Origin of the sequence: Burkholderia sp. BCC0506 (assembly GCF_902833145.1) — a bacterium.
Lineage (GTDB): Bacteria > Pseudomonadota > Gammaproteobacteria > Burkholderiales > Burkholderiaceae > Burkholderia.
Window position 1 is genome coordinate 1 of the sequence record NZ_CADFEN010000011.1, and the last position, 57,671, is coordinate 57,671.

The 57,671-nt window shown below is 67.1% G+C and carries 45 protein-coding genes and 1 tRNA gene (1 of these 46 running past the window's edge); 27 read left to right on the top strand and 19 right to left on the bottom strand.

The window, feature by feature from the left end; all coding sequences use genetic code 11:
- Positions 1-167 precede the first annotated feature (167 nt).
- A complete protein-coding gene (locus tag HWX62_RS23735; protein ID WP_006486437.1) occupies positions 168-1,274 on the bottom strand; it encodes an aromatic ring-hydroxylating dioxygenase subunit alpha in 1,107 nt (368 codons plus the stop codon).
- 270 nt (positions 1,275-1,544) lie between these two features.
- Here HWX62_RS23735 and HWX62_RS23740 point away from each other — a divergent pair, with 270 nt between their 5' ends.
- The 4 genes from HWX62_RS23740 to folE2 all read left to right on the top strand — a co-directional run bounded on the left by HWX62_RS23740 (position 1,545) and on the right by folE2 (position 5,669).
- On the top strand, positions 1,545-1,838 hold the full coding sequence (locus HWX62_RS23740) for an exodeoxyribonuclease VII small subunit (protein ID WP_006479428.1): 294 nt from the start codon (positions 1,545-1,547) through the stop codon (positions 1,836-1,838).
- Positions 1,835-2,719, top strand: coding sequence for a polyprenyl synthetase family protein (locus HWX62_RS23745; protein WP_175931584.1), 885 nt, complete (start codon positions 1,835-1,837; stop codon positions 2,717-2,719). The genes HWX62_RS23740 and HWX62_RS23745 overlap by 4 nt, the downstream gene beginning before the upstream one ends.
- Positions 2,720-2,800: 81 nt before the next feature.
- The gene (gene dxs / locus HWX62_RS23750) at positions 2,801-4,705 is read left to right on the top strand and encodes a 1-deoxy-D-xylulose-5-phosphate synthase (protein ID WP_175931585.1); all 1,905 of its coding nucleotides are present in this window, start codon (positions 2,801-2,803) and stop codon (positions 4,703-4,705) included.
- A gap of 154 nt (positions 4,706-4,859) precedes the next feature.
- Positions 4,860-5,669 (top strand): GTP cyclohydrolase FolE2, encoded by an 810-nt coding sequence (folE2, locus tag HWX62_RS23755; RefSeq protein ID WP_175931586.1) that lies wholly within the window; start codon positions 4,860-4,862, stop codon positions 5,667-5,669.
- Between the two features lie 88 nt (positions 5,670-5,757).
- Here folE2 and tsaD read toward each other — a convergent pair whose 3' ends face one another.
- Positions 5,758-6,798 (bottom strand): tRNA (adenosine(37)-N6)-threonylcarbamoyltransferase complex transferase subunit TsaD, encoded by a 1,041-nt coding sequence (gene tsaD / locus HWX62_RS23760; RefSeq protein ID WP_175931587.1) that lies wholly within the window; start codon positions 6,796-6,798, stop codon positions 5,758-5,760.
- A gap of 121 nt (positions 6,799-6,919) precedes the next feature.
- Between tsaD and HWX62_RS23765 the strand changes: the two genes are divergently transcribed.
- The 7 genes from HWX62_RS23765 (at position 6,920) to HWX62_RS23795 (ending at position 15,579) form a co-directional block, all read left to right on the top strand.
- Positions 6,920-8,149: an NAD(P)/FAD-dependent oxidoreductase gene (locus HWX62_RS23765; RefSeq protein WP_279610474.1), complete on the top strand. Its 1,230-nt coding sequence runs from the start codon at positions 6,920-6,922 to the stop codon at positions 8,147-8,149.
- Between the two features lie 105 nt (positions 8,150-8,254).
- Complete coding sequence (rpsU, locus tag HWX62_RS23770; protein ID WP_006479415.1) at positions 8,255-8,467, top strand: 30S ribosomal protein S21; 213 nt, start codon at positions 8,255-8,257, stop codon at positions 8,465-8,467.
- A 193-nt stretch (positions 8,468-8,660) separates the two neighbouring features.
- Positions 8,661-9,107, top strand: a complete 447-nt coding sequence (locus HWX62_RS23775; protein WP_006479409.1) for a GatB/YqeY domain-containing protein — start codon at positions 8,661-8,663, stop codon at positions 9,105-9,107.
- A gap of 70 nt (positions 9,108-9,177) precedes the next feature.
- Complete coding sequence (gene dnaG / locus HWX62_RS23780; protein WP_175931589.1) at positions 9,178-11,052, top strand: DNA primase; 1,875 nt, start codon at positions 9,178-9,180, stop codon at positions 11,050-11,052.
- An 88-nt stretch (positions 11,053-11,140) separates the two neighbouring features.
- Complete coding sequence (gene rpoD / locus HWX62_RS23785; protein WP_175985242.1) at positions 11,141-13,558, top strand: RNA polymerase sigma factor RpoD; 2,418 nt, start codon at positions 11,141-11,143, stop codon at positions 13,556-13,558.
- Positions 13,559-13,696: 138 nt separating this feature from the next.
- Positions 13,697-13,775 (top strand) — tRNA-Ile (locus tag HWX62_RS23790).
- Positions 13,776-14,031: 256 nt separating this feature from the next.
- Positions 14,032-15,579 (top strand): phospholipase D family protein, encoded by a 1,548-nt coding sequence (locus HWX62_RS23795; RefSeq protein WP_175931591.1) that lies wholly within the window; start codon positions 14,032-14,034, stop codon positions 15,577-15,579.
- Positions 15,580-15,586: 7 nt separating this feature from the next.
- On the opposite strand, the gene HWX62_RS23800 is transcribed toward HWX62_RS23795, so the two are convergent.
- Positions 15,587-17,053 carry a PLP-dependent aminotransferase family protein gene (locus tag HWX62_RS23800; protein WP_175931592.1) on the bottom strand — a complete coding sequence of 489 codons (1,467 nt, stop codon included), beginning with the start codon at positions 17,051-17,053 and terminating at the stop codon, positions 15,587-15,589.
- 234 nt (positions 17,054-17,287) lie between these two features.
- Here HWX62_RS23800 and HWX62_RS23805 point away from each other — a divergent pair, with 234 nt between their 5' ends.
- Positions 17,288-17,938, top strand: coding sequence for a pyridoxamine 5'-phosphate oxidase family protein (locus HWX62_RS23805; RefSeq protein WP_175931593.1), 651 nt, complete (start codon positions 17,288-17,290; stop codon positions 17,936-17,938).
- A gap of 143 nt (positions 17,939-18,081) precedes the next feature.
- Here HWX62_RS23805 and HWX62_RS23810 read toward each other — a convergent pair whose 3' ends face one another.
- The 11 genes from HWX62_RS23810 to HWX62_RS23860 all read right to left on the bottom strand — a co-directional run bounded on the left by HWX62_RS23810 (position 18,082) and on the right by HWX62_RS23860 (position 34,796).
- A complete protein-coding gene (locus tag HWX62_RS23810) occupies positions 18,082-19,917 on the bottom strand; it encodes a S53 family peptidase (protein WP_175931594.1) in 1,836 nt (611 codons plus the stop codon).
- 628 nt (positions 19,918-20,545) lie between these two features.
- Positions 20,546-21,046: a histidine kinase gene (locus tag HWX62_RS23815; protein ID WP_244136086.1), complete on the bottom strand. Its 501-nt coding sequence runs from the start codon at positions 21,044-21,046 to the stop codon at positions 20,546-20,548.
- Between the two features lie 119 nt (positions 21,047-21,165).
- Positions 21,166-21,858 (bottom strand): response regulator, encoded by a 693-nt coding sequence (locus HWX62_RS23820; protein ID WP_175931596.1) that lies wholly within the window; start codon positions 21,856-21,858, stop codon positions 21,166-21,168.
- A gap of 101 nt (positions 21,859-21,959) precedes the next feature.
- Positions 21,960-23,390, bottom strand: coding sequence for an efflux transporter outer membrane subunit (locus HWX62_RS23825; protein WP_175931597.1), 1,431 nt, complete (start codon positions 23,388-23,390; stop codon positions 21,960-21,962).
- 4 nt (positions 23,391-23,394) lie between these two features.
- Positions 23,395-26,538, bottom strand: a complete 3,144-nt coding sequence (locus HWX62_RS23830; RefSeq protein ID WP_175931598.1) for an efflux RND transporter permease subunit — start codon at positions 26,536-26,538, stop codon at positions 23,395-23,397.
- A gap of 20 nt (positions 26,539-26,558) precedes the next feature.
- Positions 26,559-27,719, bottom strand: a complete 1,161-nt coding sequence (locus tag HWX62_RS23835; RefSeq protein WP_175931599.1) for an efflux RND transporter periplasmic adaptor subunit — start codon at positions 27,717-27,719, stop codon at positions 26,559-26,561.
- A 423-nt stretch (positions 27,720-28,142) separates the two neighbouring features.
- Positions 28,143-28,754: an ankyrin repeat domain-containing protein gene (locus tag HWX62_RS23840; protein WP_175931600.1), complete on the bottom strand. Its 612-nt coding sequence runs from the start codon at positions 28,752-28,754 to the stop codon at positions 28,143-28,145.
- 77 nt (positions 28,755-28,831) lie between these two features.
- A complete protein-coding gene (locus tag HWX62_RS23845) occupies positions 28,832-30,367 on the bottom strand; it encodes a catalase (protein ID WP_175931601.1) in 1,536 nt (511 codons plus the stop codon).
- 224 nt (positions 30,368-30,591) lie between these two features.
- Positions 30,592-32,079, bottom strand: a complete 1,488-nt coding sequence (locus HWX62_RS23850; RefSeq protein WP_175931602.1) for an efflux transporter outer membrane subunit — start codon at positions 32,077-32,079, stop codon at positions 30,592-30,594.
- 13 nt (positions 32,080-32,092) lie between these two features.
- Positions 32,093-33,679 carry an MDR family MFS transporter gene (locus tag HWX62_RS23855; RefSeq protein ID WP_175931603.1) on the bottom strand — a complete coding sequence of 529 codons (1,587 nt, stop codon included), beginning with the start codon at positions 33,677-33,679 and terminating at the stop codon, positions 32,093-32,095.
- On the bottom strand, positions 33,672-34,796 hold the full coding sequence (locus HWX62_RS23860) for an HlyD family secretion protein (RefSeq protein WP_175931604.1): 1,125 nt from the start codon (positions 34,794-34,796) through the stop codon (positions 33,672-33,674). The genes HWX62_RS23855 and HWX62_RS23860 overlap by 8 nt, the downstream gene beginning before the upstream one ends.
- Before the next feature lie 91 nt (positions 34,797-34,887).
- Between HWX62_RS23860 and HWX62_RS23865 the strand changes: the two genes are divergently transcribed.
- Positions 34,888-35,721 (top strand): CerR family C-terminal domain-containing protein, encoded by an 834-nt coding sequence (locus HWX62_RS23865; protein WP_175931605.1) that lies wholly within the window; start codon positions 34,888-34,890, stop codon positions 35,719-35,721.
- Between the two features lie 10 nt (positions 35,722-35,731).
- On the opposite strand, the gene HWX62_RS23870 is transcribed toward HWX62_RS23865, so the two are convergent.
- Positions 35,732-38,212, bottom strand: a complete 2,481-nt coding sequence (locus HWX62_RS23870; RefSeq protein ID WP_175931606.1) for a mechanosensitive ion channel domain-containing protein — start codon at positions 38,210-38,212, stop codon at positions 35,732-35,734.
- A 303-nt stretch (positions 38,213-38,515) separates the two neighbouring features.
- On the bottom strand, positions 38,516-39,475 hold the full coding sequence (locus HWX62_RS23875) for an LLM class oxidoreductase (RefSeq protein WP_175931607.1): 960 nt from the start codon (positions 39,473-39,475) through the stop codon (positions 38,516-38,518).
- Between the two features lie 1,045 nt (positions 39,476-40,520).
- On the opposite strand from HWX62_RS23875, the gene HWX62_RS23880 reads away from it, so the two are divergent.
- The 4 genes from HWX62_RS23880 to HWX62_RS23895 all read left to right on the top strand — a co-directional run bounded on the left by HWX62_RS23880 (position 40,521) and on the right by HWX62_RS23895 (position 44,131).
- The gene (locus HWX62_RS23880; RefSeq protein WP_175931608.1) at positions 40,521-41,423 is read left to right on the top strand and encodes an NAD-dependent protein deacetylase; all 903 of its coding nucleotides are present in this window, start codon (positions 40,521-40,523) and stop codon (positions 41,421-41,423) included.
- On the top strand, positions 41,420-42,061 hold the full coding sequence (locus HWX62_RS23885; RefSeq protein ID WP_175931609.1) for a DUF938 domain-containing protein: 642 nt from the start codon (positions 41,420-41,422) through the stop codon (positions 42,059-42,061). The genes HWX62_RS23880 and HWX62_RS23885 overlap by 4 nt, the downstream gene beginning before the upstream one ends.
- 97 nt (positions 42,062-42,158) lie before the next feature.
- Complete coding sequence (gene gndA / locus HWX62_RS23890; protein WP_021160879.1) at positions 42,159-43,571, top strand: NADP-dependent phosphogluconate dehydrogenase; 1,413 nt, start codon at positions 42,159-42,161, stop codon at positions 43,569-43,571.
- Between the two features lie 200 nt (positions 43,572-43,771).
- Positions 43,772-44,131, top strand: coding sequence for a DUF4148 domain-containing protein (locus HWX62_RS23895; protein WP_175931610.1), 360 nt, complete (start codon positions 43,772-43,774; stop codon positions 44,129-44,131).
- A gap of 110 nt (positions 44,132-44,241) precedes the next feature.
- Here HWX62_RS23895 and HWX62_RS23900 read toward each other — a convergent pair whose 3' ends face one another.
- Positions 44,242-44,562, bottom strand: a complete 321-nt coding sequence (locus tag HWX62_RS23900) for a hypothetical protein (RefSeq protein ID WP_011694691.1) — start codon at positions 44,560-44,562, stop codon at positions 44,242-44,244.
- 89 nt (positions 44,563-44,651) lie between these two features.
- Here HWX62_RS23900 and HWX62_RS23905 point away from each other — a divergent pair, with 89 nt between their 5' ends.
- Both HWX62_RS23905 and HWX62_RS23910 read left to right on the top strand, forming a co-directional pair.
- Positions 44,652-45,704, top strand: coding sequence for an RNA-guided endonuclease TnpB family protein (locus HWX62_RS23905; protein WP_175931611.1), 1,053 nt, complete (start codon positions 44,652-44,654; stop codon positions 45,702-45,704).
- A 442-nt stretch (positions 45,705-46,146) separates the two neighbouring features.
- Positions 46,147-46,881 (top strand): peptidoglycan DD-metalloendopeptidase family protein, encoded by a 735-nt coding sequence (locus HWX62_RS23910; protein ID WP_175931612.1) that lies wholly within the window; start codon positions 46,147-46,149, stop codon positions 46,879-46,881.
- Positions 46,882-46,947: 66 nt separating this feature from the next.
- Here the strand turns inward: HWX62_RS23910 and HWX62_RS23915 are convergent, their stop codons facing one another.
- On the bottom strand, positions 46,948-47,586 hold the full coding sequence (locus tag HWX62_RS23915) for a Pr6Pr family membrane protein (RefSeq protein ID WP_175931613.1): 639 nt from the start codon (positions 47,584-47,586) through the stop codon (positions 46,948-46,950).
- Positions 47,587-47,803: 217 nt separating this feature from the next.
- Between HWX62_RS23915 and HWX62_RS23920 the strand changes: the two genes are divergently transcribed.
- The 5 genes from HWX62_RS23920 (at position 47,804) to HWX62_RS23940 (ending at position 53,433) form a co-directional block, all read left to right on the top strand.
- A complete protein-coding gene (locus tag HWX62_RS23920; protein WP_175931614.1) occupies positions 47,804-48,340 on the top strand; it encodes a cytochrome b in 537 nt (178 codons plus the stop codon).
- Positions 48,341-48,495: 155 nt separating this feature from the next.
- Positions 48,496-48,864: a DUF2946 domain-containing protein gene (locus HWX62_RS23925; RefSeq protein ID WP_175931615.1), complete on the top strand. Its 369-nt coding sequence runs from the start codon at positions 48,496-48,498 to the stop codon at positions 48,862-48,864.
- An 83-nt stretch (positions 48,865-48,947) separates the two neighbouring features.
- On the top strand, positions 48,948-51,080 hold the full coding sequence (locus HWX62_RS23930; protein ID WP_175931616.1) for a TonB-dependent copper receptor: 2,133 nt from the start codon (positions 48,948-48,950) through the stop codon (positions 51,078-51,080).
- Between the two features lie 220 nt (positions 51,081-51,300).
- Entirely contained in the window at positions 51,301-52,395 is a 1,095-nt protein-coding gene (locus tag HWX62_RS23935; protein WP_175931617.1) for a triacylglycerol lipase, read from the top strand.
- A 3-nt stretch (positions 52,396-52,398) separates the two neighbouring features.
- Positions 52,399-53,433, top strand: a complete 1,035-nt coding sequence (locus tag HWX62_RS23940; RefSeq protein ID WP_175931618.1) for a lipase secretion chaperone — start codon at positions 52,399-52,401, stop codon at positions 53,431-53,433.
- 30 nt (positions 53,434-53,463) lie between these two features.
- On the opposite strand, the gene HWX62_RS23945 is transcribed toward HWX62_RS23940, so the two are convergent.
- Entirely contained in the window at positions 53,464-54,987 is a 1,524-nt protein-coding gene (locus HWX62_RS23945; protein WP_175931619.1) for a PLP-dependent aminotransferase family protein, read from the bottom strand.
- Positions 54,988-55,094: 107 nt separating this feature from the next.
- Between HWX62_RS23945 and HWX62_RS23950 the strand changes: the two genes are divergently transcribed.
- The 3 genes from HWX62_RS23950 to HWX62_RS23960 all read left to right on the top strand — a co-directional run.
- Positions 55,095-56,201 carry an ABC transporter ATP-binding protein gene (locus tag HWX62_RS23950; RefSeq protein WP_175931620.1) on the top strand — a complete coding sequence of 369 codons (1,107 nt, stop codon included), beginning with the start codon at positions 55,095-55,097 and terminating at the stop codon, positions 56,199-56,201.
- A gap of 76 nt (positions 56,202-56,277) precedes the next feature.
- Positions 56,278-57,324: an ABC transporter substrate-binding protein gene (locus HWX62_RS23955; protein WP_175931621.1), complete on the top strand. Its 1,047-nt coding sequence runs from the start codon at positions 56,278-56,280 to the stop codon at positions 57,322-57,324.
- 93 nt (positions 57,325-57,417) lie between these two features.
- Positions 57,418-57,671: the 5' end (the start) of an ABC transporter permease gene (locus HWX62_RS23960; RefSeq protein ID WP_175931622.1), read on the top strand. 1,012 nt of this gene lie beyond the right edge of the window; only the first 254 of its 1,266 coding nucleotides appear in the window; the start codon lies at positions 57,418-57,420; its stop codon lies off the right edge, out of view.

The window sequence follows — 57,671 nt, forward strand, 5'->3', positions numbered from 1 at the left end:
GCTCAAAGAAGAACGGCCCGCTCGAAAATTCGAGCGGGCCGTGAAGGCAGTGCCAAAACGCTATGCCGTCCGCGTCCTTAAAAAGAACCTTAACTGAACGGCATTAGGCCGAAGCCCGTCTTTTCGTTTGCCGGCGGCCAAGAGGCGGCAAGGCGCCCCATCCGCTGTCAGAGGTCGCCCAGGTGGCGGCGCAGGAACTCGTGGAAGTGCTGCATCCCGTCTTCCATCGGGCTCTGGTACGGTCCGACCTGCGACTCGCCGCGTGCCATCAGCGCACGGCGGCCTGCGTCCATCCGCATCGCGATCTCGTCGTCCTCGACGGCCGTTTCCATATACGCGGCGCGCTCGGCCTCGACGAATTCGCGTTCGAACAGCGCGATTTCCTCGGGGTAATAGAACTCGACGATGTTGGTCGTCTTCTGCGGCCCGCGCGGGATCAGCCACGACACGACCAGCACGTGCGGATACCACTCGATCATCAGGCCCGGGTAGTAGACCATCCAGATCGCGCCGAACTCCGGCGGCACGCCGTTGCGGAATTTCAGCACCTGCTCGTGCCATTTCTGGTAAGTCGCGCTGCCCGGTTTCGCGAGGGCGTTGTGCACGCCGACCGTCTGCACGCTGTACCAGTCGCCGAACTCCCATTTGAGATCGTCGCACGACACGAAGCTGCCGAGGCCCGGGTGGAACGGGACGACGTGATAATCCTCGAGGTAGACCTCGATGAACGTCTTCCAGTTGTAGTCGCACTCGTGCACTTCGACGTGATCGAACTGGTACTCGGAGAAGTCGAAGTGATGCTTCGTGCCGAGGTTGGCGAGGTCGCGCGCGACGTTGCGGCCCTCCGCCTCGAACAGCAGCCCCTGCCAGTTCTGCAGCGGGCTCTTGCCGAGGTTCAGGCACGGCTTGTCGGGAAAGTGCGGTGCGCCGAGCAGCTCGCCTTCGAGGTCGTACGTCCAGCGGTGCAGCGGGCACACGATGTTCTGCGTGTGGCCGCGTCCGTTGAGCATGATCGCCTGCCGGTGGCGGCACACGTTCGACAGCAGTTCGATCTGGTTCGTCTGGTTACGGACCAGCACGCGGCCTTCCTTCTCGGACGGCAGCGCGAAATAATCCCCCGCCTCGGGCACCATCAACTCGTGCCCGACGTAACGAGGTCCTTTCTTGAAGAGGGTTTCGATCTCGCGCTCGAGTAGCGCCTCATCGAAATATGCAGTGACTGGAAGCTGGCTGTGGGCCGACTTCAACTGAAGCGCATCGCTCAGATTGGACATTCCCACTCCCGGTGTTAGCGTGAAAGCAGTGAACAACCCAACCATCGAAAAATCGATTTAGGGAAACGGACAATTATACCCGGTTCGCCCCGCAAGGCTAGGATTAAGTGCCTGATTTGTGTCAATTTTTTGTCGGGCGACCCTCGGAAGGCGCACACTGTGTGCCCGAGATGGGGCCGGAATTGTGCGCGGGCGCCCAAGACGGCAGGTCGGAAAATTCTCTTTTGCCGTAGAATGTCCGACTTGTTTTGAAATTTGACACCCTCGTCCATGGCGAAAACCGCATCCCCAGGCGCCACGCCGCCCGGCAATGGCACCGAACCGTTGCCGGACAATTACGAGATGGCGCTCGCGGAGCTCGAGACGCTGGTTGCCCGGATGGAAGGCGGCGCGTTGAGCCTCGAGGATTCGCTGGCGGCGTATCGCCGCGGTGCGACCCTCGTTGCTTTTTGCCAACAGCAGCTCGAGAAAGTGGAGCAGCAGGTTCGCGTGCTCGACGGCGCGACGCTGAAGCCGCTTTCGTCCGGAACGGCCGCCACGGACGGCGAAGACGACGATCTATGACATTCGAACAATGGATGCGGTCCGTGCTTGACCGTGTCGAGGACGCACTCGGCCGCTATCTGCCGCCCGAAACCGCGATGCCCGCGAAACTTCACGAGGCGATGCGCTACGCGGTCCTCGGTGGCGGCAAACGCGTTCGCCCGCTGCTGTGCCATGCGGCAGGCGAGCTGACCGGTGCGACGGAGGCGGCCCGCAATGCCGCGGCGGCGGCGCTGGAGATGATCCACGTCTACTCGCTCGTGCACGACGACATGCCGTGCATGGACGACGACGCACTGCGTCGCGGCAAGCCGACCGTGCACGTGCAGTACGACGAGCCGACGGCGCTGCTGGTCGGCGACGCGCTGCAGTCGCAGGCGTTCGTCGCGCTGACCGACGCCGATGCGCTGTCGCCGGTGCAGCAGGCGGCGCTCGTGCGCGAGCTCGCGCTCGCGAGCGGCTCGATCGGCATGGCGGGCGGGCAGGCGATCGACCTGGCGAGCGTCGGCCTGAAGCTGACGCGCGAACAGCTCGAGACGATGCACCGGATGAAGACGGGCGCATTGCTGCGCGCGGCCGTGCGGATGGGCGCGCTCGCCGGCGAGACGCCTTCGGCGGAAACGATGGCTGCGCTGGACGTGTACGCGGGGGCCGTGGGTCTGGCCTTCCAGGTCGTCGACGACATTCTCGACGTCACGACCGATTCGGCGACGCTCGGCAAGACGGCCGGCAAGGACGCGGCGAACGACAAGCCGACTTATGTATCGATCCTCGGTCTCGAGGCGTCGCGCGAGCTGGCAGCGCAGTTGCGCGCCGAAGCGCACGACGCGCTGAAACCGTTCGGCGCGCGCGCACAGCGTCTGGCCGAACTTGCCGATCTGGTAGTGAACCGGGTCAGCTGACGCGAAAGCCCGCCGCCGCGCACACGCTACGGTGCGTGCAAAAGAATGCGGGCGCGTTTGATTTCCTACAATGGAACGACGATGTACGACTTGCTGAAAACCATCGACGACCCGGCGGATTTGCGCCGCCTCGATCGTCGCCAACTGCAACCGCTCGCGGATGAACTGCGCGCGTTCGTGCTCGACAGCGTGTCGAAGACGGGCGGCCACCTGTCGTCCAACCTCGGGACGGTCGAGCTGACGATCGCGTTGCACTACGTGTTCAACACGCCGAACGATCGCATCGTCTGGGACGTGGGTCACCAGACCTACCCGCACAAGATCCTGACGGGCCGCCGCGACCAGATGCATACGCTGCGTCAGTACGACGGCATCTCGGGCTTCCCGCGCCGCAGCGAATCCGAGTACGACACGTTCGGCACCGCGCATTCGAGCACGTCGATCTCGGCCGCGCTCGGCATGGCGATCGGCAGCCAGCTGAACGGCGACGACCGCTTCTCGATCGCCGTGATCGGCGACGGCGCGATGACGGCTGGCATGGCGTTCGAGGCGATGAACAACGCGGGCGTGTCGGAAGATGCGAAGCTGCTCGTGATCCTGAACGACAACGACATGTCGATCTCGCCGCCGGTCGGCGCGCTGAATCGCCATCTCGCCCGCCTGATGTCGGGCCGCTTCTACGCGGCCGCGCGCGCGGGCGTCGAGCGCGTGCTGAGCGTGGCGCCGCCGGTGCTCGAACTCGCGCGCAAGCTAGAGGAGCACGCGAAGGGCATGGTCGTGCCGGCCACGCTGTTCGAGGAGTTCGGCTTCAACTACATCGGCCCGATCGACGGTCACGATCTGGATTCGCTGATCCCGACGCTGCAGAACATCCGCGAACTGCGCGGCCCGCAGTTCCTGCACGTGGTGACGAAGAAAGGCCAGGGCTACAAGCTCGCCGAAGCCGATCCGGTGCTCTATCACGGCCCCGGCAAGTTCAACCCGGCCGAAGGCATCAAGCCGTCGACGACGCCCGCGAAGAAGACGTACACGCAGGTGTTCGGCGAGTGGCTGTGCGACGAAGCCGAGCGCGATACGCGCGTGGTCGGCATCACGCCCGCGATGCGCGAAGGCTCGGGCATGGTCGAATTCGAGAAGCGCTTCAAGGATCGCTACTACGACGTCGGTATCGCCGAACAGCATGCGGTGACGTTCGCGGGCGGCCTCGCGACCGAAGGGCTGAAGCCGGTCGTCGCGATCTACTCGACGTTCCTGCAGCGTGCGTACGACCAGCTGATCCACGACGTCGCGCTGCAGAACCTGCCGGTCGTGTTCGCGATCGACCGCGCGGGCCTCGTCGGCGCCGACGGCGCGACGCACGCGGGTGCGTACGATCTCGCGTTCATGCGCTGCATCCCGAACATGACGATCATGGCCGCATCCGACGAGAACGAATGTCGCCAGATGCTGCACACGGCGCTGCAGCAGCCGAACCCGACCGCGGTGCGTTATCCGCGCGGCGCGGGCACGGGCGTGGCGACGGTGAAGGAATTCACCGAGATTCCGCTCGGCAAGGGGGAAGTGCGTCGCCGGACGTCGCAGCCGGAAGGCAAGCGCGTCGCGATTCTCGCGTTCGGCACGATGGTCGCACCGTCGCTCGCCGCTGCCGACGAGCTCGATGCGACGGTCGCGAACATGCGCTTCGTGAAGCCGATCGATGCGGCGCTCGTGCGCGAGCTCGCCGAAACGCACGACTACGTCGTGACGGTCGAGGAAGGCTGCGTGATGGGCGGTGCGGGCTCGGCCTGCGTCGAAGCCCTGATGGAGAGTGGGGTTATCCGACCCGTACTACAATTGGGCCTCCCCGACCAGTTCATCGATCACGGCGACCCCGCGAAGCTGCTGTCGCAATGCGGCCTCGACGGCGCGGGCATCGCGAAATCGATTCGCGAACGCTTTCTGAATCCGGCGGCCGATGTCGCCGGTCAGGCGAAGCGCGTCGCATGAGCCGACGCCGCCCGCGGGCGGCGTCGGTGCGACTGGCGCAACCGGTCTACATTGATGCGGAAAACATGGGCCTGCGGGCCCATGTTGCTTTTCCGGCTGCCGCGTGACGCGGCGTGCGCGTCGTCGGACGCGCGGCTTACAAGGATTGAAGAAGATGAACCAGATGAATCCCGCCTTCGTGATGCCCGACGTGCAGAGCACGGTGGACACCCGCCAGATCCCGATTCAGCGCGTGGGCGTGAAGGCGGTCCGGCATCCGTTGACGGTGTGTACCGAAAGCGGCGACGTGCAACCGACCGTCGGTGTCTGGAACCTCGACGTCCGTCTGCCGGCCGACCAGAAGGGCACGCACATGTCGCGCTTCGTCGCGCTGCTCGAAGAGAATCGTGCGCCGCTGACGGTCGAGCGCTTCCGCGCGATGCTCGCGTCGATGCTCGTGAAGCTCGAAGCCGAGGCCGGCCGTATCGAAGTCACGTTCCCGTATTTCGTGAACAAGACGGCGCCGGTGTCCGGCGTGCAGAGCCTGCTCGACTATGAAGTGACGCTCGCGGGCGAAAGCCGCAACGGCGGCACGCGCCTGTTCCTGAAGGTGCTCGTGCCGGTAACGAGCCTGTGCCCGTGCTCGAAGAAGATCTCGCAGTACGGCGCGCACAACCAGCGCTCGCACGTGACGATCGATGCGGAGCTGGCCGCCGATCTGCCGGTCGAGGCGCTGATCCGCATCGCGGAAGAAGAGGCGTCGTGCGAACTGTGGGGGCTGCTGAAGCGCCCGGACGAGAAGTTCGTCACCGAGCGCGCGTACGAGAACCCGAAATTCGTCGAGGATCTCGTGCGCGATGTCGCGCAGCGTCTCGATGCGGACGAGCGGGTGGTCGCCTACGTGCTCGAAGCCGAGAACTTCGAGTCGATCCACAATCACAGCGCCTATGCGCTGATCGAGCGCGACAAGCGGCACGCAGCATAACGCCGCGGCGTTTCGTCGCGCCAATGAGAAAAGCCGTTCGAACGAGCGGCTTTTTCGTTTTCCGGCGGGCGATGTCGCGTTGGACGATTCAGCCTGCGAGCGACGCGAGATCCCAGCGCGGTTTTACCGTGAACGCGTAGTCGGCATTCGCCTGTTCGGGCCAGCGGCCGAGCCGCAGCGCACCCGCGAGCGCGATCATCGCACCGTTGTCGGTGCAGAGCGCGAGATCGGGGTAGTGCACGTCGAAGCCGCGCTTGGTCGCGGCCGCCGACAGTGCCGCGCGCAACTGGCGGTTCGCGCCGACGCCGCCCGCGACCACGAGGCGCTTGAGCTTCGTCTTCTTCAGCGCGGCGAGCGACTTCGCGACGAGCACGTCGACGGCCGCATCGACGAAGCCGCGCGCCAGGTCGGCCTTCGCGCGTTCGAGCGCTTCGCCTTCGAGCTTCGCTGCTTCGAACTTCTTCATCTGCGTGAGCACGGCCGTCTTCAGGCCGCTGAAGCTGAAGTCGAGATCGCCCGAGTGCAGCATCGGGCGCGGCAGCACGACCGTGCCCGGCGTGCCCGTTTCGGCGAGCTTCGATACTTCGGGGCCGCCCGGGTAGCCGAGGCCGATCAGCTTCGCCGTCTTGTCGAACGCTTCGCCGGCCGCGTCGTCGAGCGTTTCGCCGAGCGTCTCGTACACGCCGACGTCGGTCACGCGCATCAGCTGCGTGTGGCCGCCGGAAACCAGCAGCGCGACGAACGGGAACGGCGGCGGCTCGTCGACCAGCAACGGCGACAGCAGGTGGCCTTCGAGGTGATGGATGCCGACGGTCGGCTTGTTCCACGCGAGCGCGAGTGCATTGGCGATGCTCGCGCCGACCAGCAGCGCGCCGGCGAGGCCGGGGCCCTGCGTGAACGCGATCGCGTCGATGTCGTCGCGACGCGTGCCGCTTTGCGCCATCACCTCCTCGAGCAGCGGCAGCGCGCGGCGGATGTGGTCGCGCGACGCGAGCTCGGGCACGACGCCGCCGTAGTCGCGATGCATCGCGATCTGCGAATGGAGCGCGTGCGCGAGCAGGCCGCGCTGCGTGTCGTAGAGCGCGAGGCCGGTTTCGTCGCAGGAGCTTTCGATGCCGAGAACGAGCATGGGCGGGGGCAGGGCGCGCCGTTTCGGACGCGCCTCGGGTAGGTCAACGTAACCGGAAAGTATAGCAGGCGAGGGCAGGCCGCCGCTGGCGGCGGCCCGGGCCCGATGCCGGGCAGGTACAATCCGCGCCATGGAAACTTATGACATCGCCGTGATCGGCGCGGGCGCCGCCGGCATGATGAGCGCCGCGGTCGCCGGGCAGCTCGGCCGCCGCGTCGTGCTGATCGATCACGCGCCGCGGCTCGCCGAGAAAATCCGCATCTCGGGCGGCGGCCGCTGCAATTTCACGAACCTGTACGCCGGGCCCGACAACTACCTGTCGTCGAATCCGCATTTCGCGCGCTCGGCGCTGGCGCGCTATACGCCGCGCGACTTCCTCGGGCTGCTCAAGCGCCATCACGTGACCTGGCACGAAAAGCACAAGGGCCAGCTCTTCTGCGACCACGGCAGCGACGCGATCATCGACGTGCTCAAGCGCGAGTGCGATGCGGGCGGCATCGCGTGGCGCCGGCCCGTCGTCGTCGATGGGGTGCGTCACGCGCCGGCGGGCGGCTTCACGCTCGATACGCAGCAGGCCGGGCCGATCGGTGCGCGCGCGCTGATCGTCGCGACCGGCGGCCTGTCGATCCCGAAGATCGGCGCGACCGACTTCGGCTACCGGCTCGCGAAGCAGTTCGGCCACAAGCTCGTCGATACGCGGCCCGCCCTCGTGCCGCTGACGTTCGCGCCACAGGACTGGGCGCCGTTCGCGCCGCTGTCCGGCGTATCGCTCGAAGTGCGCGTCTCGACGGGCGACAAGAAGCGCGGCGGCGAATTCGTCGAGGACCTGCTGCTGACCCACCGCGGCCTGTCCGGGCCCGGCATCCTGCAGATCTCGAGCTACTGGCAGCCCGGCGACCCGATTCGCGTCGACCTGCTGCCGCAGCGCGACACGGTGGCCGATCTGCTCGACGCGAAACGCACGTCGAAGCGTCAGATCGGTTCGCTGCTCGCCGACTGGGTGCCGTCGCGCCTCGCGCATGCGTGGCTCGACACGCATCGCGTCGCGGCCGACGCGCGGCTCGCGGACCTGCCCGACAAGACGCTGCGCCAGATCGGCGAGGCGCTGTCCGGCTGGACGCTGACGCCGAACGGCACCGAAGGCTACAAGAAGGCCGAGGTGACGAAGGGCGGGGTCGATACGCGGGAGTTGTCGTCGGCGACGATGATGAGCGCGCGCGTGCCGGGGCTGTTCTTCGTCGGCGAGGCGGTGGACGTGACGGGCTGGCTCGGCGGCTACAACTTCCAGTGGGCATGGGCGTCCGGCACGGCGGCCGGGCAGGCCGCGGCCGAGTATGCGCGCGGCGCCTGACGCCGCGGCCGGCGCCATTCGGCCGGGGCCCGGCCCCGTGCCTTCGGGCAATCGCTCTGCTATACTCGGTAGTCTTTCCCTGCAAACCTTTATTCGTGTCGGATCATGACGATCATTCGCGTTAAAGAGAACGAGCCGTTCGAAGTTGCCATGCGTCGCTTCAAGCGCACGATCGAGAAGAACGGTCTGCTGACCGAGCTTCGTGCGCGCGAGTTTTACGAGAAGCCGACCGCGGAACGCAAGCGCAAGAAGGCTGCTGCGGTGAAGCGTCATTACAAGCGTATCCGCAGCCAGACGCTGCCGAAGAAGCTGTACTGAACGATTGGGCGCCGCGCGGTTCGCTGAGCGGCGCACCGGCGATTCCGTGCGATCGGTGCGATCGCGCAGCCGATCAGGCGGCGAGTCGCCGATGCCGGATTCGAGCAACCCGCTTGAGACACTGTCCCAAGCGGGTTTTTGTGTTGACGCCCGTTCGCGGGCGTCGAGTTCACGTTTCCATCCCGGGTGAAAGATGAGTTTGAAAGAGCAGATCAGCGAAGACATGAAGGCCGCGATGCGCGCGAAGGAAAGCGAGCGCCTGGCAACGATTCGCCTGCTGATGGCCGCGATCAAGCAGCGCGAGGTCGATGATCGGGTCACGCTCGACGACGCGGGCATCACGGCCGTGATCGACAAGATGATCAAGCAGCGCAAGGATTCGATCAGCCAGTTCCAGGCGGCCGGCCGCGACGATCTCGTCGCGAAGGAGCAGGCCGAGCTGACCGTGCTGGGCGGCTACATGCCCGCGCAACTGTCGGACGCGGAAGTGGCGGCCGAGGTCCAGGCGGCGGTCGCGCAAACCGGCGCAGCCGGCCCGCAGGACATGGGCAAGGTGATGGGCGTGCTGAAGGGCAAGCTCGCCGGCCGTGCCGACATGACCGCCGTTTCCGCGCAGGTCAAGGCCGCGCTCACGAAGTAAAACCCGTTCCCGGCGCGCCCAGCGATGCGTGCGCCGGGCGCCGTATTGTCTTTTTTCGCTCGATCCCACGGTGATTCCGCATTCGTTCCTGCAGGATTTGCTGAACCGCGTCGATATCGTCGACGTGGTGGGCCGGTACGTGCAGCTCAAGAAGGGCGGCGCCAACTTCATGGGGCTGTGCCCGTTCCATAACGAGAAGAGCCCGTCGTTTACCGTCAGCCCGACCAAGCAGTTCTATCACTGCTTCGGTTGCGGCGCGCACGGCACGGCGATCGGCTTCCTGATGGAGCACGCGGGGCTCACGTTTCCGGAAGCCGTGCAGGAACTCGCGCAATCCGTCGGGCTGACCGTGCCGCACGAGCCGTCGATGCGCGGCGGTGGGGGCGGAGGCGGTGGCGGCGACTATCCGGCGCCCGTGTCGAAATCGGTGGCGACCGCGCTGTCCGACGCGATGACGGCGGCGTGCGACTACTACCGCAAGCAGTTGCGCGGTGCGACCGTCGCGATCCAGTACCTGAAGAACCGGGGCCTGACCGGCGAGATCGCTGCGCGCTTCGGACTCGGCTACGCGCCGGACGGCTGGCAGAACCTCGAAGCCGCGTTCCCCGACTATCGCGACGAGTCGCTCGTCGAGGCGGGGCTCGTGATCGTCAGCGAGAAGACCGACGCACAGGGCGTCGCGCGCCGCTACGACCGGTTCCGCGAGCGGATCATGTTCCCGATCCGCAACGTGAAGGGGCAGGTGATCGGTTTCGGCGGCCGCGTGCTCGGCAGCGGCGAGCCGAAGTACCTGAATTCGCCGGAAACGCCGCTGTTCAACAAGGGCAGCGAGCTGTACGGGCTGTTCGAGGCGCGGCTCGCGATTCGCGAGCGCAAGTACGTGCTGGTCGTCGAAGGCTACATGGATGTCGTCGCGCTCGCGCAGCTCGGTTTTCCGAACGCGGTCGCGACGCTCGGCACCGCGTGCACGCCGATTCACGTGCAGAAACTGCTGCGTCAGACCGACACGGTCATTTTCAGTTTCGACGGCGATTCGGCCGGGCGGCGCGCGGCCCGGCGCGCGCTCGAGGCATGCCTGCCGCATGCGGGCGACAACCGCACGATCCGGTTCCTTTTTCTGCCGGCCGAGCACGATCCGGACAGCTACGTGCGCGAGTTCGGCGCGCAGGCGTTCTCCGAGCAGGTCGAACGCGCGATGCCGCTGTCGCAATTTCTGTTGAACGAAGCGATTGCCGGCAAGGCGCTCGATCAGCCGGAAGGCCGCGCGAAGGCGCTGTTCGATGCGAAGCCGCTGTTGCAGGCGCTGCCCGCGAACGCGTTGCGCGCGCAGATCATGCACATGTTCGCCGACCGCCTCGATATCCCGTTCGAAGAGGTCGCGGCGTTGTCGGAGGTCGACACGCGCATCGCGACGCCGCCGCGCCAGGCACCCGCGCGCAGCGAGCGGCGACGCGTGACGGACAACGAAAAGCGCGCGTTGCGTACGCTGGTGATGCACCCGCGCATCGCATCGCAGCTCGACGACGAGCAGATCGCGACCCTGCGCGCGCTGCCGCGTATCGGCGAGCTGTTCGCGGAAGTCGTCGATCATGCGCGCGCGCTGGGCGACGGCGCGGAGTTCCGGCTGCTGTCGGATGTCCTGAGGACGTCCTCGAACGGGGCGACTTACGAGGAAATCTTCCGCGAAATTCTGGACTATGATGAAAACGTCCGCGATTTGCTGTTACAGAATCCGGAAGACGAGACGGTGCCCGAGCGGCAGCGTGAGCAGGAGCGGATTGCGGGGGAGGAGCTGCAGGCGGCGGTGCTCAAGATGCGCTACGACGCCTGCTGCGACCGGCTGGACAGGCTGGCGCGGCAATCCACCTTCACCCCCGAGGAATTGGCCGAATTGACGGAATTGAACCAGCAGCGAACCGACATGAAGCGTCGGCTCGGGCTGTAGGCGGCCGGGGCGCTTAGAGAGGGCTCCCCAGCGTGCTATAATATAAGGTTTCCAGCGGTTTGTTTTCCAAGCAGAGGCGAGAATCGCGATGGCAAAGACGACAGGCGGAAAGAAAGCAACAGGCAAGGGCTCGACGGAGCCGACCAAGAAGGTCACAGCGGCCAAGTCTGCTTCTTCCACCAGGACAACGTCTTCAGCCACGTCAGCCCCTGCAGGAAAGAAAACCGCGGCCGGCACTGCTCAGGCTGCGCCGGCACCGGCAGCCAGAACACGGGCTGCCGCCAGACCCGACTCCGGGCCGGCCAAGCCGGCGGCGAAGCGGGCAAGTGCGAAAAGCGCAAGGGACACGACCGTCGACGCGGACGAAACGGCAGTACGTACTACTCATGCACCCACGGTTCAACCGGCTGTCGTCCAGCAGCCGCGAGTCGATATAGCCGGTACGGCGAACTCCATGACCAAAAAGCTGAACGAAGTATCCGTCGAAGACGACGCAAATCAGAGCGACGAGCAGCCCGCAGCCGCGGCTGCACCGGGCAAGTCCAAGGTGCGCGATCGTCGCGCCAAGGAAAAGGCGCTGCTGAAGGAAGCGTTCGCGACGAGCACGCCGGGCACGGCCGAGGAGCTCGAAGAGCGCCGCGTGAAACTGCGCGCGCTGATCAAGCTCGGCAAGGAGCGCGGCTTCCTCACGTACGCCGAAATCAACGACCACCTGCCGGACAACTTCACCGAGACCGAAGCCCTCGAGGGCATCATCGGCACGTTCAACGACATGGGCGTGGCGGTTTACGAGCAGGCGCCGGACGCGGAAACGCTGCTCCTGAACGACAACGCGCCCGCCGCGTCGTCGGACGATGAAGTCGAAGAGGAAGCGGAAGTCGCGCTGTCCACCGTCGATTCGGAATTCGGCCGCACGACCGATCCGGTCCGGATGTACATGCGCGAGATGGGCACGGTCGAGCTGCTCACGCGCGAAGGCGAAATCGAGATCGCGAAGCGCATCGAGGACGGCCTGCGCCACATGGTGATGGCCATCTCCGCGTGCCCGACGACGATCGCCGACATCCTCGCGATGGCCGAACGCGTCGCGAACGAAGAGATCCGCGTCGACGAGCTCGTCGACGGCCTGCTCGATCCGAACGCCGCGGACGCCGCCGATACGGACGGCTTCTCCGCGAAGGAAGCGGAAGCCATCGAGAACGAGGACGAGGAAGCCGAAGAGGAAGAGGAAGAAGAGGAAGAGGAGGAAGACGACGGTGCCGCGCAGGCATCGGCGAACGCCGCCCAACTCGAAGCCCTCAAGCGCGCGTCGCTCGAGAAGTTCTCGCAGATCAGCGAGTGGTTCGACAAGATGCGCCGCGCGTTCGAAAAGGAAGGCTACAAGTCGAAGGCCTACCTGAAGGCGCAGGAAACGATCCAGAGCGAGCTGATGACGATCCGCTTCACCGCGCGTACCGTCGAACGCCTGTGCGACACGCTGCGTGCGCAGGTGGACGAAGTGCGTCAGGTCGAGCGTCAGATCCTGCACATCGTCGTCGACAAGTGCGGCATGCCGCGTTCGGAATTCATCGCACGCTTCCCGGGCAGCGAGACGGATCTCGACTGGGCCGAGAAGATCGCGGCCGAAGGCCATCCGTACAGCGCGGTGCTGTCGCGTAACGTTCCGGCGATCCGCGAACAGCAGCAGCGTCTGCTCGACCTGCAGGCGCGCGTCGTGCTGCCGCTGAAGGACCTGAAGGAAACCAACCGCCAGATGGCGGCCGGCGAACTGAAGGCGCGTCAAGCGAAGCGCGAAATGACCGAGGCCAACCTGCGTCTCGTGATCTCGATCGCGAAGAAGTACACGAACCGCGGCCTGCAGTTCCTCGACCTGATCCAGGAAGGCAACATCGGCCTGATGAAGGCGGTGGACAAGTTCGAATACCGTCGCGGCTACAAGTTCTCGACCTATGCGACGTGGTGGATCCGTCAGGCCATCACGCGCTCGATCGCCGACCAGGCGCGCACGATCCGTATTCCGGTTCACATGATCGAGACGATCAACAAGATGAACCGTATCTCGCGGCAGATCCTGCAGGAAACCGGTCTCGAGCCGGATCCGGCAACGCTCGCCGAGAAGATGGAGATGCCGGAAGACAAGATCCGCAAGATCATGAAGATCGAGAAGGAGCCGATCTCGATGGAAACGCCGATCGGTGACGACGACGATTCCCATCTCGGCGACTTCATCGAGGACACCAACACGGTCGCGCCGGCGGATGCCGCGCTGCATGCCAGCATGCGCGACGTCGTGAAGGACGTGCTCGATTCGCTGACGCCGCGCGAGGCGAAGGTGCTGCGGATGCGTTTCGGCATCGAGATGAGCACCGATCACACGCTCGAGGAAGTCGGCAAGCAGTTCGACGTCACGCGCGAGCGGATCCGTCAGATCGAGGCCAAGGCGCTGCGCAAGCTGCGTCACCCGAGCCGTTCCGACAAGCTGAAGTCGTTCCTCGAAGGGAACTGATTTCCAGCGTCTGTTCCACGAACGCCGCCGGTATCCGCATGATGCCGGTGGCGTTCGTTCCCTTTGTCGTCTTTGTTGTTACAATGCCGGCCCGGCTTCGTTGCCGGGGTGGTGTGTAGCACACCGCGCTTCTCATCTGGGCCCCTAGCTCATGCTTGGTTAGAGCAGCGAACTCATAATTCGTTGGTGCCGGGTTCGACTCCCGGGGGGCCCACCAGATTTCATGCCGCGCCGCGCCGTATCGCGGCATGCCGAAAACCCGCGATCGCGTCAGGCGTCGCGGGTTTTTCTTTGAGCGGACGTGCGGCCGGATCCGGAAAGCATCGAGGGGCTGCCGCGCCGATGGCAATGAAGTATGCTGTGGCGCGGCCGGCCTCGGTGCGATACTTGCGCACGCCAGGACCGCCGATCAATGCCGCCTCCATCCGGCGGCCAGAACAAACGGATTTCACCCGGGAGCGGGGACGGCGATCATGATGTGGCTGCGTTCATGGGGGGCGATTCTGTCGTTGCTGATGCTTGCCGCGTGTGCGAGCCTGCCGCCGCAGGCCGACCGCGCGCCGACGCATGCATTCGCCGATACCGACGATACTCGCCTCGGCATGGCATTTCGTCAGCAGGCTGCCGCCCATCCCGGGCAGGATGCGTTTCATTTGCTGACCGATCCGGTCGACGCGCTGGATGCGCGCGTGCTGCTCGCCGACCGCGCGGACCGTTCGCTGGACCTTCAGTACTACATCTGGCACGACGACCTGACCGGCCACGAACTGGCCGACGCGATCATTCGCGCGGCCGATCGCGGCGTGCGCGTGCGTGCGCTGCTCGACGATCTCGGCACCCACGCGGACGACCGCAAGCTGCTCGAGATCAGCGCGCATCCGAACATCGAGATCCGGCTGTTCAATCCGGTGGCCACGCGCCGGTTCAAGAAGATCGGCACGGTGTTCGAGTTCTCGCGCGTCAACCGGCGCATGCACAACAAGGCGATGATCGCGGACAACCAGGCGGCGATCGTCGGCGGCCGCAATATCGGCGACGAGTATTTCGGCGCATCGTCGATGCTGGAGTTCGGCGATCTCGACGTCGTCGTTCACGGCCCGGTCGTGAAGGACATCTCGACCGAATTCGATACGTTCTGGAATTCGCCGTATGCGTATCCGGTCGATGCGCTCGTCGGACACGATGCGGCGCCGGGCGGGCTCGACCGCGAGCGCGAACGGCTGCGCGACTACCTGCGGGCCATGGAGGACAATCCGTACGTGCTCGAGGCCCGGCAGCGGCTCGACCGGATCGTCCACGGGGAAGAGACGGAGCTGTCGTGGGGGCGTGCGACGGTGCTGTACGACGATCCGTCGAAGATCGCACACCCGCCGAAGGACAGCGACGGGCATCTGATGCCGCAGTTGCGCGCGCTTGCGTTGCAGCCGCGGCACGACCTGCTGATCGTGTCGCCGTATTTCGTGCCGGGCAAGGACGTCGTCGAGCGGCTGCGCGCGTTGACGGCGCGCGGCGTGCGCGTGACGGTGCTGACCAATTCGCTCGCGTCGACCGACGTGGCGGCCGTGCATGCCGGCTACCGGCGCTATCGGAGCGATCTGGTGAATGCAGGCGTGCGGCTATATGAGCGCCGGCCGTCGGGCGACAAGAGCATTTCGAAGCAGGTCATCATCGGCTCGTCGCGCGCGTCGCTGCATGCGAAGACCTACGTGTTCGATCACGAGAGCATCTTCATCGGGTCGATGAATCTCGATCCGCGCTCGCTGAACCTCAACACGGAGATCGGCGTCTACTGCGAGAGCCCGGCGATTGCGTCGCAGGTCGCCAGCGACCTGGAAGCGCGGCTCGACCAGATCGCATGGCGTGTCGAGGCCAGAACCGATCCGGCGGGCAACGGGCGACTCAAATGGATTCAGACCGATGGCGGGAAAGTCACGGAGATCGATCACGAGCCGGAGGTGTCCGCCGGGCGACGGATGGAAGTGTGGTTTCTCGGGCTGTTTCCGATCGAATCGCAACTGTGAGCGGCGCTCAGCGCCGCGCGCGGCGGTGCGAGTCGACGACGGCCGCGAACTGCATCGCCGCTGTCTCGATCGTCGCGTCGCTCAACCCGGCGTAACCGAGCACGAAGCCGTTGTACCGGCGGCCGTCGCCGATGCAATAGCTGCTCAGCGGTTGCAGCAGCAAGCCATGGGCGGCCGCGGCGCGTGCGACGTCGGTATCGCGCAGCGGCACCGCGAGATCCGCGGAAAGATGCATGCCGCCCGGGCTTTCCCGCACGCTCAGCGACGTGCCGAGATGGCGGGCGAGCGCCGCTTCGAGGCTGCTGCGCCGATCGGCGTACAGCGCCCGCATCCTGCGCAAATGCCGCGCGAAGAGGCCGGTATCGATGAACTCGGCCATCGCCAGCTGGTCGGCCGAATGTCCGCGATGGACGAGTTCGCGCAGCGTTCGCGTGAAGCGTTCGACCAGCACCGGCGGCACCACCATGAAACCGAGCCGAAGGGCCGGAAACATCGTCTTGCTGAACGTGCCGAGATAGCACACAGGCGCGTCCGCATGCAGGCCCTGGATCGCGGGCAGCGGCTGGCCGCCGTGACGGAATTCGCTGTCGTAGTCGTCCTCGATGATCCACGCACCGCATGCACGGGCGCGCTCGACGAGCGCCGTTCGCCGCCGCGGGCTCATCAGCGCGCCGAGCGGGTACTGGTGCGACGGTGTCGTATAGATCAGCCGGGGCGGGTGGGTGCGCCACTGCGCGTCGGTCGGCGCCATGCCTTCGCGATCGACCTCGATCGGCACGGGATTCAGGCCGGTCGACCGGAACGCGGCTCTCGCGCCGTTGTAGCAAGGGTTCTCGAGCCAGCCGTATTCGCCGGGATTCGCGAGCATGCGCGCGCAGAGTTCGAGGCTGGCCTGCGTGCCGTCGGTGATGAATACCTGTTCGGTGTCGCAGCGCACGCCGCGCGACACGCGGATGTAGGCGGCCACCGCGCGCCGCAGTTCGGGTAGCCCTTCGACCGGCCCGTACGCCAGCCGGGCGGGCGTGATGGTCCTCCATGCGCGCTCGATGCAACGGCGCCACTGGGCAACCGGGAATTCGTCGAGGGACGGGAGGCCGGGAACGAACGGCAGCATGCGTTCGGGCTCGGGATCGGCGTTCTCCAGCCCCTGCACGCGCGCCGACAGGCGAACCGATACGGCGCCGTCTTCATGGCCGGCGCTCCGGCGGCCGCAGCCGTCCCATAGCGTGATCGTGCCGCTGCGCGTGGCCGCCACGAAGCCTTCCTCGGCAAGGCGCTCGTATGCATAGACTGCGGAATTGCGCGCGATGCCCAGCTCGGCCGCGAGCACGCGCGTCGACGGGAGCCGCGTGCCGGGCGGAAGCTGCCCGTCCAGCAGCATGTTGCGCAGGCTCCGGTAGAGGGCTTCCTGCTGGCTATGCGTCGTCGCGCCGTCCTGTCTGGCAAGCGACGCGATGAGCAGCGCGAGATCCATGGGTGGTTCCAGAAATTTTCCGTGTGCTGGTTCTTTCGAATACGCCGCGCACGTCGTATCGTTCACGTTCTCGCGGGGCAAGCCGGTGCGCGAGCATTTTCAGCGATCGGCGCGACTGGCGGGATGCGCGTATTTTGCTCGATTCGGCGAGCGACTGTCGATGGGTCGGGCACCCGCGTGCTCATGCATGGATACGGCAGGATGCCAATACAATTCATTTCGCAGTACAGATAGATGAACAATCAGATCTCTCTCTCCACCACACCGCGCACGACCATTCGCCGCCTGCCTGAACTGGCGAGCCACGACCGCACGATGCTCTACCGCATCGTGGACGACACGTACGTCTGCCACATCGCGTTCGGCGACGGGCAGAACACGCATTGCATCCCGACCGCGCACTGGCGAACGGGCGACGCGCTCTATATCCACGGGTCCAACGGCAGCCGGATGATCAAGGCGCTGTCGGCCGGCGCGCAGGCTTGCGTCGCGATGACGCTGCTGGACGGTCTCGTGCTGGCCAGGTCGGCCTTCAATCATTCGATGAATTATCGATCCGCGGTGATCTACGGGCAGTTCGACGTGATCGAAGGCAGTGAGGAAAAACTCGCCGCGCTGGATGCGTTGATGGACAAGATCGCGCCGGGCCGCAAGCATGAAGCGCGGCCGGGCAATTCGAAGGAAATCAATGCGACCAGCGTGCTGCGGATCTCGATGGCGGAAGCGGCCGTGAAAGTCAGCGATTCGCTGCCGTCCGACAAGGAAGAGGATCTCGGGCTGGCTGTCTGGACAGGGATCTTGCCGCTGAAGACGACACGCGGCACACCGGTCCCTGCGGACGGTAACGTGGCGGTGCCGGATTATGTCCGGAACTGGGCTGATTGAAGGGCGCGGCGACGCGCGCATCGGAGATGCGAGATGGCGCGACATGCAGACAACCCGCGACGGCTTCTCAGCCTTCGCGGGTTGCCGGATACGGGTTGCGTACGATACGTCGCGCTCCCGCACCCGGTTCGGTCAACGATTCATCAGCGCGCGAAATCCGACGTGCTCTGGATGAACGCGTTCAGCTTCGAGATGTTCACGCTGCCGAAGCCCGTCGTCGCATCCCAGCCGGCCTTCGCCTTGTAGCCGTAAGTGCCGCTGCCGTTGTTGCCGGACGTGACGTCGTGCAGCAGCGCCGCGTTGGTCGGGAAGTACTTGTAGATGCTCGACGCGGGGAACCCGAGCGCGTTGTTGTTGGCCGACTGCAGCCGCGCCCAGATGCCCGTGAAGATCGGCGCGGCGAGACTCGTGCCGCCTTCGTTGTTCAGGTAGCCCGAGCCCCACAGCGTGTCGGACGTCTGCCCGTTCACGACGAGAATCGCGCCCGTGCGCAGGTCGGCGTCGAAGCCGACGTCGGGCAGCGCGCGCTTGGTCGACCCGGTGAGGGTCGACGACTGCCACGTCGGCGCGGCCTCGTACTTGCTGTACCCGCCGCCCGTCGACCACACGGTGCCCGGCTGCCAGCTCGGATCGTTCCAGACGATTTCGCTGTTGTACGCATTGGTCGACGTATTGGTGAACAGCGTCGTGCCGCCCACCGCGATCACGTACGGCGACGTGGCCGGCTCGCTCACCGTGTAGGTCGAGCGCGACGGCGTGCCGCTCGCGCATTCGTACGCGCCGTGGTCGCCGGCGGAAACCGAGAAGGTTTGCCCTTGCGCGACCGCCTGCTTGAAGATCGTGTCGTCGGTCGCCTGCGAGCCGGTGCTGTACGCGGACGATTCGCACACGCCGAGCGACACGTTGATCACCTTCGCGACGTTGTCGGTCACGGCCTTGTTGTACGCGGCCGTGATCGCGGTGAGCGTCATCGACGGCGCGACGTAGAACACGACCTGCTTCACGCTGCCGCCGGCCGTGCCGACGATCGACTGGCTGTCGAGGTTCCACTCGACGGTGCCGTCGGTGTCGGTGTACGAACTGCCGGCCGGGCCCGTCTTCACGATGCTGCTGCTGATCGTGCCGAGGCCGTTGTTCGCGGCGAACGTATTGAGGTCGCTCACCGTCTGCGACAGGTCGCCTTCGGAGATGATGCCGACCGTGGTCTGCGACGCCGTCGGCGTGCCGTCGCCGCCGTAGATCGACGAGAATTCGGTCGGGTTGTGCGGCACCGCCGACGCGCCGGCCGGGATCGTCAGGTTGCTGGTGTTGCCCTGCGGCTTGCTGCCCGCGCCCGTATGCATCAGCTCGACGTTCTGCAGGCCGAGCACCGCGCCGACGATGTTGCCGATCGCGTTCGGTACCTGCGCGGCCTCGGTGTTCGCATAGACGCTGCGGCCGTTGCGCGTGAAGCGCTTGAGGGTCGTGCGGAACGCGGACTGGACGGTCCCCGCGGTGCCGGATGCGGACACGAGCAGCCGGTTCGGCGCGACCACGATATTCACGAAGCCGGCCTTGCGCAGGTGGGCGACGACGGAGGCGACCTGCTGCTCGGTCGGCGCGTATTGCGCGGCGAATTGCGCGGGCGTGAGGAACTGTCGGTAGTGCGGCGAGCCGGGCGTATGCAGGTCGCGCAGGTACTGGTCGAGCTGGGCTTCGTTGCGCAGGTTCAGGCCGAGCACGATGTCCACCGATTCGCCGGGCGCCATGTCGATGGCCGACGCGGCAGCGGCCGCGGTGCTCGCGGCCGGCGCGCCGGCCGTACCGGCTTCGTTCTGCTGCACGAGCGGCAGGAACCCCTTGGTGCGCGTTTCCGTCCAGCCGGCCGCGGGCGCGGCGTGGGCGGTCGCCATGCCGAATGAAGCAGCGGCGGCTGCGGCGGCGAGTGCGAGATTGACGACGCGAATGTGCTTTTGTTTCTTGTTTGCAACCTGATTCATTTGAATTACCCCTCCGGTTGAACATCAACGGCACGAACAACAACGGTCGACAGCGGTGCGGGTCATGCACCGCCGCTTTCTGTCGCATGCGGGCGGATGGCACGGACGCGACAGGGCCCTTCGCCCGATCCGGAAAGCGGTTTTTCTCCGGGGGCGAAATACGGAAAACGCGGTAACGGGTAGGCTGCGCCGCGGGGCGGAGCAGTCGCGCCGGATTCGGCGCGGGCGGGGTTGCTAGAGCAACAGCTTCGTTGTCCTGCTCATTTTATTCGATCCTTCGGCCCGCTGCCGGATGGCAGCCGTCCAGTGAAATGCATCGGAATGCTGCACGCACCGGCGGGCGAACGAATCATTCGGCGGTGCGTACTTCGGTACGGCGGAAGCGAAAAAAACGTGGAGCGGAATCGATTGCGCGGCGGGCAAGCCGTCGGATTGCTTGCATCGGACGGTATCAAGAACGAAAGTGCAATGTCAAACTTTTTTTGATTATATGAAACAAATTTAAATCGAATAACTGCAATGATTTTGAAAAGATCGGCGGCATTTTGTAATGTTCGAAACCGGCAACACAGGTAATGCCGAAAGCGACTCGCCGATCCTTTCCGATGCGTGTTGAAACGGCCAATCGTTATCGAGGAAATGCTCGAATCGCCGCGACCTGTCGTTCGGCGACCTGAAGGTCGTCGACGAACCGGAACAGTTCGTCGACATGCTGAAGCAGCGCATCGCGCGAGGCAGCGTCAGCATCGGTGGCGAGCCCCTTGATGGCGTCGAGCCGGGTTTCGAGTTCCGCGAGCCGAGTGCGCGTGACGCGATCGCTGCTGGCGACGGTGGGCGTCGCATCGGATGGATTCGCAGGTTTCACTGAATGAGTCAACGCATTGAAGTGCTCGACGAAGCGCGACAGGTCGGCCGGGCAGCCGTCGCGGGAAACCGCGCGCGCCGACGGATCGCCGGCTACGATCCGGCCGGCGGTGTCCGCCATCGCGTCGAGCGTCGCGAGCATGCGGCGAATCAGCCTGACGAGGTCGAACGCGGCGGCCAGCAGGCAGACGAACAGCGCCGTCGAGAGCACCCGGTAAGTGGACGCATCGCGGAGCATCGCGTCGGCGGGCGCGTCGTGCGGCAACGCGGCCGGCGCATGCCATGCATGGACGAAGCATGCGACGGTGCAGGCGAGCAGCACGGCGACGATCGCGACGAGGCCGAGCGCCTGCCCGATTTGACGGCCGGGCCGTGCGGGCGGCATCACTGCACGCCTCGCAGCCGGTAGCCGACCCCGCGCATCACTTCGGGCATGCCCGGTGCGCCGGCCTGTTCGAGCTTCTTGCGCAGCCGGCAGATGTGACTGTCGACCGTGCGCTCCAGCGCACTCACGTCGGCCATGCATGCATCGAGCAGCTCGCCGCGCGTGAACACGCGGCTCGGCGATCTCGCCATGTGCGCGAGCAGTCGGAACTCCGTCAGCGTCAGCGTGATCGGCACCTCGGCGGCCGCCGTGCGCACGCGGGCCAGATAGCTGTCGGTGTCGATCTCCAGATCGCCGACGCGCAGCATGCGCGTGGTCGGCGGTGCGGCCGACCGGCGCAGGATCGCGCGCAATCGCGCGACGACCTCGGCCGGATTGAACGGCTTGACGATGTAGTCGTCCGCGCCGGCCTGCAGCGCCTGCAGCCGGTCGAGGTCGCGATCGAACGCGGTGAGGACGACGACGGGCGTGTTGTCGCGCCGCCGCAGCTCGGCGAGCACGTCCCAGCCGCTCTTGCGCGGCATCTTCACGTCGAGCAGGATCAGGTCGGGCTTCAGGTGCGGTTGCATCTCGAGCACGGCTTGCCCGTCGGCGACGCGATAGGTGCGAAAGCCGTCGTGCTTCAGGTAGGCATCGAGGATGTCCGAGATGTCGGGTTCGTCTTCTGCAATCAGTATCAGGGAATTCGTCATGGAATCTGCCGTGCGATGTCGAACAATCGGGGCGGCCCGTCGCCGGGCCGGGGTGCGCCGATCCGTCACGCGGCTGCGCGGGACGGATCGGCGCCGTTCGTTCAGTTCTGCACCACGCGCGTCGACGGTGCGACGTCCTTGTCGGTCAGGCCGCCGCCGAGCGCCTTGTACAGCGCCACGGCATTGCCGAGTTCGCTGCGTCGCAGGTCGAGCAGCGCCTGCCGCGCCGAATAGAGCTGCCGCTGCGAGTCGAGCAACTCCAGCCGCCCCTCGACACCCGCGCGATAGCGCAGATTCGACAGGTCGGTGCGGCGTTCGGCCGAGGCGACCACGCGCGTTTGCGCTTCGATCTGGCGGCCGAAGGTTTCGCGCCCGGCGATCCCGTCGGCCACTTCGCGGAACGCGGCCTGGATCGCGCGTTCGTATTCGGCGACCGCACTGGATTTGCGCACTTCCGCAAGACGCAGCTCGGCACGCAGCCGGCCGCCCTGGAAGATCGGCACCGTCACCTGCGGCGCGAAGCTCCACACGCGCTGGCCGCCGTCGAACAGGCTGCCCATCGCGGGGCTGAGGAAGCCGATCGACGACGTCAGCGACAGGCGCGGGAAGAACGCGGCGCGCGCGGCGCCGATGTCGGCATTCGCGGCGACGAGGTTCTGTTCGGCCTGCTGGATATCCGGCCGACGGAACAGCAGTTCGGACGGCAGGCCGGCCGGCAGTTGCGTCATCACCGGCTGCTGCTGAAGCGGCAGCGGCTCGGGCAGATCCTTCGGCAGCTCGGTGCCGACCAGCAGGCGCAACGCGTTGCGTGCCTGCTCGACGGCGCGCGTGCGCGCTTCGAGATCGGCCGTCGCGCTCGCGACCTGGCCTTCGGCCTGCGCGATGTCGACGCCGCTCGCCTGATGCGCTTCCTTCAGGCGGCGCGCGAGATCGAGCGACTGCCGCCAGTCGGCGAGCGTGCGCTCGGACAACTGGCGTTGCTCGTGCGCGAGGCGTTCCGCGAAGTACGCATCCGCCACGCCGCCGACGAGCGAGATCTGCACCGCGCGGCGGCCGTGATCGGTCGCGAGGTAGCGTGCGAACGCGGCATCCGACATCGATTTCACGCGGCCGAACAGGTCGATCTCGAACGCGCTGATGCCGACGTTCACGCCGTACTGGTTCTGCGTGTTTTCGAGCAGCGGCGGGTTCGATTGCGAGTCGGCCGCCGTACGCTGGCGCGTGAAATTCGCGCCGGCGCCGATCGACGGCAGGCGCTCGGCGCGCTGGACGCCGTACTGCGCTTCGGCGGCTTCGACGTTCAGCGCGGCCACGCGCAGGTCGCGGTTGTGCTCGAGCGCGAGCTCGATCAGGCGCTGCAGGCGCCGGTCGCCGAACATCGTGCGCCAGCCGAGATCGGCGGCGTTCGCGTCGGGATCGGCGGCCGCGGCGGCCGTGTAGGCCGTCGGCACCGGCATCGAGGGTTTGACCAGCGTCGGCGCCAGCGAACAGGCGGACAGCGCGAGGACGAGGGGGAGAACAAGCAATCGCATGGCATCAACCTTCCTGTCCGTGAGTCGGGGCGGCCGGCTGCTTGCGGGAAGCCCGCCATGCGCCGATGCGCTCCTGGATACTCATCACGAACACAAAGAAAACAGGGACGAAGAAAATGGCCAGCACCGTGGCGGTCACCATGCCGCCGAACACGCCGGTGCCGATCGCGTGCTGCGTCTCGGCGCTGGCGCCGGTCGCGATCATCAGCGGCACGACGCCGAGGCCGAACGCGAGCGAGGTCATCAGGATCGGGCGCAGGCGCAGCTTCGACGCCTGCACGGCTGCGTCGATCAAGCCCTTGCCTTCCTCGCGCAACTGCTTCGCGAACTCGACGATCAGGATCGCGTTTTTCGCGGACAGGCCGATCACGGTGATCATCCCGACCTTGAAGAACACGTCGTTCGGCAGGCCGCGCAGCAGCACCGCACCGATCGCGCCGATCAGGCCGAGCGGCACGACGAGCATCACCGACAGCGGGATCGACCAGCTTTCGTACAGCGCGGCGAGCACGAGGAACACGACGATCATCGACAGCACCATCAGCATCGGCGCCTGCGACGCCGACTGGCGCTCCTGCAGCGACTGGCCGGTCCATTCGACCGCGAAGCCGGGCGGCAGCTGCGCCGCAAGCCGTTCCATCTCGGCCATCGCCGCGCCGCTCGACTGGCCCGGGGCGGCGGTGCCCGAGATCCGCGCGGACGGATAGCCCTTGAAGCGCACCATCTGCAGCGGCGTGTCGGTCCACACAGGGCGCACCACCTCGGACAGCGGCACCATGCCGCCGGCCGCGTTGCGCACGTACAGCTTCATCACGTTGTCGATCTGCATGCGTGCCGGCGCGTCGGCCTGGATGATCACCTGCTGCATGCGGCCCGCGTTCGGGAAGTCGTTCACGTAGGTCGAACCCATCGCGGTCGACAGCGTGTCGCTGAGCGTCGTGAACGACACGCCGAGCGCCTCCGCCTTCGCGCGGTCGATCTCGAGCCGGATGCTCGTGCCGGCCGGCAGGCTGTCCGGGTACACGCCGGTCACGACCTTGCTTTGCGCGGCGAGTTCGAGCAGCTTCACTTCAGCCGCCTTGAGCGCCGCCGTGCCCTGGTTAGCGCGGTCTTCCAGGCGCATCGAGAAGCCCGAGCTGTTGCCGAGTTCGTCGATCGCCGGCGGCAGCAGGCTCATCACCGTGCCCTCGGTCACGCCGGCCATCGCCTGCTGCGCGAGCATGCCTTCCTCGAGGGTCGATGCGCCGCCGCGGTTCTTCCAGTCCTTCATCACGGACCAGTTGATCGCCGCGTTCGGACCCTGGCCCGAGAAACCGTAGCCGATCACGGAAATGCTCGACTGGATTGCCGGACGCGAAGCAAGATGCTTTTCCAGCGTCTTGACCACGTCATGCGTACGCTCGGCGGTAGCGTCCGCGGGCAGCAGAAAACTGGTGATGAAGTAGCCCTGGTCCTCGTCCGGCAAGAACGACGACGGCAGGCCGCGGAAGCCGAGCACCAGCGCACCCGAAATCGCGACGAACACCAGCATCACGCGGCCCGTGCGCCCGACCAGGCGGCCGACGCGCGTCTCGTACCACTTCGTCAGGCGATCGAAGCGGCGGTTGAACCAGCCGAAGAAGCCGCGCTTGTCGTGATGGCCGGGGGCGAGCGGCTCGAGCATTGTCGCGCACAGGGCTGGAGTCAATGTCAGCGCCAGCAGCGCGGAGAACAGGATCGACACGGCCATCGACAGCGTGAACTGCTTGTAGATCACGCCGACCGAGCCGCTCGCCATCGCCATCGGCAGGAACACAGCCGTCAGCACCAGGGTGACGCCGATGATCGCGCCGGTGATCTCCTTCATGGCCTTCGACGTCGCGTCCTTCGGCGACAGGCCTTCCTCGGCCATCAGGCGTTCGACGTTCTCGACGACGACGATCGCGTCGTCGACGATGATGCCGATCGCGAGCACCATGCCGAACATCGTCAGCACGTTGATCGAGAAGCCCGTCAGCAGCATCACCGCGAACGTGCCGAGCATCGCGATCGGCGCGACGATCGCCGGAATCAGCGTATAGCGCACGTTCTGCAGGAACAGGTACATCACGAGGAACACGAGCACCATCGCTTCGAGCAGCGTGTGCAGCACTTTCTCGATCGAGATCTTCACAAACGGCGACGTGTCGAGCGGGATCGAGTAGGTCATGCCCGACGGCATCGACTTGCTCAGTTCGGCCATGCGCGTGCGGATCGCGTCCGCGGTCTTCACCGCATTGGCGCCCGGCGCGAGCTGCACGCCGGCGAGGGTGGCCGGCTTGTTGTTCTCGCGGCTCACGAACGAGTAGTTCTGCGAGCCGAGTTCGACGCGCGCGACGTCGCCGAGCACGACTTTCGAACCGTCCGCGTTCGCGCGCAGCACGACCTTCGCGAATTCTTCCGGTGTCGTGAGCTGGCCCTGCGCGGTGAGCGGCACGGTCACGCGCTGGCCCGGCAGCGCGGGCAGCGCACCGAGGCTGCCCGGTGCGATCTGCACGTTCTGCTGGCCGATCGCGGTTGTCAGGTCGCTCATCGACAGGCCGAAATTGATCAGCTTCTGCGGATCGACCCAGATGCGCATCGCGCGCTCGGAGCCGAACTGCAGCACGCGCCCGACGCCGTCGATGCGCCGCAGCTCTTCGGACACGCTGCGCGCCATGTAGTCGGCGAGCGCGCCTTCGTCGAAGCGGCCGTTGTCGGAGCGCAGGCCGATCAGCATCAGGAAGCCGGACGACGCGGATTCGACGATCAGTCCGTTCTGGCGCACGGCGGCGGGCAGGCGCGGCTCGACCGACTTGATCTTGTTCTGCACGTCGACCTGCGCCATCTCCGGATTGGTGCCGGGCTTGAACGTGACGACGATCTGCGCGGCACCGGACGTATCGGCCGACGATTCGAAATACAGCAGGTTCTTGACGCCGGACAGTTCGCGCTCGATGAGGCTCAGCACGCCGTCGTTCATCGTCTGCGGCGTGGCGCCCGGATAGGTCGCGGTGATCGTGACGGACGGCGGCGCGACCGACGGGTAGCGCGCGACCGGCAGTTGCGGGATCGCGATCAGCCCCATCAGGATGATGAAGAGGGCGATCACCCACGCAAATACCGGGCGGCGGATAAAGAATTCAGCCATGACGGGACGCTCCTCGTGAGTCAGTGCGCGGACGCGGTGGCGGCCGCGTCAGGCGACTTCCAGTCGGTCGCGGTAGCCGGCGCACCGTCGGTCAGGCGTTCCATGCCTTCGACGACGATCTTCTGGCCGGCCTGCAGCCCCGACTTGATGCGGTAGTGACGGTTCGTCAGCTCGCCGATCTCGACGGCTTTCAGATGCGCGTTGCCCTTCGCGTCGAGCACCCACACCTGCGGCTTGCCGCCGGCGCGCACGACCGCCTGTTGCGGCACCATCACGGCGCTGGCGTAGTGCGCACGCGGAATGCGGGCCCGCACGTACATGCCCGGCAGCAACTGGCGCTTCGGGTTGTCGACCAGCACGCGCAGCAGCACGTCGCCGGTGCCCGGATCGACGTTGACGCCCGAGAACAGCATGCGGCCGCGCACGTCGTAACGCGTGTCGTCGTCGCGCAGCACGTCGACCGGCAGGCCGTTGCTGTCCGACGCCTGCGGCTGCGACGCGAGCGCGCCGCGCAGCGCGTCGAGCGAGGCGGCGGGCTGGCGCACGTCCACGTAGACCTGGTCGATCTGCTGGATGCGCGCCATCGGCTGGCTGTCGCTGCTCGACACCAGTGCGCCTTCGGTCACGAGCGCCTGGTCGATGCGGCCGGCGATCGGCGCTTCCACGGTCGCGAACTTCAGGTCGAGCTGGCGCCGCGCGAGCGTCGCGCGGGCCTGCGCGACGTCGGCCGCGGCCTGGTCGCGTTGCGATACGGCGTCGTCGTACACCTGGCGGCTGATCGCATCGGCCTCGACGAGCGGCTTGAAGCGCGCCGTCTGCACCTTCGCGCGTTCGAGCGCGGCCTGCGCCCGCTGCAGCGATGCGGCAGCGGTGTCCATCTCGGCCTTGAACGGCGCCGGATTGATTTGGAACAGCGGCTGGCCCGCGCGCACTTCGGTGCCTTGCTCGAACAGCCGGCGCTGCACGATGCCGCTCACCTGCGGCCGGATCTCGGCGACCCGCACGGCCGCGACGCGGCCCGGCAGGTCTTCGGTCACGTCGACGCGCGTGGCGGCGACGGTCATGGCCGCCACCGGGGTGGCCGGCGCGGCGGCCTGCTGCTCGGACGGCCCGCAACCCGCCAGCATTGCCGCCACCAGCGCGCACACGGCGCCGTGGCAGCATCGTTTCTGATTCTTCATAGCGACTCCAGGAAGCGCAGGCAGCCCACTGCCTGCTTTGACGGGGCGGAGTGTGCGGGGATTAGTTGACGGCTTTGATGCGGAAAGATGGAGATTCGATGGAGCCGGAGAAAGGCGCCGAAAGGAAGGTATTGGAAGGGCGGAAATGGTCGGATGAATGGATGCGTCGCTGCATCGTGCGCGGGCTATGCGGTACGGAATCGAACGTCCCGATCCGGAGCGGATCGTGTTCTATCGTCTGCTCGACGACTTGTTCGAGTCTGAACGTGTGCGCAGACGACGCACGTTGACGGGTTGCCCGTTCCGTGCGTCATCGGAGTTCCGTAGTATTCCTGCTGTTTCGGCGCGGATGTCGACGTGCGCTGCGCTGCGATGCGCCTGCGTCAGTCGTGATCTCGCCACGCGTACGCGAAACGAAGGCCGCTACCGTTTGGCGCCGGCTTCCCGCAGTGCGTCCGCGGCATACGTGTTGTCGTGCGTCAGCGCGAGCTGAAGCAGCGACAGGCCGCGCCGGTCGACATGGTTCGGATTCGCGCCGTGCGCGACGAGCAACGGAATCAGTTCGAAGCGGTTGAACAGCGTCGCGAACCCCAGCGCGGTTTCGCCGGCGCCGTTCGTCTGGTCGATCGGGCAGCGCGTGTCGAGCAGGCGCCGCGCGATGTCGGGCTCGTTCCTGAAGAGGGCGCCCATCAGCGCGGTGTTGCCGTGACGATCGCCGGCGCACGCGTCGGCGCCGACCGACAGCAGGTAGTCGAGCGCCGCGGGCTGGCCGTCGTACGACGCGAGGATCACGGCCGTATAGCCGTGGCTGTCGGTGGCATCGACCGGATAGCCGGCGTCGTGCAATGCGCGCAGGATATCGACGCGGCCGACGCGCGCGGCGTCGAACCAGTCGCCGTCGTAGCGGCGCAGCGCGGCGGGGTCGGCCTTGCCGTACGTCGGCCGGTCGGGCAGGTGCGCGCAGCCGGCGAGCGCGGCCAGCGCGAGCGCCGCCGCGGCCGCGCGGATCGCGTGGGTGAAGCGTTCGGATCGCATGAGGATGTCCTGATGAAGTGGCCTGGCCGACGTGTGCGGCGCGACCGCACACGTCGGCAGCGACACGCGTCGCGGGGTCAGTTGTCGCTCAGCTTCGCCGCGAGCGACTGCACCTGCTGGACGTTCGCGTGAACGGCCTGCGCGAGGCGCGTGCCGTAGTCGGCATCGGCCTTGTAGAAGTACGACAGCATCGCGTACTGGTTTTGCGCGTTCTTCACCTGGCCGAGATCGCCGGACAGTGCGGTGACGAGGTCGTCCTTGTCCTGCTGCGACAGGCTGCGGTAGTACTCGCCCGCCTGACGGAACGGCAGCTTCTTGCGGATCGCTTCCTGCTGCGTCGTGCCGCCGAGCGCCATGCGGACCGATTTGTACTGCGGATCCTGCGCGAGTTCGTTCAGCGTCGACGGCTCGTAGTTCACCTCGCCCTTGCGGTCGCCGGCATTCATCTTGCCGTCCTGGTTGTTGTTGACGACCGGCACGACGGGGCGATTGATCGGCAGATCCATGTAGTTCGCGCCGAGCCGGTACATCTGCGTGTCGGCGTACGCGAACAGGCGATCCTGCAGCATCCGGTCTTCCGACGGTTCGATGCCCGGCACGAGCCGCGACGGTGCGAACGCCGATTCCTCGGTCGACTGGAAGTAGTTGTCGGGCACGCGGTTGAGCGTCATCGTGCCGATCTTGCGTTCAGGCACGCCGGTCCAGACCTTCGTGTCGTCGAGCGCGTCGAAGTCGAAGCGGTTCAGGTCCTTCGGCGTGAGCACCTGCACGTACAGGTCCCACTTCGGGAAATCGCCCTGTTTCAGCGCGCCGTACAGGTCGTTCGTCATCATGTTCCAGTCGCGGCCGATCGACGCGGGGATCTCTTGCGGGCGCAGGCCGTGCACGCCTTGCTGGCTCTTCCAGTGGAACTTCACGTAATGCACGTCGCCTTGCGCATTGACGAACTTGAACGCATGCACCGCGAAGCCGTCCATGTGGCGATACGAATCGGGCATGCCCTCGTTCGTGTACAGCCTCGTCAGCATGTGGGTCGCTTCGGGCGTGTGCGCGAAGAAGTCGAACGCGAGGTTCGGGTCCTGCACGCCGGTCACGGCGCTCGGCTTGTTCGCATGGACGAAGTCGGGGAACTTGATGCCGTCGCGAATGAAGAATACCGGCCAGTTGATGCCGACCATGTCCCAGTTGCCCTGCTGCGTATAGAACTTCACCGCGAAGCCGCGCGGGTCGCGCGCCTGCTCCGGCGAGCCGCGATAGCCCATCACGGTGGAGAAGCGCACGAATACCGGCGTGCGGGTGCCCGGCGTGAAGACCTTCGCTTTCGTCAGGTCGGAGATGTCGGCGCTCGGCACGAACTCGCCGAATGCGCCGGTGCCGCGTGCATGCACGACGCGTTCCGGAATGCGCTCGCGATCGAAGCGCTGCAGTTTCTCGATGAGCGCGGAGTCCTGCAGCAGCACCGGGCCGGCGGGGCCGGCCGTCTGCGAATTCTGGTTGTCGCCGACGGGCGCGCCGGTGTCGCGCGTGAGTTCGGCGGCGTATGGAGAGGCGGAGAGTGCCACGCAGATTGCGGCGACTGCGTGCCGCAGCACGCGATGGGAGGATGAGGACATGACGATGGAACTCCTTGATCCGATCGGTGGTGGGAAAGCCGACTGAATTAGAAGAGATCGTCAGACGATTGGCTAACTGATATTCGATATGTTTTCGATAGCCATGGCGTCGAGGCGGCGCGAGCGCGTTCGTTGCGCAAGAATCGAAGCTGTATTGTTGCGCGCGCAATGAGTTGTTGCGGCGCGCATGATGCATCGGCTACGCATGATTTGCGTCGGCGCCGTCAACCGGCGCTGGCCTGCCATCCGAGCCCGAGGCTCTTCTGCACCGACACGTAGTCCTTGATCAGTTCGGCTTGCCCCGCGATCACGTTCTGCTGCGCGGCGAGCGCTTCGCGTTGCGTATCGAGCAGGTCGATCATCGACGCGACGCCCGCGCGATAGCGCTGGTCCATCAGCGCGCGCGAATGCACGGCGGACGTCTGCACCTTCGTCAGCGCGACGACGTGTTCGCGCTGATGCCCGTAGCGCTGCAACGCGGTGTTGGCATCCTGTAATGCACCGAGCACGGCTTTCTGATAATTCGCTTCCGCTTCGTCGCGCGACGCTTCGGCCGCGCGTACTGCGCCGCGCGTGCGTCCGAAATCCAGAATGTTCCATTGCAGGTACGGCGCACCGACCCACGTGAAATTCTGCTTGCGGAACAGGTGGCCGGGGTCGCTCGCGCTGAAACCGAGATCGCCGAGCAGCGTCACCTTCGGAAAATAGTCGGCGACATGCTCGCCGATCTGCGCATTGCTCGACGCGAGCCGACGTTCGGCCGCGCGAATATCGGGGCGCTGCTTCAGCAGCGTGGCCGGGTCGCCGATCGCGACGCTGCCGGGCAGCGTCGGCAATGCCGCGTCCGGGCTCGACAGCGCGGCGTCGAGCGCGCCGGGCGCGCGGCCGGTCAGGATCGCGAGCCGGTCGAGCGATTCGGTCACCTGCGCATCGAGCGGGATCAGCGACGCGCGCGTGTTCTCGACCTGCGTCGTCAGGCGCTCGATGTCGGCGTCGGCCGCGACGCCGCGCGCGCGGCGCTGCTGCGTGAGTTCGAGCATCTGCTGCTGTAATTGCGCGGTGCGCCGCGACAACGCAAGCCGTTGCTGCTGGTCGCGCAGGTCGACGTACGCATTCGCGACTTCGGCCGCGATCGACACCTGCGTGTCGGCGAGATCGGCATCGACGGCTTCGGCCTGCGCGGAAGCGGCTTCGACCGCGCGGCGCGTGCCGCCGAACAGGTCGATTTCCCAGGTCGCGTCGAAGCCCGCCGAATAAAGTTGCAGCGGCCCCGAGCCGCCGAGCGACGGCGACGTGTCGCCCGACTGCCCCGAGCCGTTCGACGGCAGCAGCGAGCCGAGCGCACTGACGTCCGGTTCGCGCATGCGGATGGCCGCGACGGTGGCCGACGATTTCGGCATCTGCGCCGCGCGCTGTTGCGAGAGCTGCGCGCGCGCCGCGCGCAAGCGCGCCTGCGCGGCGTGCAGATCGGGGTTGTACACGAGCGCGGCGACGATCAGCTCGTCGAGCTGGCGATCGTTCAGCGCGCGCCACCATGCGCTCGGCGCGGGCGCGGCGGTGTCGACGCCGGTGGCCGGTGCGCGCACGAAGGTCGGCGCATCCGGTGCGGCCGGCGCGCCGCGGTAGTCGGGGCCGACCGTGCAGCCGGCGAGCAGGCACGCGGCCGCGCACAGGGTGAGCGCGGGGCGGCGGGGCAGGAAGAAGGGTTTCATCGCGTAAGACGGGTCAATGGCCGGACGACATCGGTTGCGGCCTGCGCGGCGTTCTCAACAGCAGCGCGAGCGGCACGCAGGCAAGCAGCGCGAGGCCCAGCAGATAGAAGGTTTCGGAATAGGTCATCACGACGGCCTGGATCTGGATCTGCTGCGCCAGTTGGCCGAGCGCGCGCATGTTCGAATACGCGAGGTCGCCGGTGTGCGCGAACCAGTTCGCCGCATAGGCCGACAGCCGATCCTGCCCGATCAGCGAGTTGGCGTTCACCGATTCGCGCAGCACCGCCGTATGGAAGGTCGTGCGCCGGTCGATCACGGTGCCGATGATCGCGAGCCCGATCGAGCCGCCGAGGTTGCGCGCCATGTTGTAGAGCCCGGCCGCATCGCCCGAGTCTTCGCGCGCGACGGCCGCCATCGACGCCTGGTTGAGCGGCATCATCGCGAGCATCTGCGCGAGGCCGCGGATCAGCTGCGACCACACGAAATCGTGGCCGACGCTCTGCGCGGTCAGGTCGATGTCGAGCATGCAGCTCAGGCAGAACAGCAGCAGCCCCGCGATCACGAGGATGCGGAAATCGACCTTGCCGAGCAGGCGCGGCAGGATCGGCATCACGAGAAACGCCGGCAGCCCCGACAGCAGCATGATCGCGCCGGCCTGTTCCGCGTTGTAGCCGGCGACGATCGCGAGGAACTGCGGCAGCAGGTAGGACACGCCGTACAGCCCGGCACCGACCGCCGACACGATCACGATCACGCTCGCGTAGCGCGGGTTGCGCATCAGCGACAGCCGCATGATCGGCCGCTTCGCGAAGCGCTGCGACAACGCGATCAGGATCATCCCGACGAACGACACGACGCTCAGCGTGACGATCATCTGCGATTCGAACCAGCGTTCGCGCTGGCCTTCCTCGAGCACGACGGTCAGCGAGCTCAGGCCGATCGCGAGGCCGAAGATGCCGAGCCAGTCCGCGTTGAAGAACGCGCTCCATTGCGGGCGGTCCGACGGCAGCCCGAACACCAGCAGCGCCATCAGCAGCAGGCACACCGGCAGGTTCAGGAAGAAGCACCAGCTCCAGTTCACGTTCTCCGCGAGCCAGCCGCCGAGCACCGGGCCGAACAGTGGGCCGAGCAGCACGATCAGCCCGAACAGCGTCATCCCGACCGGCAACTGCGACAGCGGCAATCGCGTGCGGATGATCGTCTGCGCGGTGGGGATCAGCGCGCCGCCCGTGAAGCCCTGGCCGATCCGGCCGGCGATCATCATCGGCAGCGAATGCGACCAGCCGCACATCATCGAGAACGCGATGAACAGCGCGGAGTTCGTCAGCAGGAAATTGCGCAGCCCGAACACGCGCGTGAGCCAGGCGGCGAGCGGGATCATCACGATTTCCGACATCAGGTAGCCGGTCGAGATCCACGTACCTTCGGTGCCGGTCGCGCCGATTTCGCCCTGGATTTGCGGCAGCGCGGAGTTCGTGATCGAGATGTCGAGCGTCGCCATCAGCGCGCCGAGCGCCCCGGCCGCGACCGCGATCCAGTCGGTCACGCTCGCGCGGCCCTCGTGCGGCGGCAGCGGGGTCGAGGCGGGCGTATCAGCCATGATGCGTCTCGTCGCGGGCCGAACGCGTATCGACGTCGACCGTCACCGACAGCCCGGGCAGCAGCATGCGCTGCGCGCGGGCGTTCGCGGCGAGACGGATGCGCACGGGCACGCGCTGGACGATCTTCGTGAAGTTGCCGGTCGCGTTCTCGGGAGGCAGCAACGCGAACTGCGCGCCGGTGCCGGGCGCGAAGCTGTCGACGACGCCGGACAGCGGGCCGTCCGGCAGCGCATCGACATGCAGCTCGACGGGCTGGCCGATGCGCATGTTGCCGATCTGCGTTTCCTTGAAATTCGCGACGAGATAGATCGAGTCGACCGGCACGACGGTCAGCAGGCGCGTGCCGGGCTGCACGTATTGCCCGACGCGCACCGTGCGATCGCCGACGCGGCCCGCGAGCGTGCTGCGCACGATCGTGTTGTCGAGATCGAGCTGCGCCTGTGCGGCGCTGGCTTGCGCGGCCTCGAGCTGCGCGCGCGCCTGCTGCAGTTGCGCGGTGAACGACGCGATCTGCGTGCGGGCGGCGGCAATCGACGCGTTGTTCGCGGCGAGTGTCGCGAGCGCCTGGTCGCGCGTGCTTTTCAGGTCGGCCACGCGCTCGTGCGTTTCGGCGCCGGTCGCCGCGAGCGGTGCATAGCGCGCGTACTCGTCGCTCGCGTGCTGCGCGTTGATGCGCGATACCTTCGCCTGCGCATCGGCCTGTTCGAGGTTCGCGCGCTGCTGGCTGATGTCGGCTTCGGCGCGCGCGATATCGGCGCGGCGGGCGTCGACGGTCGCGAGCGCTTGCGCGAGCGCGACCTGGTACGGGCGCACGTCGAGCCGCACGAGCGGATCGCCGGCCTTCACGGGCTGGTTGTCCCGCACGTAGACGTCGGTCACGTAGCCGGCGACCTTCGGCGCGGCGGTCATGCTGTCGGCCTGCAGGTACGCGTCGTTGGTGCTTTCGATGAAGCGGCCGACCGTCCACCAGCGGCCGAGCCATACCGCGCCGCCGACGGCCGCGAGCACGGCGATCGCGAGCAGGATGCGCCGCTTCGATCCGCCGTTTCCGTTGCGTGGTGTTGTTCCGTTTTCCTGACGATCTGCTTTCTGTGGCGAGTCTTGTGGCGTCGACATACGGGATCCAAATTATTCCAAGTGGAAGAATTATTCCAGTTGATAGAATTGTGTCAAGTAGAATGTGGATCGACCGAATGACGAGGAAGGCATGAACGAAGCGAAGAAGCTGCGCCGCACGTCGGCGGGCGGCTACGCGCGCGGCGACGAAACGCGCCAGCGGATCATCGAGGCGGCGCTCGAGCTGTTCGGCGAACGCGGGTTCGCGGGCGCGTCGACGCGCGAGATCGCCGCGATGGCGGGCGTGAACGCGCCGGCGCTCCAGTACTACTTCGAGAACAAGGAAGGCCTGTATCGCGCGTGTGTCGAGACGATCGCCGAGCACGGCTGGCAGGTATTCGCGCCGGCGGTCGGCCATGCGCGCGCGATGCTCGATACGGACGCGAACGTCGACGTGCTGATCGATGCGTTCGTCGGGCTGCTGCGCGCGCTGTCGGACCGGATGTTCACCGCGCCGAAGACGATGAACCAGCGGATGTTCTTCGCGCGCGAGCAGGGCGGCCAGGAGCCGGCGAGCGCGAGCGAAATCCTGATGACGCGCATGCGCAAGCCGCTCAACGACGTGAGTGCGGAATTGATCGGCCGCATCTCCGGGCGGCCGGCCGACGATCCCGTCACGCGGTTGCGCGCGCTGAGCCTGTTCGGGCAGATCACGGTGTTCCACATCGCGCAGCGCTCGGCGCTGCAGTTGCTCGAATGGGAGGCGTTCGAGGGCGAGCGCGCGGCGCTGGTGATCGACACGATTGCCGACCAGACGCGCGTGCTGCTCGAGCAGTGGCATGCGCAGCGCGATGCGCAGGCCGCTGCTGCGAAAACCGCTGCGAAGCGCGGGCGGGGTGCCGCGGTGAAACGCGCGGGGAAGCCGGGGGCGGCGCCTCCTGCCGCCAAAAGCACGGCGCGCGTGAAGAAGCCCGCCGCGCGTTGAGCGAGGCAGGTCACCGGCCCCGGGCGATCACGGTTCGGCCCGGCTTGCGCTCCGCTTCGTCGGGCGACGGCGGCCGGGTTGCGGGTTCGGCGCCATTCGGTGTGTCGGGGTGCGGGCCGTTGGCATCGTTGCCGACAGGCCGCGATCCATCCGCATAGGCCACGACGCTGCGCTGCGGATCGGCGATCCGGATCCCGCGTTCGCGGAACGTCTGCGCGATCCGCCGATTGAATTCGCGCTGCACGCCCCAGCGCGCCGAGTCCGTGCACTGCATCTGCCCGGCCAGCGCGAGCGCCGCGCCGTCGACCTGGTCGATGCCCCAGTAGCTGAAGTCCGACAGGATGCCGTCGCGGTACTTCGGATCGTCGCGCAACGCGGCGCCGATGTCCTTCAGCGTCGCGATCGCGCGGTCGATGTCCTCGCCGTACGCGATGCTGACCTTGACGGCCGCGTTGCCGAGCCCGCGATTCGTGTTGTTGACGGTCGTCACGGAGCTGAACGGTATCGTGTACAGCGATCCGTCGCCGGCGCGCAGCCGCACGGTGCGGATCGACAGGTATTCGACCGTACCCGACACGCCGGCGAGCGTGACCCAGTCGCCGACCTGCATCGCGTTTTCCATCAGCAGGAAGATCCCGGTGATGAAATCCTGCACCAGCTTCTGCGAGCCGAACCCGAGCGCGACGCCGAAGATGCTGGCGCCGGCCAGCAGCGGGCCGACGTTCACGCCGAGTTCGCTGAGCCCCGTCAGCACGACGACGAGCGCGATCATCACGAACAGCAGCGTGCGCAGCATCGGCAGCAGCGTGCGCAGCCGCGCGGCGCGCATCAGGTTGCCTTCGCGTGTCCAGCGCTGCAGGCGGCGCTCGATCGCGATGTTGGCGGCTTCCCACACGACGAGCGCGACGACGGCCGCGATCGCGATCGTCACCAGCGCGGACGCGAGGCGGTGGCCGATCGTGCCGGCTTGGAACGCGCGAAAGATCGGCACGCCCCAGATCTGCAGCAGCAGCACGACGGTCACGATGCCGAGCGCCGCCGACACGATCCGGCGCAGCAGCGGGTAGTAGCGGTACGCATGCAGATGAACGAGCGTGCGGTCTTCCTCGCGGCGCTGGAACAGCCGGGCGAGCGCGCCGAACACGACGATCGACACCATCCGCATCGCGATCATCACGGCGATCGAGCGGCCGCCCAGCGTGATCAGCACGCGGTAGCCGTTGTGGACGTCGAGCGCCCACACGAACCACAGCGCCATCACGATGAAGACCGAGACGGGCGCCCATGCGTCCGCGAGCGCGTTGCCGACGACCGCGACGCTCGGACGGTCCGCGCCGGCGGCACGGATGCGTGCCGCGACCGGCCGGCGGCACTGCAGGATCAGCAGCGAGATCATCACGTGCGCGGCGAGCGCGACGGCCTTCAGCAGCGCGACATGGCCGGCTTCGGTCAGGCCGAAGTTCGCGGCGATCTCGACGGCCGCCGTGCACGCGCCGACCACGATCACGATCCGCGCGATCGAGCGTTGCGCGAACCCGGCCCATGCGTCGCTGATATGCAGCAGCCGCAACTGCCGCGCGTCGGGCTGGAAGAACAGCCGGCTGACGATCGTGACGAGCCGGCAGATCACGTAAGTGTCGATCAAGGCTTCGAGCGCGGATTCGATCGGCGTGTCTGCTTCGACGAGCAACGACATCGTCAGGCTCGCGACGCCGACGAACACGAGCAGCGGCACCACGCGCAGCGCGAGACTGACCAGTGCGCGCGGCATCCGGTGCAGCAGCGTGGTGTGCCGGCGTGCGTGGCCTCGGCTTTGCGAGGACGAGGGGGCGGTCTCAGCGGTGTCTGCGGCTGCGTCGTCGGGCGGGGCCGATGTATCGGGCGGCGGCGCGTGGCCCTCGTCCGGCGCGGCGGAATCGGACGCGGCGTGGCGCAACGTGTCGGCGCGGCGCGCGGCCACCGCCGCCAGCGCGCGTCGCAGCAGCCGCTTCGCGAGCCACTCGACGACGAGTGCCGGCAGGAGTACCGCGAGCAGGATGCCGAGCGTGCGGGTGAGATCCGCGCGCTGGTCGGCGCGGACGAGCTTGTCGCGCCACCAGCTTCCCACCGAACCGATATCGAGCAGCGAGCGCAGCGATTCCTGCAGCGCGTTGCCGATCTGGGTCGCCCAGCGCGATCCCTGGCGCACGAGTATCGATGCGAGCCCGTTCGACGCGAGCGCGGCCGGCGCGGCGGCAGCCGATGCGCCGCTGGCCGCCGATGCCGGGCTTGCCGGCACGGCGGGCGCGCTCAATGCACCGACGGCCGCGATCGCGCGCAGCGTCGTTTCGACCTGCGCGCGGTCGCGCGGGTTTTCGAGCACATTCAGTGCCTGTCGCGCCTCTTGGGGCGTCAGCGCGGGCGCGGCGCCCGAGGCGGCCGGAGCGGCGGCCGCCGCGTGGGCAGCCGAGACGACGGCGGCGAGCAGCCAGCCGAGAAGGAGATGTCGCATGGAGTGGGCATGCGGGTGCGTGTCGTCACGCGGCCCGCCGGGCTGAACGATGGACGGAAGTTAACATGATCGCGGTCGGGCGCGAATGGTTCCGTCGCCGACGGCTCGAATCGGACGCCTGCGCGCAAGCCGCGTGCCGGATGCCGGCGGCACGATATCGACGGAAACGTCGAGCGTTCGCCCGGCGCAAGGCATTGGTAACGCGTGCTTTCCGATGCCGCGGCGGTGCGCCACCAGGCGAGCGTTCGTCCGGCCCCCGGACCCATGCGTGCGTCACGTCATATGGATCGGATCCCCGATGAATCATGCTGGCTCGTCGTGAAATACCGGCAGGACATGTTCGGCGATTGCTTCGATGACGTCGCGCACGGGCCGGTCCGACCCAAGGTTCAGCGTGACGTGGTGCGTCCCCGCTGCGCGCATGTCCTGCAGGATGTCGATCAACGCGCGTCGCCCGGTTGCATAACCGAGCGGCAGCGCGGTGGCTGGCGTATCCGGATCCGCGGCGAGGTCGAGCCGCATCGAGACGCCGAACGCGCGAAACGGCGGCGACGCGAGCCGCTCGACCGCTGCGCGCCACATCGAATAGCGCGCGCGCTGCGTCTCCGGATCGCGGTGATACGTCATCCACCCGATCGAATGCCGGGCGATCCAGTCGACGCTCTGTCCGCCCGAGCCGACTGCAAGCATCGGCACCGCGTCGCCGTCGCGCGGCAGCAGCGCGAATTCTGGCGCATCGGGCGGCGCTTGGTCGGGCAGCACGCGCGACGGCACGCCGAGCGCGGCCGCGACGACGTCCCAGTGCGCGCGATAGCGGTCGCGCCGGGTCTGCGCGTCGACGCCGAACGCCGCATATTCGGGTGGCCGGTCGCCGGAGCCGAGGCCCAGAATGAAGCGCCCGGCCGACAGTGTCGCGACCGACAGCGCGCCCTTCGCGATATGCAGCGGATGCCGCAGCGGCAGCACGATCGCGCCGCTGGCGAGCGCGATCCGGCGGGTGCGCGACGCCAGCGCGCCGAGCAGCACCCACGGGTCGAGGTGGCCGACCGGGTCCGGATAGTCGGCGCTGTTCAGCGGCACGTCGCGAATCCACAGCGCGCGAAAGCCGAGCGAATCGGCCAGTGCCGCGAGTTCGAGCTGTTCGTTGAAGTCCGCGACGATGCGGCCGCTGCGAAGGAGCGGAAGCGTGAGGCCGATCGACAGCCGTCCGGCGGAAAAGACGCGTTGCGCGACGTCGGGGCAGGCGGGAGCGGATGGGGGCATGGCGGGTCCTTGGGGGCGAGGCAGCAGGAACGCGTGGCGTTCCGTGTCCGAATGCTAGCGTGTTTGCGCGATGCACGAGCGGCACGGCGCCGCGCTGAGCGGCCCGCAGTGTCGCGCCGCGCAACACGCGCCCCATGCGCGACGCCGGCCGAGGGGCGTGTCAGGCGCTGGGCCGCCCGGGCAGACGCGACGACGCCAGCCGGCCGTGCGTTTCAGTTTCGAAACGTTCGCGCTTTCCGGCGGGGTACGATGCCGGCCCGCCGCCTGCCGTGTGCCCGCGAGGCCTTGCGGCATGAAGCATGGTGCGCTCCTTGCATGGTTGTAGGGGCCGTGAGCGCGATCGCGGGGGGCTGTCGACCCGGCAATCGCTTCAGTGGGTCGGATGTATCGGAGACGGGGACAAGAGAATGAAAAAAGACCGAAACGCAACGCATCGTGTTGCAAACATGAATCGCCGACCTGCCAGGGTATTCGCTTCGCCGCTGATTGCGGCGACGTGAGCGAGCGGCTTTCCGTTCCATCCGAGCGATCGGGTTCGTTCCGAACGACGACGTGCAAGCGTGACGCACGAGGCCGACCGGTGCCGGTCGGCCGTCGGAGACGAACCGCGGACCGGGCGGATGGCCCCGGCCTGGATCCCGGAATCGTCATGCCATGGCGCAACGCACGTCGTCGCGCGGCGAATGCATTTGCACGCCGTGCCGCGTGTCGGCGCGACGAGCACGCCGAACCGGGTCGGGACAGCCGGTGACGCGCCAGGGTGCGCGGCAGGGCGGAGCACGTGGCGTCCCGGGGAGCGTCCGTCGATCGCGCGCATGACGGACGTCGCAACATTGTGCTGTCAATTGGTCCACTACCCCGATGGATCAATTGTTGAAGCGCCCGTCGCCGAGCGGCGACGGGCGTCTTTTTGCGTGCTGGCGCGTGCGGCGGCTGGCCGTGGCGGCGGCCGGCCCGATCGCATCGCGTTCTGTATCATGTGCTGGCGTGCCTGGCCGCCCGTGCGGGCGCACGGCCTGCCGGCGCGACCGATCACGTTGCCAACATGAACGACACAGCCTTGCCCGATCCCTCCATCGCCGACGTCGATCCGGCCGCGCTCGATGCGCTGCAGACGTTCGTCGAGCGTCATCCGCGCCTGCTCGTGCTGACCGGCGCGGGCATCAGCACCGATTCCGGCATTCCCGGCTACCGCGACCGCAACGGCCGATGGATGCGCTCGCCGCCGATCCAGCTCCACGAATTTCTCGGTTCCGATGCCGCGCGGCGCCGCTACTGGGCGCGCAGCATGATCGGCTGGCCGGTCGTCGGGCGCGCGCAGCCGAACCGCTCGCATGTCGCGCTGGCGCGGCTCGGCGGCGCGGGCCGGATCGAGCGCCTCGTCACGCAGAACGTCGACGGCCTGCATCAGCGCGCGGGCAGCGACGACGTGATCGAGCTGCACGGCGGCATCAACGGCGTGACCTGCCTCGACTGCGGCGCGCATCACGCGCGGGCGACGATCCAGACCGTGCTCGAAGCCGACAATCCCGAGCTGCTCGGCGCGCAGGCCGAGCCGGCCGCGGACGGCGACGCGCATCTCGAATGGGCCGCGCTCGATACGTTCCGCATCCCGGCGTGCCCCGCGTGCGGCGGCCTGCTGAAGCCGGCGGTGGTGTTCTTCGGCGAGAACGTGCCGCGCGAGCGCGTGGCGCTGGCGTCGCGGGCGCTCGAGGCGGCCGACGCGCTGCTCGTCGTCGGCTCGTCGCTGATGGTGTATTCCGGCTACCGCTTCTGCGTGTGGGCGCAGGCCCGGCACAAGCCGGTCGCCGCACTCAATCTCGGCCATACGCGCGCCGACCCGATGCTGACGCTGAAGGTCGAGGCGCACTGCGCCCCCGCGCTCGACGCACTCGTGGCGCGGCTGGGCCTCGGGCGCAACGGCAACCCGACGGAGCTTGCATCGTGACCGGCGTCGCTTCCTCTCCCGATCCGTCCGCGCGGTTGTCGGCGCCGGCGGCCGAGCGCAATCGCGGGCCGATCCTCGACGTGCTGCGCCGCGTGCTGCCGGCGACCGGCAACGTGCTCGAAATCGCGAGCGGCACCGGGCAGCACGTCGTTCATTTCGCGCAGGCGTTGCCGGGCCTGCACTGGCAGCCGAGCGATCCCGATGCGCAGGCGCGGCGTTCGATCGCCGCGTGGGTCGCGCATGCGGGCCTCGCGAACGTTGCCGGGCCGCTGGCGTTCGACGTACGCGACACGCCGTGGCCGGTCGCGGCGCTCGACGCGATCGTCTGCATCAACATGGTCCATATCTCGCCGTGGGCCTGTACGGAGGCGCTGTTCGCCGGCGCGTCGCGCGTGTTGCGGCCGGGCGGCGTGCTGTTCCTGTACGGCCCGTATCGTCGCGAAGGCCGGCATACGGCGCCGTCGAACGAAGCGTTCGACCGGCAGTTGCGCAGCCGCGACCCGTCGTGGGGCGTGCGCGATCTCGAAACCGTCGTCGCGCTCGGGCTCGATCGCGGGCTCGACTGCAGCGAGGTCGTCGAGATGCCGGCGAACAACCTGAGCGTCGTGTTCCGGCGCCTGCCGCACGCGGAGCAATGACACGCAAGCGCGCAGCGCCGCCGGGTTTCCACTATCCTTTCGCCTGTGCGCGCGGCCCGGCTCGGGTCGCGCCCCGTTTTTTCCGGAGAATTGACTAATGGGCAAACAAGCAATCGGTGTGATCGGGCTCGCGGTGATGGGCCGCAATCTCGCACTCAATATCGAGAGCCGCGGTTACGCGGTGTCGGTGTACAACCGCAGTCGCGAGAAAACCGACGAACTGATCGCAGAATTCCCCGGCCGCAATCTGGTGCCGACCTATACGCTCGAGGAATTCGTCGCGTCGCTCGAAACGCCGCGCCGGATCCTGATGATGGTGAAGGCCGGGGAAGCGACCGATGCGACGATCGCATCGCTCAAGCCGCTGCTCGAGAAGGGCGACGTGCTGATCGACGGCGGCAATACGCACTTCACCGACACGATCCGCCGCAACCAGGAACTCGCGCAATCCGGCCTGCATTTCATCGGCACCGGCGTGTCGGGCGGCGAAGAGGGCGCGCTGCGCGGCCCGTCGATCATGCCCGGCGGCCAGCGCGACGCATACGATCTCGTCGAGCCGATCCTCAAGCAGATCGCCGCGAAGGCGCCGTCGGACGGCGAGCCGTGCGTCGCGTACATGGGCCCGGACGGCGCGGGCCACTACGTGAAGATGGTCCACAACGGCATCGAATACGGCGACATGCAGCTGATCGCCGAAAGCTACTCGGTGCTGAAGGATGTCGCGGGCCTGACCAACGACGAACTCGGCGCGGTGTACACCGAATGGAACCAGGGCGAACTCGACAGCTACCTGATCGAGATCACGTCGAAGATCTTCGGCAAGAAGGATGAAGAAACCGGCAAGCACCTCGTCGACGTGATCCTCGATCGCGCCGCGCAGAAGGGCACCGGCAAGTGGACGAGCCAGAACGCGCTGGATCTGGGCGTGCCGCTGCCGCTCATCACCGAGTCGGTGTTCGCGCGCGTGCTGTCGTCGCTGAAGACCGAGCGCGTCGCGGCCAGCAAGATCCTGTCGGGCCCGGCCGCCGCGCCGTTCGACGGCGATCGCGCCGCATTTGTCGAAGCGGTGCGCCGCGCGCTGTACCTGAGCAAGGTGATTTCGTACGCGCAGGGCTTCGCGCAGCTGCGCACGGCGTCGGAAGAATACGGCTGGAATCTCGATCTCGGGACGATCGCGAAGATCTTCCGCGCGGGCTGCATCATCCGTGCGCGCTTCCTGCAGAAGATCACCGACGCGTATGCGAAGGATCCGGCGCTCGCGAACCTGCTGCTCGACCCGTACTTCAAGGACATCGCCGCGAACTACCAGGCGTCGCTGCGCGACGTCGTGGTGGCCGCGGTGAAGGCCGGCGTGCCGGTCCCGGCGTTCGCATCGGCGGTCGCGTACTTCGACAGCTACCGGTCCGAGCGGCTGCCCGCGAACCTCGTGCAGGCGCAGCGCGACTTCTTCGGCGCGCATACGTTCGAGCGCACCGACAAGCCGGGCAGCTTCCACGCGAACTGGTCGTAACCGGCCAGCGGCGGCGGCATTGTTGCGAAAATCTATTCTTTGAATAGGGTTTTTCTATCCCGGATGCCGGCATTGTTGGCTCCGGGGAAACAGTGTTTTCGTTCTTTCATGGTTTTCCCTAGGTGTCGACGGGACTAAACTCTGTTCCATCGCTGCAGACATGGTGTGTGCGGCGGAGCAAAAAAATCCCGGAGGTAATCATGAAATCGCTGATCGCAACGTTCGCTGCTGCTGCTGTCCTCGCCGTCCCCGCCGTCTCGTTCGCCCAACAGAACGCGCCCGTCACCCGTGCACAGGTGAAGGCCGAACTGGTCCAGCTCCAACAGGCTGGCTACAAGCTGGGCAGCGACCGGACCAACTACCCGGAAGGCATCCAGGCTGCTGAAGCCCGCGTGAACCCGCAACAGAACGCCGCCGCGGCCGACACGACCGGCTACGGTGCGCAACCGGCCGCCGGCCAGGAATCGGGCGTACCGGCTGCGGGCGCGCCCGCTGCGGCCAAGACCGGCTGGCAAGTGAAGCGCGTCTCGGACGGCGCACCGGTCTACAAGGGTCGTTAATGGTACGGCCGCGCTCGCGACCGCATCCGGCCCCCTGTAGTACGAAAGCCCGTCGTTCCGCATAGCGGAACGACGGGCTTTTTCATTGGCGGCGCGCCATGCGCCGGCGTTCAGTGCAGCGGGCGTCTGCCGCGCCCGATATCGCGAAACAGCGCTTCGGCCGGCTCCAGCACCTGCAGCCACGTTTCGTCGTAACCGCTCAGCGTGTCGAGCGCATCGCGCAGCCGTTCGATCGCGAGGACCGGCAACTCGACGCTGTGGCGCGTGGCGCCGGTCAGGTGCGTGACGCTCGCCAGCTGGACGAGCGCGTCGGCCGCTTCGGCCACGTCGGTCGCGAACAGCAGGTGCCGGTTGAGCAATTCGACCAGACCGCTGGAACCGGCGAAATCGTCGGCGTCGAGCTGCACGGAGAGAAACGTCGCGTTGTTCATCAGCTGCTCCGAGTAACCCCGTCCTTCAGGACGGGAAGGAAAGGCGTGCGGTTGACAGGCAGCTTCTTCCACGGGTTAGGATCACCCGCATGATCCTTGTCTATCGCTACCGGGTGAAATCGCTCAACGGACTGCTCAACAAGCAGAGCCGCGCGGTGAACTACGTCTGGAACTTCTGCAACGACACGCAGAAGCACGCGCTCAAGTGGGGCAAGAAGTGGCCGACAGGATTCGACCTGAACGTGCTGACGACCGGCAGCGGCAAGGAACTCGGTATTCACTCCGGCACGGTCAACGCGACTTGCGAGCAATACGCGAAGTCGCGCAGTCAGCACCGTCGGCCCTACCTGCGCTATCGCGGCAGGAAGTCGCTGGGCTGGGTGCCGATGAAGGGGCGTGACCTGAAGCGCGAGGGTGACGCGTTCCGTTTCGCCGGCAACACCTTCCGCGTGTTCAACAGCCGACCGCTTCCCGAAGGCAAGATCAAGGACGGAACCAACTTTGCGCAGGATGCGCGCGGCAATTGGTTTCTCAACATCGTGATCGAGATGCCGGATCTTCAGGCTCGCCCGGTCCGTTCCGGCGTCGGCATCGACCTCGGCCTGAAAGACTTCGCCACACTTTCGACCGGCGAGAAGCTGCCCAATGACCAGTTCGGTCGACGCGCGGCGGAAAAGCTGGCGAAAGCGCAACGGGCGCGAAAGCACAAGCGACATATTGCGAAGCTGCACGCCAAGGTCGCGAATGCCCGTGCCGATTTCCAGCACAAGCTCGCGCTCGATCTGGTGCGGCGGTTCGATTACATCGCGGTCGGCAACGTGTCGGCCGGCAAACTTGCCAGAACCAGGATGGCGAAGAGCGTTTACGACGCATCCTGGTCGTCCTTCCGAAACAAGCTCCGCTACAAAGCGATCGCGCACGGAGCCACGTTCGAGGAAGTGGACGAAAGCGGTTCTACCCAGTCCTGTTCGTCGTGCGGATCGAAAGACAGCACGACGCGGCCGAAAGGTATCGCGGGACTGCGAATAAGAGAGTGGGCCTGCAGTGACTGTGGTGTCGAGCATGATCGAGATACCAACGCTGCGCTGAACATTCTCCGATGCGGACGTGCATCGCCAGGTGTGGGAATCCTCCGCCTTTAGGGAGAGGAGGGCGTCAATGTCATGCTCCTCGTTGTCGTTGGATCGCGCTGCGCATCAGCGAGTATAGGCGGCGATCGAAGCGGAGAATATGACGGGGCCGATACGGCAGGCGAGGGCGGCGGCCTGCGCGAAAAACGCGCAAGCGCCCGCCGGATCGCCCGTCTGGCGCGGCGTGCAGGCGGCTGGCGCTCCCATGCGACGCAGCAAGATTGTTTCCGGATCGGCCAACTGTCGGGGCGTTGACCGCGACAAATGGTATCTTTGCCGATCGGGACGATCGCGAAAAAGGGGCCGGTGAGCTCATTCGCGTCGACGTTCCGCTGTGGAAACTGACGGCCGCGAAAGCGGTCGGACACTGATTGATCCGGCCGTTCGGCCGGACATCGTGCGTCGCGCGCCGGGGGGCGGTGAGCGGCGCCACGACGCAAATCCGGGAGGACCCTTGAGAGAAACTATTCCCATCCACGACACGCTCACGCGCTGGCTGCCGCAGGCGGCGTTCGTCGCCGCGGCCGTCGCGCTGGCAGGCTGCACGATGACGCCGTGGACCGACAGCTGGCAACCCGCGCGCCAGCCGGCGCCCACGTCGGCCGCGACGCCGGGCGTGATTGCAGGCTACTACCGCGTGAACCCGGGCGATACGCTGGCAGGCATCGCGAGCGCGTACGGCCAGCGCGTGCAGGACGTGGCCAGCTGGAACCACATGGCGCCCACGGACGCCGTGTCGCCCGGCCAGGTGCTGCGGGTCGCGCCGCCGCCGGCTGCGAGCGCGTACGGGCAGCCGCCCGCGGCGGCCGCCCAGCCGGGCTCGCTGGCATGGCCGGCCACGGGCGTCGTCGCGACGCCGTTCTCCGCCGGCAAGACGCGCGGCATCGTGATCGCCGCGTCCGGGCCCGATCATTCGGTGCGGGCCGCGGCAAACGGGCGCGTGGTGTACGCCGGCTCCGGCGTCAAGGCGTACGGTCCGCTCGTGATCCTGAAGCACGACAACGGGCTCATCACGGCCTACGGGCACAACGGCAAGCTGCTCGTCAACGAAGGCGACGCGGTGCGCCAAGGGCAGCCGGTCGCCGAAATGGGCACCGACGCGAGCGGGCGTTCGACGTTCGAGTTCGAAGTCCGGCAGAACGGCAAGGTCGTCGATCCGATGAGTTTCCTGCCGCGCAACGGCGGCTGATCGTCGGGATCGCCACGTGTGCGCCGGGCGGCGCACACGTTTCCGCCTCTTCCATCTTCTCCGCCTTCATCCTTCCTTAAGCGTCACGCTGGCAGACTGTCTCGCGTGATTGCCGAGCCAGCGAATGCCCAGTGCGAGCGCCGCCGCGCCGAGCGCGATCAGCGAACACTGGATCGCGACGGGCAGGTAGCCGTGCGGCCGCGGATCGACGAACGGGTACGGATACCAGTTTTCCACCGCGCCGCGCACGAGCGTATAGCCGAGATAGACGACCGGGAAACCGAGCCACGCGAACGCGCTGCGGCGCGGAATCGGCGAGCGCGGTTCGACATACAGCCAGTCGCACAGCATCACGAGCGGCACGATCCGGTGCAGTACCCAGTTGTTGAACGCCGGCGTGACGTGGCGCAGCGCGTCGAGCCGCGCGAGCAGCAGCTCGTAGACGATCGCGGTGATCAGCACGTACAGCACCGCCGCGCCGCGCATCGATTCGTAGCGGGCCGAGCCGGGGCGCGCGATGCGCCACAGCCCCGCGGCCAGCATCGCGGCCGCGTAGAGGCTGCTCAGTTGCGTGAAATAGCTGAGGTAGTTGCCGAGATGGAAGTCCGGCAGGCGCCAGTAGTCGGCGACGCTGCGCAGCGTGGTGGACACCGCGAGCAACGCGGCGATCAGCCGGTAGGCCGCAACGAAGAACGCTTTGCTCATGATGCTCGCGCGCCGTCGCACCAAAGCTTCATCGTGCCACAGCCGCCCGGGCGCGCGATGCGGATTTTCCATAGGCCGGCGGCGCGCGGCCGATTCGCCGGAAATTTGACCGCGCCGTGCAAAACCGGACACCCGTACGGCTACAATCGTCACAGCTTTGCCGGGCGCAGGCCGGTTGCATCTGGCGCCCCTCCCCGCATACAACACGAGACGAAGCATGAAAAACATCCTCGCGAAACAGACGCGCTACAGCTCGCCCGCGATCTTCTTCCACTGGGCCATCTTCCTGCTGGTCGCGCTGGCCTATCTCGCCATCGAGATCCGCGGACCGAAAGGCAGCGACAGCCGGGCGTTCTGGATGAACGTGCATCTGACGGCCGGTACGTTCGTCCTCGTGCTGTCGGTGCTGCGCGTGCTGTGGCGCGTCGTCAGCCGCGTGCCGGACGCGATTCCGCAGACGACGCTGCTGCGCTGGCTGTCGAAGCTCGCGCATGTCGCGCTCTACGTATTCATCATCGCGCAGCCGCTGCTCGGCATGATGATGGTGAACATGGGCGGCAAGCCGGTGTCGCTCGACTGGCTCGGCGTGTCGTTCACGCTGTTCGGCCCCGACAAGGCGCTGCGCCCGACGATCAAGGAAGCACACGAACTGATCGGCAACGCGTTCTACTTCGTGATCGGCCTGCATGCACTGGCCGCGCTCTACCATCACTTCATCCGACGCGACGACGTGCTGCGGCGCATGGCGCCCTGATCGTCCGGCTCCGGGAACGCACGGAACGCGGGGGCGCATGGTTGCGTTGACAACCATGCGCCCCCGGTGCGTTTACCGTCGTCCGCACTGGTCATCGCGTTGAACATTCTGTAACATCTCGGCTGTTTTTACATTCCGCTTACTCGTCGCCGCACATGCTGCACCGACATCGTCACCTGACTGCCTGGCTTGGCCTGCTCGCGATCTGGATCGCGATCGCGGCGCCGCTGGTATCGCAGTGGCGTATCGCGCAGGCGGTCACGCCCGATGCGATCGTCTGCAGTACCGAGCATGGTGCGTATCGTGCGTCCGATGCGGGCGGCATGCACGATCATGCGCTGCATCTCGACGCGTGCGGCTACTGCGGCTTCTTCGCTCATAGCCCGGCCATCGGCGCGCCCGCCGCCGCGTCGGTCGATGCCATTTCCGTCGTTTCCGTCTCCGTCGCCGCGTCGCCTGCCGCCGCGGCGCGCAGCGACCGCTATCCGCGCGCCTATCCGCGTGCACCGCCCGAGCGCGCCTGACGCGTTCCTTTCCGTTCTTATTACCGCCGATATCCGTGCGGCCCGTCGCGGCCGCGTGGAGGGCGTCACTCGGGCTTTCGATCATGACCAATTTCCAGTTGCGTGCGCCGCGGGCGCCACGCAATGCCGGTGCGGGGCCTTTGCCGCGCATGCTGAAACTTACCGTTCCCGCGCTGGCCGTCAGTGCGCTGGCCGCGAGCGCTACCGCGGCCGAAACCGCGCAAGCGGCCGGCGCGCAGGCGGACGCCGCCGCGATACTGTTGCCGCCCGTCGAAGTCGTCGCGTCGCCGCTGTCGACGCCGCTCGTCGTCGTCACGGATCCGAAGGCGCCGCGCCAGCCGCTGCCCGCCAGCGACGGCGCGGACTACCTGAAGACGATCCCCGGCTTCACGTCGATCCGCAGCGGCGGCACGAACGGCGACCCCGTGCTGCGCGGGATGTTCGGTTCGCGGCTGAACATCCTCGCGAACGGGATGCCGACGCTCGGTGCGTGCCCGAACCGGATGGACGCGCCGACGTCGTATATCGCGCCGGAAAGCTATGACAAGGTCACCGTCGTGAAGGGGCCGCAGACCGTGCTGTACGGCCCGGGCGCGTCGGCCGGCACCGTGCTGTTCGAGCGCGTGACGCCGCGTTTCGAGCGCCCCGGCATGCGCTTCGACGGCAGTCTCGTCGGCGGGTCGTTCGGCCGCAACGACCAGAACGTCGACCTGACCGCCGGCACGCCGGACGTTTATGGCCGCGTGAGCGCGAACCATGCCCATTCGCAGGACTACAAGGACGGCAACGGCAACACCGTGCCGTCGCAGTGGGACAAGTGGAACGCCGATGCGGCGCTCGGCTGGACGCCCGACGACCATACGCGCGTCGAGCTGACCGCCGGCACCGGCGACGGTTATGCGCGCTACGCGGGCCGCGGGATGGACGGCGCGCATTTCCGCCGCGAGACGTTCGGCCTGTCGTTCGACAAGCGGCATCTCGGCGACGTGCTCGACCGGATCGAGGCGCGCGTGTACTACAACGAAGCCGATCACGTGATGGACAACTATACGTTGCGGCAGCCCGACCCGACGAGCAGCATGCCGATGCGGATGGCCGCGGACGTGCGGCGTCGCACGGTCGGCGCGCGTGCGGCCGCGACGTTCCGCTTCGGCGACGACTTCAAGCTCGTCACGGGCGTCGATGCGCAATCGAACCGGCTCGATTCGCGTTCGTCGATGGGGCAGCAGAACTACCGCGATCAGCCGTGGGGCGCGCAGACGACGATGTGGAACGCGGGCGTGTTCGGCGAACTGACGTGGTATGCGAGCGACGTAGCGCGCGTGATCGGCGGCGCGCGCGTCGACTATGCGAGCGCACGCGACAAGCGCGCGATGAAGGGCGGCATGATGACGAGCAAGCCGAATCCGACTTTCGACGACGATCGGACGAAGGTGCTGCCGAGCGGCTTCGTGCGGTACGAGCGCGATCTCGCGTCGCTGCCCGTCACGTGGTACGCGGGGATCGGCCATGCGGAGCGTTATCCGGACTACTGGGAACTGTTTTCAGCGACGCGCGGGCCGGCCGGCGCCGTCAACGCGTTCTCGGCGGTGCACCCGGAGAAGACCACGCAGCTCGATATCGGCGCGCAATACAAGAGCGACCGCTTCGATGCATGGGTGTCGGCGTACGCGGGCTACGTACAGGACTTCATCCTGTTCAACTATGCGCCCGGCATGATGGGCCCGACCACGCAGGCAACCAACGTCAATGCGCAGATCATGGGCGGTGAAGCCGGTGTGTCGTGGCGGCCGGTCGCACCGCTGCGTGTCGAGACGTCGCTCGCGTATGCGTGGGGGCGCAACGTGGCGAGCGGCGATCCGCTGCCGCAGATGCCGCCGCTCGAGGCGCGTATCGGGCTCGAATACACGCGCGGCGCATGGTCGGCAGGCGGCCTGTGGCGCATCGTTGCGCCGCAGCATCGTTATGCATTGAACGAGGGCAACGTGGTCGGCAAGGACTTCGGCCCGAGCGCCGGATTCGGCGTGCTGTCGCTGCATACGCAGTACAACGTCAGCAAGACCGTGCAGATCTCGGTCGGCGTCGACAACGTGCTGAACAAGGCCTACACCGAGCATTTGAACCTCGCCGGCAACGCAGGGTTCGGCTATCCGGCGAACGCGCCGGTGATGGAGCCGGGGCGCACCGCGTGGGTACGCGTGAGCGCGAAGCTGTAGCGCGCAACGCGCGTGTGCGTCGCAGCATGCGCGTGCCTGAAGTCCGCACCGCCCGAACGGGCGGGGCGCGTCAACCGATTAGAGAACCGTATCTAGTCGGGGCGCAAACGTTCGTGAGTCATGCTTAACTCCCGCATTCGACACGTATGGTGCGCGCAATGCGGCGTGCGTGTCGATCCGGTGTCATTCGCACCGGCAGCACAATAACCAGGAGACATGCATGGCCAGATCGATGCGTTCCAGGGTAATGGCAGGGGCAGTGGCATGCGCGATGAGCGTCGCGCCGTTCGCGGGCGCGACCGCGCTCACGACGCTGGCGACGACGCACACGGCGATGGCGGCGACTGCGCCCGCCGACGATTATGCGACGACGCGCTATCCGATCATTCTCGTGCACGGGCTGACCGGCACCGACAAGTATGCGGGCGTACTCGACTACTGGTACGGCATCCAGGAAGACCTGCAGCAGCATGGCGCGACCGTCTACGTCGCGAACCTGTCGGGCTTCCAGAGCGACGACGGCCCGAACGGGCGCGGCGAACAGCTGCTGGCCTACGTGAAGACGGTGCTCGCCGCGACCGGCGCGACCAAGGTCAACCTCGTCGGGCACAGCCAGGGCGGGCTGACGTCGCGCTATGTCGCGGCCGTCGCACCCGATCTCGTCGCGTCGGTGACGACGATCGGCACGCCGCATCGCGGCTCCGAGTTCGCCGACTTCGTGCAGGGCGTGCTCGCGTACGATCCGACCGGGTTGTCGTCGACGGTGATCGCCGCGTTCGTCAATGTATTCGGGATCCTGACGAGCAGCAGCCACAACACGAACCAGGACGCGCTCGCCGCGCTGAAGACGCTGACGACCGCGCAGGCCGCCACCTACAACCAGAACTATCCGAGCGCGGGCCTGGGCGCGCCGGGCAGTTGTCAGACCGGCGCGCCGACGGAAACGGTCGGCGGCAACACGCATCTGCTGTATTCGTGGGCCGGCACCGCGATCCAGCCGACGCTTTCGGTGCTCGGCGCGACGGGGGCGACGGATACGAGCACGATTCCGGTGATCGACCCGGCGAACGCGCTCGACCTGTCGACGCTGGCGCTGTACGGCACGGGCACGGTGATGATCAACCGGAGCGCCGGCCAGAACGACGGGCTCGTGTCGAAGTGCAGCGCGCTGTACGGCAAGGTGCTGAGCACGAGCTACAAGTGGAACCATCTCGACGAGATCAACCAGTTGCTCGGTGTGCGCGGCGCGTATGCGGAAGATCCGGTCGCGGTGATCCGCACGCATGCGAACCGGTTGAAGCTCGCGGGCGTGTGATCGATGGCGGCACGTGAAGGGCGCGCGCCGCTCGCGCGGCGCGCTGCAATCTATGGTGTCGTGGGGCTGACGGCAATCGCCGGCGTCGCGATGTGGAGCGGTGCGTGGCCGCATCGCGGCACGGGCGCCGCAGGCGACGTGCCGGATGCGCCGGCCGCGGGCGGCGTGGCGGCCGCCGCACCGCAGGCCGCCGCGCCGGCGAGCGCGGGCCTGCCGCCGTCGCTCGCCGGGTCCAGCGCGCCGCGCTTGCCGCTCGATGCAGGCGGCCGTCTCGCGAAGTCGCGCGCGGTGCGCGACTTCTTCGACTATTGCCTGACCGCGCGGAGCGACCTGAGCGCGGCCGCGCTCGACGCGTTCGTCGCACGCGAGATCGCCGCGCAGCTCGACGGCACGGTCGCGCAGGCGGAGGCGCTCGACGTGTGGCACAGGTATCGCGCCTATCTCGACGCGCTCGCGACGTTGCGCGATGCCGGCGCGGTCGACAAGTCCGACCTGGGCGCGTTGCAGCTCGCGCTCGATCAGCGCGCGTCGATCGCGTATCGCACGCTCGGCGACTGGAGCCAGCCGTTCTTCGGCGCGGAGCAGTGGCGGCAGCGCCACGACCTCGCACGATTGAAAATCGTTCAGGATCGCTCATTGACCGGTGCGCAGAAGGCCGAACGGCTCGCGGCGCTCGAGCAGCAGATGCCGGCCGACGAACGCGCGGCGCAGCAGCGGGTGGACCGGCAGCGTGCCGCGATCGACCAGATCGCGCAATTGCGAAAGAGCGGCGCGACGCCCGACACGATGCGCGCGCAACTGACGCAGACGCTCGGCCCCGAGGCCGCGGCCCGGGTCGCGCAGATGCAGCAGGACGATGCGTCGTGGCAGAGCCGTTACGCGGATTATGCGGCGCAGCGTGCGCAGATCGAATCGGCCGGCCTGTCGCCGCAGGCGCGCGACGCGCAGATCGCCGCATTGCGGCAGCGGGTATTCACGAAGCCCGGCGAAGCCGTGCGCGCGGCATCGCTCGATCGTGGCGCGGGCAGCGCGCATTGACGAACCGCACGCCGCCCCGTGCGGCGCGCGTCATGCCGCGCGCGTGACGTGCCGCGGCAGATGGCGCTCGATGGTATCGGCGAGCGTGTCGAACGCAGGGCGGATGCCTTCGTGCGCGACGCATGCATAGCCGAGCAGCAAGCCCTGCCGCGCGGTGTCGACGTTGCTGTAGTAACTGGTGAGCGGGCGCACGATCACGCCCGCGTCGAATGCGCTCTGCGTGACCGCGCGATCGTCGCACGCGTCGGGCAGGCCGAGCACCAGATGCAGGCCGGCCTCGTCGCCCATCACGGGCAGCGCGTCGCCGAAGCGCGCGCGGATCGCGTCGATCATCAGTTGCCGGCGCTCGCCGTACAGCGTGCGCATGCGTCTGACGTGCGAAGTGAGGTGGCCGTCCATGATGAATTCGGCGAGCACGGCCTGCTGCATCAGCTGGCCTTCGCGGTACAGCTCCGACAGCCCGGTGCGGAAGGTGTCGACCAGATGTTCGGGTACGACCATGTAGCCCATCCGCAATCCCGGGAACAGCATCTTGCCGAGACTGCCGACGTAGATCACGCGGCCGCCGTCGTCGAGCCCCTGCAGCGACGCGAGCGGGCGGCTGCCGTAGCGGAATTCGCTGTCGTAGTCGTCCTCGATGATCCAGCAGCGATGCTGGCGCGCATATTCGAGCAGCATGCGGCGCCGTGCGAGGCTCATCACCATCCCGAGCGGGTACTGGTGCGACGGCGTGACGAGCACGAGCCGCGGCGGATGCTGCATGTCGCTCGCGCGCGGGTCGAGCCCTTCCTGATCGACCGGCACCGGCGCGAGCGTGAGGCCGGCCGCCTGCAGGACGCTGCGCACGCCCCAGTAGCACGGCTCCTCGACCCACGCGCGATCGCCGATGTCGGACAGCAACCGCACCGCGAGATCGATCGACTGATGGATACCCGTCGTGATGATCACCTGGTCCGGCGAGCATTTGACCGAGCGCGCGACGCGCAGGTAATCGGCGAGCGCACGCCGCAGCGGCCGGTAGCCGCCGCCCGGCGCATAGGTCAGCAGCTCCGGATTGGCCTCCTTCCACAGCCGCGCCTGCAGGCGGCTCCACGTGCGGCTCGGGAATTCCGACACGTCCGGCACGCCCGGCATGAACGCCCCCCACTGGCGCCGCGACACGCCCGCATGCTCGATCAGTTGCCGCCCGCGCATCGACAGGCTGCCCTGCGCGTCGGGCAGCGGCAGTTCGTCGGCCGCTGACGGCGGTGGCGCGGCGCCCGGCACGCGGATCGCGGCGGCGTCCGGCCGCGTATCGGCCACGTAGGTGCCGCTGCCGGTCGTCGTCAGCACGTAGCCTTCGGCCGTCAGCTGGTCGTACACGTGCAGCACCGTATTGCGCGCGATCGACAGGTCGCCCGCGAGCGTGCGCGAACTTGGTAGCTTTGTCCCTGGCCCCAATTCCCCGGTCAGGATGGCCTGCTGCATCAGTTGCAGCAATTGCCGGTACATCGGCTCGAACGAGCTGCGGTCCAGACGGGCGGACAGCCAGTCGGCGAGGATCACGGTATCCAAAGTGGTCCTACTAGGAATATTGAAATGGTTCCCTAGTATAGAACCGTGCGCGCCGTATAGTGGCTCGCATCTCAAAATCACTTGTCGCGGAACCAGGGGACAGCACGATGAAGTCCGATGATGTGATCGTCAGCTTTCGCGGCGTGCGGAAGACCTACGACGGCGAGACGCTGGTCGTCAAATCGCTCGACCTCGACATCCACCGCGGGGAATTCCTGACGCTGCTCGGGCCGTCCGGCTCGGGCAAGACCACTTGCCTGATGATGCTGGCCGGCTTCGAATTCCCGACCGGCGGCGAGATCCGTCTCGACGGCGAACTGCTGAACACCGTGCCGCCGCACAAGCGCAACATCGGCATGGTGTTCCAGAACTACGCGCTGTTTCCGCACCTGACGGTCGAGCAGAACGTCGGGTATCCGCTGACGGTGCGCAAGCTTTCGGCCGGCGAGCGCGCGGAGCGCGTCGCGCACGCGCTGAAGATGGTGCAGATGGAGCGCTTCGCGAAACGCTACCCGGCGCAACTGTCGGGCGGCCAGCAGCAGCGCATCGCGCTGGCGCGCGCGCTCGTGTTCGAGCCGAAGCTGGTGCTGATGGACGAGCCGCTCGGCGCGCTCGACAAGCAGTTGCGCGAACACATGCAGTACGAACTGAAGGCGTTGCACGAAAAGCTCGGCGTGACCTTCGTGTACGTGACGCACGACCAGGGCGAGGCGCTGACGATGTCCGATCGCGTCGCCGTGTTCGACAAGGGCATCGTGCAGCAGCTCGACACCGTCGACCGCCTGTACGAATCGCCGTGCAACGAATTCGTCGCGAACTTCATCGGCGACAGCAACCGGCTGCGCGGCACCATCGCGCGCGTCGACGGCGAATTCTGCGAATTCCGGCTCGACGACGGCACGCAGCTCGTCGGCCGCCGGATCGGCGACGCAGTCGAAGGCGCGCCGGCCGTCGCGTGCATCCGCCCCGAACGCATGAGCCTCGCGAACGGTCACGCGAACGGCCACCAGAACGGCGCCGCCGCCAATCGCGTGACGGGCGAGGCGCGCAGCCTCATCTATTTCGGCGATCACGTGCGCATGCGCTGCGCGCTGCCGGGCCAGGACGAATGCTTCGTGAAGGTGCCGCTCGGCACCGGCGCGCTCGACGCGTTCTCGCCCGGCGCGCCCGTCTCGCTCGCTTTCTCGCCCGAACACCTGCGCGTGTTCGCGTGAGCCTGGTTTCCCCGTTTTCCCGCAGCACGTCGTCAACAACAACGCCCACTTCCACCACGAGAGGAGAGGAACCATCATGAAACGAGCAAGCTTTACCGCGCGCCGCACGGCGCTCGCGCTGGCACTGGTCGCATTCGGCGCATCGGCCACGGCGGCCGAGCTCACGGTCGTCAACTTCGGCGGCGCGAACGGCGACGCGCAGAAGGTCGCGTTCAACCAGCCGTTCGAGAAGGCGACCGGCAACAAGGTCACGGCCGTCGAATACAACGGCGAGCAGGCGAAGGTGAAGGCGATGGTCGAGGCGAAGCACGTCAACTGGGACGTGGTCGAAGTCGAATCGGGCGACCTGAACCGCGGCTGCGACGAAGGGCTGTACGAGAAGCTCGACTGGTCGAAGATCGCGAAGAAGTCCGACCTGATTCCGGAATCGCCGCAGGTGTGCGGCGTCGGCTTCTTCGTGTGGTCGACGGCGCTGTCGTACAACGCGGACAAGCTGAAGACCGCGCCGACCGGCTGGGCCGATTTCTGGAACGTGAAGAAATTCCCCGGCAAGCGCGGGATGCGCAAGGGCGCGCGCTACAACCTCGAGTTCGCGCTGATGGCCGACGGCGTCGCGACGAAGGACGTCTACAAGGTGCTCGGCACGAAGGCCGGCCAGGATCGCGCGTTCAAGAAGCTCGACGAGCTGAAGCCGTACATCCAGTGGTGGGAAGCGGGCGCACAGCCGCCGCAGTTCCTGGTGGCCGGCGACGTCGTGATGTCGACCGCGTACAACGGCCGCATCGACGCCGCGCAGAAGGAAGGCAAGAACCTGAAGGTCGTGTGGAACGGCAGCATCTACGACCTCGACTACTGGGCGATTCCGAAGGGCTCGCCGAACAAGGCGCTCGCCGAGCAGTACATCGCGTACTCGCTGACGCCCAAGCCGCAGCAGGCATATGCGCAGCACATCGCGTACGGCCCGGCGAACGTCGCCGCGATCAAGGCGCTCGACGCGAAGACGCTCGCGAACCTGCCGAATTCGCCGGCCAACGGCAAGAACGCGATCCTGGAGGACATCGGCTTCTGGACCGACCACAGCGACGAGCTCGAACAGCGCTTCGCCGCGTGGGCCACGAAGTAAGCGCTACTCAGGTGTCCTGATGCAACCGGCCGCGCGGCGCGCTGAACGCGTCGCGCGGCATTCCGCCGGAACGTGCCCGGCCGGAGATAACCGTTGAATACGATGACGATCGCGCCTTCCTCGCCGTCGACCGCCGCGCTCAAGCGCGAGCTGAAGGCCGCCGAGGCCCGCAAGCGCACGATGGCGCTGCTGCTGGTCGCGCCGCTCGCGATTTTCCTGCTGCTGATTTTCGTCGTGCCGATCGGCACGCTGCTCACGCGCGCGGTGCAGAACCCGGAGATCGCGACCGCGTTGCCGAACACGGTCGCCGCGTTGTCGGGCTGGGACCGCAAGACGCCGCCGGCGGA

Excerpts from the sequence above, each read along its gene's own strand:
- HWX62_RS23735 (WP_006486437.1), bottom strand. The coding sequence starts at position 1,274 with ATGTCCAATCTGAGCGATGCGCTTCAGTTGAAGTCGGCCCACAGCCAG.
- HWX62_RS23740 (WP_006479428.1), top strand. The coding sequence starts at position 1,545 with ATGGCGAAAACCGCATCCCCAGGCGCCACGCCGCCCGGCAATGGCACC.
- HWX62_RS23745 (WP_175931584.1), top strand. The coding sequence starts at position 1,835 with ATGACATTCGAACAATGGATGCGGTCCGTGCTTGACCGTGTCGAGGAC.
- dxs (WP_175931585.1), top strand. The coding sequence starts at position 2,801 with ATGTACGACTTGCTGAAAACCATCGACGACCCGGCGGATTTGCGCCGC.
- folE2 (WP_175931586.1), top strand. The coding sequence starts at position 4,860 with ATGAACCAGATGAATCCCGCCTTCGTGATGCCCGACGTGCAGAGCACG.
- tsaD (WP_175931587.1), bottom strand. The coding sequence starts at position 6,798 with ATGCTCGTTCTCGGCATCGAAAGCTCCTGCGACGAAACCGGCCTCGCG.
- rpsU (WP_006479415.1), top strand. The coding sequence starts at position 8,255 with ATGACGATCATTCGCGTTAAAGAGAACGAGCCGTTCGAAGTTGCCATG.
- HWX62_RS23775 (WP_006479409.1), top strand. The coding sequence starts at position 8,661 with ATGAGTTTGAAAGAGCAGATCAGCGAAGACATGAAGGCCGCGATGCGC.
- rpoD (WP_175985242.1), top strand. The coding sequence starts at position 11,141 with ATGGCAAAGACGACAGGCGGAAAGAAAGCAACAGGCAAGGGCTCGACG.
- HWX62_RS23795 (WP_175931591.1), top strand. The coding sequence starts at position 14,032 with ATGATGTGGCTGCGTTCATGGGGGGCGATTCTGTCGTTGCTGATGCTT.
- HWX62_RS23800 (WP_175931592.1), bottom strand. The coding sequence starts at position 17,053 with ATGGATCTCGCGCTGCTCATCGCGTCGCTTGCCAGACAGGACGGCGCG.
- HWX62_RS23805 (WP_175931593.1), top strand. The coding sequence starts at position 17,288 with ATGAACAATCAGATCTCTCTCTCCACCACACCGCGCACGACCATTCGC.
- HWX62_RS23810 (WP_175931594.1), bottom strand. The coding sequence starts at position 19,917 with ATGAATCAGGTTGCAAACAAGAAACAAAAGCACATTCGCGTCGTCAAT.
- HWX62_RS23820 (WP_175931596.1), bottom strand. The coding sequence starts at position 21,858 with ATGACGAATTCCCTGATACTGATTGCAGAAGACGAACCCGACATCTCG.
- HWX62_RS23825 (WP_175931597.1), bottom strand. The coding sequence starts at position 23,390 with ATGCGATTGCTTGTTCTCCCCCTCGTCCTCGCGCTGTCCGCCTGTTCG.
- HWX62_RS23830 (WP_175931598.1), bottom strand. The coding sequence starts at position 26,538 with ATGGCTGAATTCTTTATCCGCCGCCCGGTATTTGCGTGGGTGATCGCC.
- HWX62_RS23835 (WP_175931599.1), bottom strand. The coding sequence starts at position 27,719 with ATGAAGAATCAGAAACGATGCTGCCACGGCGCCGTGTGCGCGCTGGTG.
- HWX62_RS23840 (WP_175931600.1), bottom strand. The coding sequence starts at position 28,754 with ATGCGATCCGAACGCTTCACCCACGCGATCCGCGCGGCCGCGGCGGCG.
- HWX62_RS23845 (WP_175931601.1), bottom strand. The coding sequence starts at position 30,367 with ATGTCCTCATCCTCCCATCGCGTGCTGCGGCACGCAGTCGCCGCAATC.
- HWX62_RS23850 (WP_175931602.1), bottom strand. The coding sequence starts at position 32,079 with ATGAAACCCTTCTTCCTGCCCCGCCGCCCCGCGCTCACCCTGTGCGCG.
- HWX62_RS23855 (WP_175931603.1), bottom strand. The coding sequence starts at position 33,679 with ATGGCTGATACGCCCGCCTCGACCCCGCTGCCGCCGCACGAGGGCCGC.
- HWX62_RS23860 (WP_175931604.1), bottom strand. The coding sequence starts at position 34,796 with ATGTCGACGCCACAAGACTCGCCACAGAAAGCAGATCGTCAGGAAAAC.
- HWX62_RS23865 (WP_175931605.1), top strand. The coding sequence starts at position 34,888 with ATGAACGAAGCGAAGAAGCTGCGCCGCACGTCGGCGGGCGGCTACGCG.
- HWX62_RS23870 (WP_175931606.1), bottom strand. The coding sequence starts at position 38,212 with ATGCGACATCTCCTTCTCGGCTGGCTGCTCGCCGCCGTCGTCTCGGCT.
- HWX62_RS23875 (WP_175931607.1), bottom strand. The coding sequence starts at position 39,475 with ATGCCCCCATCCGCTCCCGCCTGCCCCGACGTCGCGCAACGCGTCTTT.
- HWX62_RS23880 (WP_175931608.1), top strand. The coding sequence starts at position 40,521 with ATGAACGACACAGCCTTGCCCGATCCCTCCATCGCCGACGTCGATCCG.
- gndA (WP_021160879.1), top strand. The coding sequence starts at position 42,159 with ATGGGCAAACAAGCAATCGGTGTGATCGGGCTCGCGGTGATGGGCCGC.
- HWX62_RS23895 (WP_175931610.1), top strand. The coding sequence starts at position 43,772 with ATGAAATCGCTGATCGCAACGTTCGCTGCTGCTGCTGTCCTCGCCGTC.
- HWX62_RS23900 (WP_011694691.1), bottom strand. The coding sequence starts at position 44,562 with ATGAACAACGCGACGTTTCTCTCCGTGCAGCTCGACGCCGACGATTTC.
- HWX62_RS23905 (WP_175931611.1), top strand. The coding sequence starts at position 44,652 with ATGATCCTTGTCTATCGCTACCGGGTGAAATCGCTCAACGGACTGCTC.
- HWX62_RS23915 (WP_175931613.1), bottom strand. The coding sequence starts at position 47,586 with ATGAGCAAAGCGTTCTTCGTTGCGGCCTACCGGCTGATCGCCGCGTTG.
- HWX62_RS23920 (WP_175931614.1), top strand. The coding sequence starts at position 47,804 with ATGAAAAACATCCTCGCGAAACAGACGCGCTACAGCTCGCCCGCGATC.
- HWX62_RS23925 (WP_175931615.1), top strand. The coding sequence starts at position 48,496 with ATGCTGCACCGACATCGTCACCTGACTGCCTGGCTTGGCCTGCTCGCG.
- HWX62_RS23930 (WP_175931616.1), top strand. The coding sequence starts at position 48,948 with ATGACCAATTTCCAGTTGCGTGCGCCGCGGGCGCCACGCAATGCCGGT.
- HWX62_RS23935 (WP_175931617.1), top strand. The coding sequence starts at position 51,301 with ATGGCCAGATCGATGCGTTCCAGGGTAATGGCAGGGGCAGTGGCATGC.
- HWX62_RS23940 (WP_175931618.1), top strand. The coding sequence starts at position 52,399 with ATGGCGGCACGTGAAGGGCGCGCGCCGCTCGCGCGGCGCGCTGCAATC.
- HWX62_RS23950 (WP_175931620.1), top strand. The coding sequence starts at position 55,095 with ATGAAGTCCGATGATGTGATCGTCAGCTTTCGCGGCGTGCGGAAGACC.
- HWX62_RS23955 (WP_175931621.1), top strand. The coding sequence starts at position 56,278 with ATGAAACGAGCAAGCTTTACCGCGCGCCGCACGGCGCTCGCGCTGGCA.